The organism is Flavobacterium rhamnosi, from assembly GCF_048286515.1.
Classification (GTDB): domain Bacteria; phylum Bacteroidota; class Bacteroidia; order Flavobacteriales; family Flavobacteriaceae; genus Flavobacterium.
Genome location: NZ_JBLVPS010000029.1, coordinates 1 through 43,613, shown reverse-complemented (window position 1 = coordinate 43,613; position 43,613 = coordinate 1). Strand labels below are relative to the sequence as shown.

Here is a 43,613-nt window from a genome sequence, read left to right as displayed (position 1 = left end):
CAACAATACAAAGATTTCTTAAGTGATTTCAAAGCCTGGGATCAACTACCACACGCCAAACAATGGCTTCTCTTTGCGAAAAACTTAGGCAAACGTTTATCAATAGATGAAACTTCATTCTCCAATGGCGAACTCTATACAATTTTAACCAACAAAGCAGGTAAAGGAAAGAAGGGGAGCATAGTTGCCATGATTGCCGGAACTAAAGCTAATGCTGTAATATCTATTATTGAAAGAATCCCTCTCAAACAGCGCAATCAAGTCACGGAGATTACATTGGACATGGCAGCAAATATGGGATTAATTGCCAAGAAATGTTTTCCAAATGCTGTACAGGTAACCGATCGCTTCCATGTTCAAAAACTAGCCCTGGAAGCCTTACAAGAAATCAGAATCAAATACCGTTGGCAAGCAATAGATCAGGAAAATGATGCTATAGAAAAAGCTAAAAAAGGGAATAGAAAGTTCGAATCTGAGGTGTTAACTAATGGAGACACCCTCAAGCAATTGCTAGCCAGAAGCCGTTATTTCCTATATAAAAACAAATCTAAATGGTCAGAAAATCAAATAGGTCGTGCTGCATTATTATTCCAATTGTATCCCGATATCCAAAAAGCATACGATTTAGCTCAGGATTTGAGAAATATATTTGAGAAAACAACAGATAAAATTATTGGGCTTTCAAGGTTAGCCAAATGGCATGAGAAAGTAAATCAATCTGGTTTCAAATCCTTTAATACTATCTCACGATCTATAGTAAATCATTATCAAACTATTTTAAACTATTTTGATAATAGGAGTACTAATGCTTCGGCGGAATCTTTCAATGCCAAAATAAAAGCATTTAGGGCACAATTTAGAGGAGTGAGAAACGTTGCATTTTTCCTTTTTAGGCTAACTAATATTTATGCTTAATTTTTGCTTCCCCACAGGTTTTAGGACTGATCCTTGATCCGTAACTTATCAATATTAAAGAAATTTCAAAATAATTTTCGAATCAAAAAAACCTCCAAAATCAAATGATTTTGGAGGTTTTTAAATTATGGTGGGCGATGAGGGGTTCGAACCCCCGACCCCCTCGGTGTAAACGAGGTGCTCTGAACCAGCTGAGCTAATCGCCCTTAACGGTGTGCAAATATACACCTCGAAATTGTATTTACAAGTAAATTATTAAAAAAAATAAACAAAAAAAAATATATTTTCCTTTCATGCTCTATAGCAGCACTTTAATTCTCTAATGAAACAGTACTGTTTTTTTGTAATGAGTCATTATAGTCATACATTTGCGATATAAATAATATTTAATGGCAAGATTCAAAGAAAACGATTTACCAAAATCAAAAATCACTGCAAGTTCTCTCACTAAAGCGACTATTATATTTCAATATGCGGGAAATCATCGTTGGAAATTTTATGTAGGTCTAATTTTTCTATTATTTACTGGAGCAACGGCATTGGCTTTTCCTAAATTAATGGGAATGCTAATTGATTGCGTAAAAAACAAAGATAATTCACAAGCGAATACTATTGCTTTAGGTTTAATTGCTATCTTATTTTTACAATCCATTTTTTCGTTTTTTCGATTGTATTTATTCGTCAATTTTACAGAACATACATTAGCGAATCTTAGATTATCATTATACAGTAATCTGGTTAAGCTACCGATGTCATTCTTTTCGCAAAAGCGTGTAGGGGAATTAAATAGTAGAATTAGTTCAGATATAACACAAATACAAGACACCCTAACTTCCACAATAGCGGAATTCTTAAGGCAATTCATTTTAATAATCGGCGGAGTTCTTTTGTTGGCGAATGAAAGTATCAAACTAACCTTGTTGATGTTATCAGTAGTACCGCTAGTAGCTGTCGCAGCCGTTATTTTTGGAAGATTTATCAGAAAATATTCAAAAAATGTTCAAGATAAAGTAGCCGAAAGTCAGGTTATAGTGGAAGAAACGATGCAAGGCATTAGTATTGTTAAAGCTTTCGCCAATGAATGGTACGAAATTGCTCGCTATAATGGCAAGATAAAAGAAGTAGTTAGAATAGCCATTAAAGGAGGAAAATATAGAGGATACTTTGCTTCATTCATTATTTTTTGTCTTTTTGGAGCTATTGTTGCCGTAGTTTGGTTTGGTGTTCGCCTGAGCATTAGTGGAGAAATGAGTGTAGGACAATTAATTTCGTTTGTATTGTACTCCACTTTTGTTGGAGCTTCATTTGGAGGGATTGCAGAACTTTATGCACAAATTCAAAAAGCAATCGGTGCAACTGAAAGAGTTTTTGAATTACTGGAAGAAACTCCCGAAAAAATTAATTCTGTTCAAAATGCAGCATCAGCCCATAAAATAAAAGGCAACGTTACCTTTAAAAATGTAGCTTTCAGTTACCATTCCAGAAAAGAAATTAAAGTATTAAAAGATGTTAGTTTTACTGCTAATTATGGGCAAAAAATAGCTATTGTAGGTCCAAGTGGAACTGGAAAATCGACTATTGCATCTTTATTATTACGTTTCTATAATATTGATAGTGGTGAAATATTGGTTGACGGCAAAAACATTTACGATTATGATTTAGAAAATCTTCGAGGAAATATGAGTATTGTTCCGCAAGATGTGATTTTATTTGGTGGAACCATCAAAGAAAATATTGCCTACGGAAAACCAGATGCTACTCAGGAAGAAATTCTTCTGGCAGCAAAACAAGCCAATGCCTTAAATTTCATTGAAGGTTTTCCTGAAAAATTCGAAACTATTGTTGGTGAACGAGGAATTAAACTTTCTGGCGGACAAAGACAACGAATTGCAATTGCTAGGGCATTACTGAAAAATCCAAGTATTTTGATTCTGGATGAAGCTACATCATCATTAGACAGTGAAAGCGAAAAACTAGTTCAAGAAGCATTAGAAATTTTAATGCAGGGAAGAACGAGTATCATTATTGCACATCGCCTTTCCACTATACGAAGCGCTGATCAAATTTTGGTTCTTGATAAAGGAAAAATCACCGAGCAAGGAACGCATCAGGAACTAATTGCTTTAGAAAATGGAATGTACAAAAATTTAAGCAACTTACAATTTAGCAACTCTTAGACTTCCTAAATTCCAATAAAAAAACTCCAGTCAGTCTATTAGTCTAGAATGGAGTTTTTCATTTGTATTCTTTTTGTATTTAAATCTTGCTTGTGGACTTTTTATTCAGCAAAACCTAAAAATATCATTTTATTTCCCTTTTCTTCTGTTTCGTTCCGCTTTTATCATTGATAATTCACGACTGGTTTGTCCGGCAACTGAAGTATTTTCTTCAGCACGACGAATCAAGTACGGCATAACATCTTTTACAGGGCCGAAAGGCAAATATTTAGCAACATTATAACCATGGGCGGCTAGATTATAACTAATATTGTCACTCATTCCGTACAATTGACCAAACCAGATTCTGTCATCAATAGTTTTGATTCCCTTTTCTTCCATCAATTCCATTAGAGTATAGGTGCTTAACTCGTTATGAGTACCTGCGAAAATAGACATAGTATCCAAATGGTCAATCATGTACCGTACTGCCGCATCATAATTTTCATCTGTAGCTTCTTTTGAAGCACATATTGGTGATGGGTAGCCTTTCTCTTCCGCACGTGCAATTTCTTTTTCCATGTATGCACCACGAACTAATTTCATACCTATAAAGAATCCTTCTTTTTTGGCTTGTTCATGCAATTTTTTCAAATAATCCATACGATCCCAACGATACATTTGCAACGTATTGAAAACTATTGGTTTTTCTCGATTGTACTTGCGCATCATGTCGGTAACTAAATCATCGGCGGCATCTTGCATCCAACTTTCTTCACCATCAATGAGCAGTGCTACATTTTTAGAATGTGCGTCCTTACAAACTATATCAAAACGTTCCACTACCCTATCCCATTCTGCCTGTTCGTCAGAAGTTAAGATTTGCTTTTCTCCTAATTTTTCATACAATTCAAAACGTCCAAATCCGGTTGGTTTAAAAACGGCAAAAGGAATCGCTTTACGCTCTTTGGCAAATTCTATCGTTTTTAAAGTCATCTCTAGAGCAGCATCAAACTGATCTTCTTCTTCTTTTCCTTCTACGGAATAATCCAAAACCGATGAAACTCCTTTGGTAAACATTTTATCAACTACAGAAAGACAATCAACCTCATTAACTCCGCCGCAAAAATGATCAAAAACTGTAGCGCGAATCAAACCTTCTACAGGAAGATTTGCTTTCAATGCAAAATTAGTAACAGCGGTCCCTATTCGAACTAAAGGCTGATTATCAATCATTTTGAAAAGAAAATAAGCTCTATCGAGTTCGGTATCGCTTTTTAATGCAAATGCAACTTGTGTATTATTGAATATTTTTTCCATTTTTTGTGATATTTTTGTACAAATATAGATAGAGTTTTGAATATTATTCAGCAAAAATTACCTTATTTTGCCCTTTCAATTAATCAATAAAGATGCAATCAATTCAAGCCAACAATTATCCGATTCATTTCAACGAAAAAGCATACGAAGCATTAAACCTTCATTTAAAAGAAAACAAGTATTCCAACCTATTTATTATTGTCGACAGCAATACAAATGAGTTTTGTTTGCCAAAATTTTTACCCTTTTTAGAAACGGAGCTTACTATTGAAATCATTGAGTTTGAAGCAGGAGAACAAAATAAAAATATAGAAACCTGTGTTCAAATTTGGAATGTTTTAACTGAACTTGGTGCTGATAGAAAAAGTCTTGTAATTAATTTAGGTGGTGGTGTTGTTACTGATCTAGGTGGATTTGTTGCTTCAACATTCAAGAGAGGAGTTGATTTTATTCACATCCCTACTACCTTATTATCCATGGTTGATGCTTCTGTTGGAGGTAAAAACGGCGTTGATTTAGGCAATTTAAAAAACCAAATCGGAGTTATCAATGTACCTGTAATGGTTCTTATTGACACGCAGTATCTTGCTTCGTTGCCACAAAATGAAATGCGTTCCGGTCTTGCGGAAATGCTTAAACATGGTTTGATATACGACAAAGAATATTGGGAACAATTTCTTGATTTGAAAGCTATCGATTTTGCAGATTTTGATGAATTAATTTATCGTTCTGTCGAAATAAAAAACGAAATTGTAAAGCAAGATCCAACTGAAAAAAACATTAGAAAATCATTGAATTTCGGTCATACTCTTGGTCATGCGATTGAAAGCTATTTTCTAGAAAGCGAATCCAAAACTACTTTATTGCACGGAGAAGCGATTGCGGTAGGAATGATATTGGAAAGTTATATTTCATTGCATAAAAATTTGATCAGTCAAGAGGAGTATTTTCAAATAAAATCAACTATCAAGACTATATATGACGACATTATTTTTGAAGAAAATGATATCGATCCTATTCTAAAATTGCTTATTCACGACAAAAAAAATGAATACGGTAACATCCAGTTTGCATTGATCGAAGGTATCGGAAAAATAAAAATCAATCAATCGGTTGAGAATGAATTAATTCTTAAAGCGTTCTTGGATTATAAATCTTAATTATTTTTTTTATAAAAAGGATTGCGTTACGTATATAATATTTTTTACATTTGCTGCGATGAAAAAAAGTCAAAACAAGAGAAATTATAGTTCTAAGAAAAACCAAAACAATATGTCTTTTTTAAGAATATTGAAACGTTTTTATTCTATCAAAGGAAACTTTAGTTTTGATCTTTTTCAATATTTTAAAGCAGATAATGAAAAGCTTCAAATAATTTATGCAAATATCAGAGTCTGAATTTTAGATTATTTATTTTTACGTACATTTAATCTAAAATCCTGAAAACTAAATGAATACAAAATATTCTGATCTAATAAATCAAACCTATTACTTTCCACAAGAAGAATTTACTTTAAACAAAGACAATCTTCAGTTTCACAATATTGATTTGATGAAACTAGTGGAGAAATATGGTACGCCATTAAAATTCACTTATTTACCACAAATTTCCAACAACATTAACAAAGCCAAAAGCTGGTTTCGTAAATCGATGGAGAAAAACAAATACGAGGCAAAATACTATTATTGTTATTGTACAAAAAGTTCTCATTTTGAATTTATCATGAATGAAGCTTTTAAGAATAACATTCATATTGAAACTTCCTCTGCTTTTGACATTAATATTGTTGAAAATTTACTGGAAAACGGCAAAATCAATAAAAGTACTTATATCATTTGTAATGGTTTTAAAAGAGATCAATACATTGAAAACATAGCTCGATTAGTAAATAACGGACATAAAAATGCTATTCCGATTATTGATAATTATGAAGAACTAGATTTGCTTCAAGGTCAAATAAAAGGGAAATTCAAAATTGGAATTCGTATTGCTGCCGAGGAAGAACCTAAATTTGAGTTCTATACTTCAAGATTAGGAATTGGATACAAAAACATCGTTCCTTTTTATAAAAAAGAAATCAAAGAAAATAAAAAACTGGAACTTAAAATGTTGCACTTTTTTATCAATACTGGTATAAATGATAATGCATATTACTGGAATGAGTTAGTAAAATGTATCAAAGTTTATGTTGCATTAAAAAAAGAATGTCCTACATTAGATGGATTGAATATTGGTGGTGGTTTTCCAATCAAAAACTCATTGGCATTTGAATACGATTACCAATACATGATTGACGAAATTATCAATCAGATAAAAATTGCCTGCGACGAAGCGGAAGTTGATGTCCCGAATATCTTCACAGAATTTGGATCCTTTACAGTTGGTGAAAGCGGTGGTGCAATTTATCAGATATTGTATCAAAAGCAACAAAATGATAGAGAAAAATGGAATATGATCGATTCCTCTTTTATCACGACTTTGCCGGATACATGGGCTATTAACAAACGTTTTATCATGTTAGCAGTAAATCGCTGGAATGATACTTACGAAAGAGTTTTGTTGGGCGGGCTGACCTGTGATAGTGATGATTATTACAATTCTGAGCAAAATATGAATGCTATATATTTGCCCAAATACAACAAGGAGAAACCCTTATATATTGGATTTTTTAACACTGGAGCCTATCAGGAAACCATTGGTGGCTATGGTGGTTTACACCACTGTTTGATTCCACAACCCAAACACATACTAATAGACAGAGATGAAAACGGGATTTTAGCAACTGAGGTTTTTTCAGAGCAGCAAACTTCCGATGATGTTTTAAAAATATTAGGTTACGACAAAAAATAAATTTTAATTATACAATTACTCAATTTAAAAATTCGTTAAATTTGAAATACAAATTCAATGTTTCGATTTTTAAATCTTTAAATTTAAAAAAATGAGCAAAGGACCAATCAGTCAGTTTATTGAGAAGCATTACCTGCATTTCAACGCTGCATCTTTAGTTGACGCAGCTAAGGCTTACGAACAACAATTAGCTAATGGTGCAAAAATGATGGTGAGCATGGCTGGTGCTATGAGTACAGCGGAGATTGGAAAGATCTTTGCAGAAATTATTCGTCAGGACAAAGTTCAGATTATTTCTTGTACAGGAGCAAATCTTGAAGAAGACATTATGAATTTAGTAGCTCATTCTCATTATGAAAGAGTTCCAAATTATAGAGATTTAACTCCTCAGGACGAGTGGGATTTATTAGAAAGAGGTTTAAACAGAGTTACCGACACTTGCATTCCAGAACATGAAGCATTCCGTCGTTTACAAAAACATATCTACAAAATTTGGAAAGATGCTGATGATAAAGGAGAAAGATATTTTCCACATGAGTTTATGTATAAAATGTTACTTTCAGGAGTTCTTGAAGAATATTATGAAATTGACTTGAAAGACAGTTGGATGTATGCAGCTGCAGAGAAAAATTTACCTATTATTGTTCCTGGATGGGAAGATAGTACGATGGGAAATATTTTTGCATCCTACGTTATCAAAGGGGAATTGAAAGCGTCAACAATGAAATCGGGTATTGAATACATGGTTTTCTTATCTGACTGGTACCCTAAAAACAGTACTAATGGTGTAGGTTTCTTCCAGATTGGTGGAGGAATTGCAGGAGATTTCCCAATATGTGTTGTACCAATGTTATACCAAGATATGGAAATGCACGACATTCCGTTTTGGAGTTATTTTTGTCAGATTTCAGATTCAACAACCAGTTATGGTTCTTACTCTGGAGCGGTACCGAATGAAAAAATTACTTGGGGTAAATTAGATATAAAAACTCCAAAGTTTATTATTGAGTCCGATGCTACCATTGTAGCACCTTTAATTTTCGCTTATTTATTAGATTTATAGAATAACTTTATGAAAAGAGTAATAGTTGATTACGCAAAACTTACTAATGAAATTTTGAACCTTTTGGTAGAAAAATTTCCTGAAGGATATGATGATTCAAACATTATCCGTTTTAGAAATGCTAAAAATGAATTGATAGAAGCTGTCGAAGTACGTACCGAAGACACTATTTATTTAGTAAAAGTCAGTACAAAATTAGCAGACAGAATTGAAAATTATGACGAGGATGATGACATCGATGCAGTTGTTGAACCAATAAGCGGTTTAGAACTTGATGATGATGACGCTATCGATGACGACGACGATGATGCTATAGACAAACCAGATTCTGACGCTGGAGATGATGATGGAGACGATGACGACGATGATATTGAGGATAAAGCAACATCGGACGATGACGATGAGGATGATGAAGATTAATTCAAGACTTCAATAAAAATAAAAGGAACTCCCAAACGAGTTCCTTTTTTTGTTAATTTAGAATTCAAAATATACGCCAAAAATGACTCCAGCGATTCTGCATGCCAAACTTAAGGAAAACTTCGGTTTCGAAAAATTCCGACCCAATCAGGAAGACATAATAAATTGTGTGCTTTTTGGTCAGGATACTTTGGCTATTATGCCGACAGGTGGTGGTAAATCAATCTGTTTTCAATTGCCAGCATTAATTTTTCCCGGAATAACAATCGTTATCTCTCCGCTAATTGCCTTGATGAAAGATCAGGTAGACAGTCTTAAAGCGAACGGTATAAATGCCTGTTATATAAATAGCAGCCAAACCGAAGCCGAACGCCAATTTTATATTGAAAGCTTAAAAACCAACATTATAAAATTAGTTTACATTGCTCCGGAAAGCTTATCGTATCTTGACAACGTTTTCAATAGTTTAACCGTAAGTCTTATTGCTATTGACGAAGCCCATTGCATTTCCGCTTGGGGACACGATTTCCGTCCCGCTTATACGAATTTGGGTTATCTAAAAAATCGCTTTCCTTCTACTCCAATCTTAGCTTTAACTGCAACTGCTGATAAAGCTACTCGTAAGGATATTAGCCGGCAATTAAATCTAATCAACCCTAAAATATTCGTGGCTTCTTTTGATAGAAAAAACCTAAGTTTAGAAGTTCGCCCAGCATTAGACCGAGTAAAGCAGATTATAGATTTCATCCAAGAAAAGCCAAACGAATCAGGTATAGTTTATTGCTTAAGCAGAAAAACAACGGAAGAACTTGCTGAAAAACTACAAAAAACCGGAATTAATGCAAAAGCCTATCATGCCGGTTTAGACACTAAAATTCGTTCTACAACCCAAGACGAGTTCATTAATGATGATTGTCAGGTCGTTTGCGCTACCATAGCTTTTGGAATGGGCATTGATAAATCTAATGTGCGATGGGTTATTCATTATAACTTACCTAAAAATATTGAGGGTTATTATCAGGAAATTGGTCGTGCCGGCCGAGATGGGTTACCTTCAGAAACCATATTATTTGAAAGTTACGGCGATGTCATTCAGTTGCAAAAATTTGCTTCCCAGGGTTTAAACGCCGAAGTACAGCTTGCCAAGCTAGAACGAATGAAACAGTATGCGGACGCGTTAAGTTGTCGCAGAAAAATTTTACTTTCTTATTTTGGAGAACTGGTTACAGAGAATTGTGGAAATTGTGATATCTGCAAAAATCCACCCTCCTTTTTCGATGGGACAGTTATTGCCCAAAAAGCATTGTCAGCTATAATACGACTGCAAGAAACCGAATCATTGCCAGTAATCATTGATTTCTTGCGGGGCTCAAAAAACGCTTATATCTATGAAAAAGAGTATCAAAATTTAAAAACATATGGTGTTGGCATCGATCTATCGTGGTTTGATTGGAATCAATACCTGATTCAACTTATAAATCTTGGGTATTGCGAAATTGCCTTTCATCAGCAAAACAAAATTAAACTGACTGCCTTTGCAAAAAAAGTCTTGTTTGAAGAAGAAAAAGTGCTGTTGACAACTGTTCAGAAAATAAATATCGACAAGCAAGAAGCAAAAGAAGTAAAAAGCAAATCTACCGTAAATTCACTATTTGAGACATTGCGAAAACTTCGTTACGAAATATCTAAAGAAGAATCTGTTCCGGCCTATGTTATTTTTAGTGATGCGGCTTTACGCCAAATGGAAACCGAAAGACCAACAAGCGACCAAGAATTACTGGCAATAGATGGTGTTGGGAAAGCAAAACTAGAAAAATACGGTGATCCGTTTATAAAAACTATCATTGCTTTTCAAAAATCTAAAGTTGTTAAGAAAAAGAAAGAGGCCACCACTTACAAAGAAACATTGGAATTGTACCAAAACGGATTATCTGCTGAAGAAATTTCTAAAAAGCGAAAATTAGGCTTGAGTACGATTATGTCCCATTTGGCTAAATTATATCTTGATGGAGCCCCAATTGACTTAAACCCCTTTATATCAAAAGAAGAAGTATCTCATATTGCTGAAGCACAAGTAAAATTGGAATCTCCGGTTGCATTGAAACCCTATTTCGATTATTTTGAAGAGAAAATGGATTACGGAAAAATTAGGTTAGCATTAGCCATACTTGAAAAAGAAAACGCTGTACTCTAAAAAACATGATACAATCATTCTCCTCTTTTGTAAATGCTACAACTGAAATTTTGATTTTAGGAACAATGCCTGGTATAGCCTCTCTCGAAAAGCAGGAATATTATGCGCACAAAAGAAATCATTTTTGGAAAATAATGTACCGAATATTAGGTGATTTACCTCAATCCGAACTTTTTGAAGAAAAAATACAATTACTTCAAGATAAAAAAATTGGATTGTGGGATGTATTGAAAAATTGTGAAAGAAAAGGGAGTTTGGATATCCACATCAAAAATCAAAAAGAAAATGATTTTGAAACCCTGTTCAAGGAATTCCCAGCAATCAGTAAAATTATATTTAACGGAAAAGAAAGTCATAAGTACTTTCTCAAAAAATTCGGGCAAATAAAAGGCATCACGTATTATGTGATGCCTTCAACTAGTCCTGCTAATACAATGTCTTTTGAAAACAAGTTAAAAATCTGGTCAACTAGTTTCGAATAAGCTATAAATACCTTTCTTGAAAAACCTTTTGATGATGTTTTTGATGACCAATCAGGATAAACCCTATTGCACGAACTGAAATAGAAGCATTAGAGGCAGTTCCAATTCTCTTTAACTGTTCTTCTGAAAAACTTTTAAAAAGAAACAAATTAGAATGTCTAACGGCTGATAATTCTTCCAATAAGTTCTGTATACCTCTGTCATTAGCATTCGTATTATTTACATAGTCGTTTTCTTCAAAACCAGGTAATGGTGTTTTATCACTTCTGGAAATTCGCAACGCACGATACGAAAATATTCTTTCTGTATCAATGATGTGTTGAATAATATCTTTGATTGTCCACTTACCTTCGGCATATGTATAGTCAAACTTATCCATCGGAATATTTTGTACAAAACGAATAAAATCATGAAGACAAATCTCCAGTTCTTCAATCATTTCAACATTTCCGGCATCCTTAATATAGGTTGCATTAAATTCAGAATATTCAATTACAGGCAATTGATCTGTTTTCATTTTTTACAATTAAGCTGAATTTCTACTTGCGTTTGTATTTCCAAAAAGAGAACGTGTTACAATTTTCTCATACACTTTAATCAAGTCTATATCTGGGTTTTTCTCTTTATTAATTTCATTGATTCTCAATAAAGCATATTGCTGTATTGTCAACAATGGCAATACGATATGCTCTCTTATTTGTATAGAAGCTTTACCATCAGGATAATTCTCCATTAATTCCTTATGCCCTGCAATTTTCAAAAGTAAACGCTTTGTCTCTAAAAATTCATCATAGATAATTTGCCAAAAAGCTCCAAATTCAGGATCTTTTTTCATGTAAGCTGTTAGCGGGAAAAATGATTTTGCCAGTGACATCATACTGTTTTCCAACAAGGTTTTAAAGAACAAAGAATTATCATATAAATCCTGAACTTTATCCCATTGCTCTGTATCTTCAAAATGTTTTAACGCAGATCCTACTCCGAAAAAACCTGGCACATTTTGTTTTAATTGGCTCCAAGAACCAACAAAAGGAATCGCTCGTAAATCAGCAAAATCTAAACTTTCTGACTTACTTCTTTTGGATGGACGACTTCCAATATTTGTTTTTGCATAGTATTTCAAAGTACTCATTTGCTCCAAATAAGGGATAAATTTAGGATGATTCTTAAAACTCAAATATTTCTCGTACCCTAATCCTGCCAGTTGATCTAAAATACCTTTCTCATTCGTTGATAATTCATTTTGACCTTTACTAAAAACCTGATTGGTTACACCGGCACTTAATAAATTCTCTAAATTGTAACGACAAGAATCCAAAGTTCCAAAATTAGAACTTATTGTTTGCCCTTGTACTGTAACCTGAATCTCATTATTTTCGATATTTGGACCTAATGAAGCATAAAATTTATGCGTTTTCCCACCACCACGAGCTGGAGGACCACCACGTCCATCAAAGAAAATAGCTTTTATACCGTATTTTCTAGAGATTTCAGTAAGTTCTTCTTTGGCCTTGTAAATACTCCAATTCGCCATTAAATAGCCTCCATCTTTCGTACCATCAGAAAAACCAAGCATTATCGTTTGCTTATTATTTCTGTTCACCAAATGTTCCGCATACGCAGGATTGGTATATAATTTTTCCATGATAGCATGTGCATTTTGCAAATCGTCAACAGATTCAAAAAGCGGAATAATATCGACAGATGGGCTCTCCCAGTTGCTCAAACGGAACAATGCGAAGGTTTCCATTACATTAAGTGCACTTTCATTATTACTGATAATATAACGATTTGCGCCAAATTCTCCATTATTTTCCTGTATTGTTTTTATTGCCTGAATAGATTCAATAGTTGATCTGGTCATTTCATTATTAAATACTTCTGGATTTAAATCTCCATTAACATTAGAAAGAACAGCAAACTTCTCCTCTTCTGATAATTCAAAATAATTCTCAGGAAAAACAGCCGGATGTGAATTTAAATAAAATTCTACAACATCATTAAAGACGGCATCGTGAATTTTACTGTTTTGACGAATATCCAAAGAGGCAAAATGAAAACCAAATAAATTTACTTTAATTAAAAGCGCATCCAACTCGTCAAGATATAAAGATTGATGCTGATCTATAATTATTTGTTTTATTTTTTTTAATTGTGACTTAAACTCCTCCAAAGTGATAAAAATCTCTCCTTGTGAATAAAAAACAGAACGATAAAGTTTAAATTCAAGTTCTGACACTAAAGTGTCTACATCCGAGAACGTTAACTTACGTTTTAAATTTCTCATTTCAATGTAATAACATTTCAATATAGAAGTTCTCAAACGCTCTGCGACTTTTAAAGTAATCTCTGTAGTCACAAATGGATTTCCATCACGGTCTCCACCTGGCCAAAAACCTAGCTTAATTAATGGATTTTTAATAGAATTTCCATGAAAAATATTCTTTTGAAGATAATGTACCATTTCTCCAGAAGTTTTATAAAATACATTTTCAAGATACCAGATCAAACTCACCGCTTCATCGAATGGATTTGGTTTTTCATTTTGAATGAAAGGAGTCTTTCCTAACTGAGCTAACAATTGCTTAATATCCAGTAAGTTATTTTTTCTAATAGCATCCGTCAAATCATTAATAATACCCAGAACTGCTCCTGGATAGAACTGTGTTGGATGCGCTGTCAAAACAGTTCTGACATTGAAATCTTCTAAGAAATTAATCAATTCCTCTTCTTTATCTTTAGCATCTGCTTTCTCCTTGATATCCCTCAACGAGCCTCTTCCCTCCATATTATTAACTGCAGGAAAAGCAGCATCTTCAATAGCATCAAACAAAACAATCTGACGTTCAATATATTGAATGAAACGAAACATCAAATCAATTTTATCTGTTTCTGAAGCGTTGTGTAAATATCTTTTTGCAAAAAAATCGACAATTTCTTTAGGTGTTTCTTGTTTTTTAAAACCTGTATCACAAACATCTGTAAACAAAGGAAGCAAAACGCCTGTATTGTCTATAGAATCAAAAGGTAATGTAATAAAAACACTATTATAAATGTGATATTTCGAAAGAACATCTTGATTAAAGCGTTCTATTTTAGGCAGCGTGTACATAATTCAGTTGTAGTTGGTTTAGTTACTTAATTTATCATAAAAAAACCCCAAGAATAAACTTGAGGTTATATTTTAGAATATAGCGTTCAAGATTAATTACATATTTTTAAAAATAGTATGCATTAGGCGCTTCTTATCATTTATACTTTCTTCTAGGGAAATCATAGTTTCTGTTCTGTAAACGCCTTCTATATCGTCAATCATAAAGATAACATCCTTAGCATGTTTAGTGTCTTTAGCTCTGATTTTACAGAAAATATTAAATTTACCTGTTGTTACAGACGCAACTGTTACATAAGGAATTTCATTAATACGCTCTAAAACAAATTTTGTTTGAGACGTATTGTTAAGAAAAACACCTACATATGCAATAAAAGAATATCCTAATTTGTCATAATCCAGAACTAATGAAGATCCCATTATAATTCCTGCATCTTCCATTTTTTTTACTCTAACATGCACCGTTCCCGCAGAAATTAACAATTTTTTTGCTATATCTGTAAATGGAACTCTTGTGTTGTCTATCAACATATCTAATATCTGGTGATCTACTTCATCTAAACGAAACTTACTCATATTTCTTTAATTAATATTAATATTTGCTATTACAAAGTATAAAAATATACATAAAAATTAATAAAACGATATAAATATTATACTTTTATCATTCCGTTAACAAATTTTATGTTATTATCTAAGCAAAAATCAGCTTTTTGATTTAATTTCGGAAAATTATCATAGTCATCTTTATATACCGCTCCTTTAGCATCATACACGTAATGACCAAAATGATTTTCTAATTCGCCAATTTGTGAAATGTAGGCGTTAAAGTAAATCTGATTTTCAAATAACTCTTCTTTGTATTGTGCTGCAAAATTGGTGATTTTTTCAATACCATCATAATTTATTCTGATGTTTTTGTACATTAAATCATAAAAAACGACTTTATTTTGAGGAATATTCAAATATTTATTAATTCCATTGTCAACTATAACGTTTTCGCTAAGTGTCGTAAAACTAGAAATTAGCGCCATAAAAACAAATTTTCTTGTCTCCTCCCTGTCATAATCATTTGCAAAATGTCCAGCTTCAAATAACAAAGTCGGAACACCTAAATATTGAAAAGTATCTCCGATACAATTTATATTAAAAGAATCATCAAAACGCCCTACTTGATTTGGTAAATAATGTTGTAATATGTCATTTATTGCTACGATTAAATTAATTGCTTTTAATCTGGATTCATTTATCTCTCGCTCTTCATTATAAGAAGGCGCTAAAAACGATAATGTAGCAGGTTTTCCTGTATCACTAACCCCGAATATAGTGCGCTGATCATGGAGATTAAAGCAATAATCAGGCTTGAAAGATTCGAAAGTTGCTCTTAATATCTTGCTTTCAGGTTGCGAAAGGCTTTGAGAGTCACGATTGAGATCTACTTTATTCGCATTTTCGCGCGTATATAAAGTTGCTCCGTCAGGATTTAACATTGGAATACTACAAAAAGTAAAGTTCGCCAACAATTGTTGCGCTAAGTCTGAACCACCATTAAGCACATTTAAGAAATCAAAAAGCGCTTTGGTAGTAGTACTTTCATTTCCGTGCATTTGAGACCAAAGGAAAATTTTGGTTTGACCTTCTCCAATTTGATACGAATAAACTGGTTTTCCAAGAACTGATTTTCCAATAATTTTTAGCTGACTATTGGTGTTTAATTTCTGCAATAAAGGCTCGATTGAATCTAAAGTAAGATAACGACCACGGATCGATTCTTCTTTATATTGACTGAATAATTGTTCTAAATTCATGCTATACTATTTGATTTACAAAAGTAAACATCTTTGTATTTACATTTGTAAACAGAATTAATTTGAATTATTTCAATGATGTAAACACTTTTCTTATTCTTCCCTTGACACATCAACTTCCTTTAATTGACAAATGTTACGTAAAATAAAAATCAACTTTAACTAATTATTTATCAATTATTTAGATTAATCTATTAAAACACTAAGTTTATGTAAATTACTAGAATAAACACTATTTACACTTGTAATTTTGGTGCTTTCGCTTAATTTAGTTACATTTGTAAATCGATTATTTTTAATCCCAATTTACAATGGTAAACATAGAAGATTTTATAAAAAGACTAGAAATTATACTGGATTACTACGGTCTGAACGCCTCCTCTTTTGCAGATAAAATTGGCGTACAACGTTCGAGTTTGTCTCACCTACTTTCAGGAAGAAACAAACCAAGTCTAGATTTTATCCTTAAAATTTTAGACGTTTTTCCTGATGTTGATTTGTATTGGATTTTGAATGGAAAAGGAACATTTCCAAAAAACACAGAGCATCTCAATAAGAAAGAAAATGCATTAGAAGAGGTTGAAACGCAAAATAGCGCTGCCCCTTTAAACCACGAAATTATTGCTGAAAATTTATTCTCGGAAATTAAAAATGCGAATCCGATAAATGCGATGGAAACAAAAAAAATGGAAAGTCAAAATATAACAAAAGAAACTGCTTCAAGTGAAATTGATAAGATTGTCATTTTTTACAAAAATGGAACTTTCAAAAGCTATGTTCCTGATTAAAAAAACAAGCCAGATTCCGCGCCAAGTTTAATTCTATCGGGTAGATAGAATCATTATCACTCGAATGTGAATACGACGATTTAAATTCTGGATTTCTAAATAAATTTTTCCTTAGTATAATTTTAGAGATTTAATTCCCCATACTTGAAATGAAACTTTTTAACTTTATTCTAATGAATATCCTTTTTCAGGAATTTTACCTTCAACGCCTATATAATGTTTTTTTAAAATAAGAATATCATCTTCTAAATTTCCTGAAGGTATTAATGGATTCCCTAGTTTCACTTCTTTTTTACTAAAATCAAAAGCAACAGGGATTATGGGAACATTTGCTTTTAAGGCAATATAATAAAATCCAGTTTTCAATTCGCTTACTTTTTCACGGGTCCCTTCAGGTGCTACGGCTAAACGAAAAATTTCTTTTCGTTGAAAAATTGCTGCAATTGAATCCACTTTATTCAATCCACCAGTGCGATCTAAAGGTTCACCGCCCATATAGCTAAAATAAAATCCAAAAGGAAAACGAAACAATTCCTTTTTTCCAACCCAGTTCATTTCCAATCCAGTTATTCCTCTGGTAAAAATCCCCAAATAAAAATCATGTGCACTCGTGTGTGGCATGACCATCATGACACATTTTTTGATATTCGCATCAATTGTCCCAACTATTTTCCAACCCATTAGCTTGAAAAATATCCATTTATAAAATTGTTTCTTCATTCTTCAATTCTTTCCTACAAAATAAATAATTAATATGGTAATTTTGGGTAAAACTGTCAGCAATGATTAAAAAAATAATTAGTTATTTAATTCCAATAAAAATTTATCAATCGAAATCTTCATTAAGTAAATCAATTGAAGTGACCTGGTCCAATGGTGAGCTGGTTTTAGATTCTGAAAATGCCAATTATTCCTATGGGAGTCTACAACGTATTTTAAGAATAGGCTTAAAAAATATCGGTTATGAAAAAATAGCCACTATGGAACATATTCTCGTTTTGGGTGTTGCTGGAGGCAGTGTTATAAAAACTTTGACAGAAGAAATTGAATTTAAAGGAAAAATTACGGGAGTTGAAATTGATTCCGATATAATTAAGGTCGCGAATAAATATTTTGCCTTAGATAAAATATCCCAACTCGATATTGTTATTGAAGACGCATTTGAATTTGTTTTGAAAACCAAAAATAAATATGATTTGATCATAATTGATATCTTCCAAGACACAACAATGCCAAATTTTCTGTTTGAATCATTTTTCGTCAGCCGTGTCTGTTTTCTTTTAAGAAGTCGAGGTTTTATTCTTTTCAATACTATGATTTTGAATGAAAGTCAAAATAGAAGAAATCAAAAGTATGTTTCCGAATTTTATGAGAATCAATTTCAAATCAAAACCATTCCTAGAGTTGAAGTTCATAATGAATTAATTCTAATTGAAAAATTAACTTAAAACAGTAAATGTTGTCTCTAAAAATTTGCAATCCATACTATTCAAGCAACGCAATTATTTTGTACTCTTACAATAATGTATCTAATCCTTTTGTGTGAATGAAAAAAATTTTAAGAAAATTGCTTCTGGGAAAAATGTCAACTGGCCTTAAGCCCAAATTTAATCCCCTTCAAAAACGGATTCAAAATATTCATTCTATTTGGAATAACGATCATCAGGAAGATAATGGAATAGAAAAAATAGTACGGCTGATTCTTGCCTCCTCACAATTGCTTTTCCCTGGAATTTATATAAAATATTGGGCCAGCAAAAAAGGAGTTGAATATCAGGATTTAGCTTTAGATTGCTATGTATTGCTAAAAGTTGTTTTTCCGATATTGATTTTAATAAATCATTGGCAAAGCCAGGAATGGATTATTTGGATTCTTGTTTATGTTTTTTTAGAAACCGTTTTTTATATTCCAACATTGATTTTCGCATCTGATTTATTCTCAAAACCCCGTTCCTATAAAAGGTCAATGCTATTACTGTTTTTTAATTATTTAGAGATTGCATTTGCGTATGCGGTGTTCTATTCTTGTGACAGTTATTTGAACAAAGCTTTTACACATTGGTTCGATGCGATTTATTTTAGTATCGTCACCTCCTCTTCTATTGGTTATGGGGATTATTTTCCAATTACCACAATCGGAAAATTTCTAGTTACTACCCAAGCATTATTATTTTTATTTTTCATTGTGCTTTTCCTGAATTTTTTCTCCACCAAAATAAAAACCAAGGGCTATTTTGATCATGAAAATCTGGAGTAACGATTAAAATAATTTCTGGCTTAAAGCACTTTTACATAAATTAGTTTAGTATTTCGGTTATAGTAAGAATTTTGATGTACATATCTCAAATTACTAAAGAAACATAGCGATTTATTCCAAAAAAATAGGGGAACCTAATCCCCAATTTTCCTTTTATTAATTTACTTTTTTTATATCATCCTTTATTTCCAGTTCGATAACTTTTCCATATTTTTCAGCAATCTTTCTAATGTCTTCTGATTTTCCTACAAGTACAAATTGTAACTTATCTTTAGGGAAATATTTGGCAATAATGTGGTTGGCTTTTGCCAAATCCAGGCTATCAACATTTTTTTCAAAATTATCGATGAAAGATTTATCAAAATTATACCAAAACATTTGAGAAAGCAGGTTCGCTAATTGTTCTGTCGTTTCATAGCGTGGAGGAAACTGCCCTTTCACATAGTTTTTGGCTGAACTTAATGCTTTTTCATCAATACCATTTACATGTAATTTATTTAGTACTTCCAAAGCCTTATCAATTGCTTGCTGTGTCGTTTTAACAGCTGTAAAAGTGCTGATGGCAAAAGAACCACCATTCTTCAAAGCACTAAATCTGCTTGAAGCACCATAGGTCAAGCCCGAATTTACTCTAAGTTCATCATTTAACATAGAAGTAAAACGTCCTCCAAATAATGTATTAACAACATCAATAGCCACATAATCAGGATTGTTTCTGTTTACTCCTGGTGCGCCAATATAAAATGTAGTCTCCTTTGCATCGTCTTTATTGACTAAAAATACTTTATTTTCAGTAGGAATGCTAATCGGTTTTGATGCTGGGTTTTCTGCTACTTTTGGTGATTTTTCCCAGCCAGAAAACAACTTGGCTAGTTTTGCTTTCATATCACTAGTAGTAAAATCTCCAACGATACTTATCACAGCATTATTAGGTTTGTAATTTGTTTTATAAAAATCCTTAATATCATTAACCGTTAATTTGCTAACCGTAGAATTATTTCCACTTAAAACATTACCATAGACATGATTACCGTACAAAAGTGAATCAAAATAAGCACCTATTACGGATCTTGGACTTTCTTTTTGTTGTTCCAATGTGACTAATAAACGACTTTTTTCTTTTTCAAACTCGGTAGCATCAAAAATAGGATTCAGTACTATTTCTTTAATAATAGTGAGTACTTTGTCTTTATCCTTAGCTGCAAATTTCGAAGAAAGCCCTGAAAATTCCTTGGAAGCATAAGTGCTTACATCAGCTCCTATGAAGTCCAACTCTTCATCTAACTTTACCTTCGTAAAATTTTCAGTACCATGTTTAAGAGCTATAGCGGTTATTGATGCTAAACCTGCTTCATCATCATCATAAATTGCACCGGCTGGCAGAATGGCTGAAACACTAATAACAGGAACATCATGTTGCTCCATTAGGTTAATGGTGAGACCGTTTGGCAATTTAAAAGTGGTGTAATTTGGTAATTTAAAGCCCTGCGCCGATAGATTTGCACTAGTAATCATCAGTACACAGAATAAGATAAGTTTTTGATTGATCTGTTTCATAAAGTTAATCTTCTACATTTGTTTTTAATACACCTACGGTTCTGTTACTTTTTGTAAAATATTTTTTGGCAACATTCTGCACATCAGCTACAGTAATTTTATTATAGTTAGCCGGTGCATTGAACATTTTTCGATAATCTCCAAAAAACACTTCGTAAGTACCTATATTATTTGACTTTCCATCAATGGTTTCCACCTGCGAGTAGAATTCCATTAGTTTCTGGTTTTTTATTTTCTGAAGTTCGTTTTCACTGATACCATCCTTTTTTATTTTTTCAATCTCATTATAAATTGCCTGTTCTAGGTCAGCCTCTTTAACATCTTTATTAGCTACAGCATATATATTGAAAAGCTTAGGGTCAAAACTATCTCCGAAATCAGTAAATACCTGTGTGGCTAGTTCTTTTTGATCTACTAATGAACTATACAACCGTGATGAATTCCCACTTGACAGAACAGAACTAAGAATATTCAATGCATAGTAATCCTCATTTTTAGACTCTGGAGTATGATACCCAATCATGAGATATGGGGTTGCTACTTCTTTTTTAACAACTATTCTTCTTTCCCCGGTTTGAATAGGTTCCACAATGTGGACTTTAGGCGGAGCTGCCTGTGCCGGAATAGGTTCCAAGTATTTTTTAGCAAATTCTTTAACTTGTTCCATTTTGATTGCGCCAGAAACTACTACCACGCAGTTGTTTGGAGCATAATACGTTCTAAAATAGCGTTCCAGATCCTGTTGTGTCCAGTTTTTCATGTCATCTTCGTACCCAATAACTGGCCAATGGTAGGGATGTTCCTGAAAAGCGGTTGCCTGCACAGACTGCGACAATAGACGCCATGGAGAGTTTTCTAGACCAGTACGACGTTCACTTAATACCACACCTCTTTCACTTTCTACCATAACAGGATCAATACTCAAGCTGGAAATTCTATCCCCTTCAAGATCAAATATAACTTCAGATGCTGATGCCGGAAACCAGTTAGAATAAACTGTGACATTTTCAGTAGTGTATGCATTATTAGCGCCACCGTTAAATTCCATGGTTTGGTCAAAGCTCTTTGGACCATATTTTTTAGCTCCATTGAACATCATGTGTTCAAAAAAATGAGAAAGTCCAGTGATGCCTTGGTATTCGTTTCGGCTTCCCACCTTATAAAACAAATACATATTGGCATTTGGAATTGAAAAATCCTCCACAACCAGAAACTTCATTCCGTTTGTTAGTGTAAACGTTTTTACATCATCCGCTTTCATTTGTGCCTGTGCATAGACGGATCCCAAAAGAATAAGATGCAGCATTATTTTTTTCATAAGTCAATAAATTAGTTAGGTTAAAACTACTACATTTTATTGATTATTTAAAATTTTACAACAATACTATTAAACGAAGACGTATTTATAACACCTATGTGAAGTAAAAAATTAGTTTTTATTTTTTTGTCTCGAATTCACTAAATTTTTCTAAATAGTTCTGAAGAACATTTAGTGAATTCGCTCCTCGTACTAAAGCATTTTTCTTGCTTTTTCTAAATCTTCAGGAGTATCAATTCCGATCCCGACGTGTGCTGTTTCAACCATTTTAATCCGTTTTCCAAATTCCAGATAACGCAATTGCTCCAATTTTTCGGATGCTTCCAATGATTTCATCGGTAAATGATAAAAATCTAAAAGTGCTTGTTTTCGAAACGCGTAAATCCCGATGTGCTGCATATAGCGAACGCCCACATTTTTCTCTCTGGGATACGGAATTACGGAACGCGAAAAGTACAAAGCAAATCCATTCTGATCTACTACTACTTTTACATTGTTGGGATTATTAATATCTTCTTCATTTTTAATTTCACGCATTAAAGAAGCCAAATCAACTTTTTCATCCAAATCATTTCTAAAAACTTCAATCACTTTTGCCAAAGGTTCCGCATCAATAAATGGTTCGTCTCCCTGCACATTAATTACAATATCTACGTCCAGGTTTTCGACTGCTTCTGCAATTCGATCACTCCCCGACTCGTGTTCTTTAATGCTTCGAATGGCTTTTCCTCCGTGGGAAACGATTTCGTCATAAATTAAGTCCGAATCGGTTACCACAAAAACATCATCAAACAATTGGGTATTAATTGCTGCTTCATAAGTTCTTAGAATTACCGTTTTGCCTCCTAAATCCTGCATCAGTTTAGCGGGAAATCTTGTGGAAGCGTAACGTGCGGGAATGACTGCTATTATTTTCATTTTTATTATTTTAATTTTACCACAAAGACACTATGTTGCAAAGTTTTATTTTTTTAATCTATATTCCAAAAACTAATTTTTCGGCGAATTTCGAAACCTAATTTTTCATAAAGTTGTATTGCTCCTACATTATCTTCAATCACATGTAAATAAGGAGTCTTATTTTGATTGAAGATTTCATTTACAGTATGGGAAACTAATTGTTTTGCGTATCCTTTTCCAATGTGGTCGGGATTTGTGACTACTGCACTTATTTCGATAAAATCATTCATTTGCATGCGCTCTCCGGTTACGGCTACAAGAGTGTCATTTTTAAAAATACCGTAATAATTGCCTAATACAGCGGTTTTTCTTTTAAAATAACCCGGTTGCACCAAGTTGACCAACTCCTGTAAGGCATCGCTATGTTGGTCCGTAAGTTTTACTATTTGTTCCTTATTTTCAATTTCGATTCTATCATAAACAATCATTTGAAGACAGACAACTTCTTTATTTAACTTCAGTAGATTTGAAAGTTCTGGTTTGTCTCCAACAATAAAAAAATCATCCACTTTTGTAGCGTATTCATCGATAGACTTTGAAATCGCATTTCTTATTATAAAACCGCCAAACGGACAATAATCAGGATGATAGAATTTTATATTGCCATAATCTACTGCAAAACATTGATGCGATTCTGATAACGAAAACCAAACCGGATTATCTAATTTATAATGGTCTTTTACTTTCACAATAGTTAATTTTGGAGATTGGCTTTAGGATTAGCCTTAATCCTTCGAAGGAATGCCAAATATAATATTTATTTCACAAAATCATTCTACATGATCTTCACTGAAGTCATACTCAACGAACCCGCTAATAATTTATCATTAAATAAACTGAGCTCTTCTGTTTTTCCTTTTAATCCCAAAGTATAAATCAAAGGCAAATAATGTTCTGGTGTAGGAATCGCTAACTGAAACGCTTTGCTTTGTTTTTCAAAATCAACCAATGGCTGAAAATTCCCATCCAGTAAATAATTATTTACACTTTCCTTAACTTCAATTGCCCAATCATAACCGTAATTGTCTTTGTCGAAATTACGAAAATCAACTAACCCTAGATTATGAACAATATTTCCACTGCCTACAATCAGAATTCCTTTGGTACGCAACGCACTTAGTTTTTGTGCCAGTTCAAAATGATATTGTCCGGATTTTGTATAATCAATACTCAACTGAATCACAGGTACATTGGCCTGGGGATATAAATGCTTAATAACACTCCAAGCTCCGTGATCCAGCCCCCAATGTTCATCCAGTTCTACGTCTATGGGTGCCAATAATTCTTTGGTTTCTAATGCTAATTCAGGGCTTCCTTTTGCTGGATATTGCACGTCAAACAGCGCCTGCGGAAAACCTCCAAAATCGTGAATCGTTCGTGGCATTTCCATTGCTGTTACTTTGGTTCCTTTGGTAAACCAGTGCGCCGAAATACACAAAATGGCATTCGGTTGGGGTAACGTTTTAGCCAGATTTCGAAAACCAATTACAAACTGATTTTCCTCAATGGCATTCATAGGACTGCCATGTCCCAAAAACAAAACAGGCATTTTTTCAGTATTTGAAAAAGAACCTGCTATTTTATGTAAGTCGTTTAGTGTATTCATCATTGTAATTTAAAAAATTAGTCTTCAAAATTCTCATCCTTAAAACCTATCAAATATAATTTATTTTTGGCTCGGGTCATCGCAGTGTACAGCCAGCGGATGTAATCTCTATTGATGCCATCTGGCAAATACGGTTGTTCTATAAAAACGGTATTCCATTGACCACCTTGTGATTTATGACAGGTTATTGCATATGAAAATTTAACCTGCAAACCATTGAAATATTCATTGGCTTTTACTTTCTGAAATTGGTTATACTTCGTTTCACCTTCATAGTCCTTCAAAACTTCCTGATACAATCGATTTGATTCTTCATACGTTAAAGATGGCGATTCACTTTTTATAGTGTCCATTAATAAAACGGTTTCAAACGGAATCTGATTGGGGTAATCAATCATTCGGATTTTTACTTTAGCAAACTTAAAACCGTACAGTTCTTTGATGTTGAAAATTTCCAATATTTCAATGATATCACCATTGGCTATAAAACCTGCTTCATCAGAATCTTTTAACCAAAAATAATTGTTCTTTACCACCATCAGGAAATCGCCTGTTGATAGTTCACTTTCTTTATCGAGGATTTTAGTGCGGATTTGCTCATTATATTGATTTGCTCTTTTATTAGAACGAACAATAAATGCCGTATCTTCAATACTATAATTACTATAGGCGGAATTGATGGCATCCTGAATATCATAACCATCAGTCAAGCGCACAATATCTTTAAATTTTTTGAGATCAAATTTGAATTCATTTATAAAGGAGTCTTTCAATAATTCCCGAAGCTCCGTAGCGTTATGTAAAATACCGGAACTTTCTTCCTGACGCATGACTTCGTCTAGCTCGATATGTTCCACTTCCTTGTCATAATTCATTCCCAAAGTACGAATGTCCAAAGCAGGACTGATATCTAAATTCACAGGGGGTAACTGAGCGGTATCTCCCAATAAAATCATTTTACAATTACTCCCTGAATATACATACGAAATCAAATCATCAAGCAAGGAACCGTTTTCATACAACTTAGAATCGGAATTGGTATCCGAAATCATAGAAGCTTCATCGACTATAAAAATGGTATTTTTATGTTTGTTTTGCTGCAATGTAAAGGAAACGCCTCCACCGGAGGATTTCTTAGGAAAATAGATCTTTTTATGAATCGTAAAAGCAGGTTTATTCGAGTAATTGGAAATCACTTTGGCCGCACGACCTGTTGGCGCCAGCAGAACATATTTTTTACTGATGTCTAATAAACTATTTACAATTGTAGAAATCACAGTCGTTTTTCCCGTTCCTGCGTATCCTTTTAGCACAAAAATGGTATTGTTATCGGCTTCGGTTAAAAAAATAGCGATTTTTTGAAAAAAAATATCTTGTTTATACGTTGGCTGAAAAGGAAATTTTTTCTGTAAAAGGCTGTAAAACAAGGAGGAATTCATGTGGAGTTGATTACTATAAATGAACATCAAATATAAGTATGAAAATCGAGGCAATCGCATAAATTGGCATTAGAATCAAAAAAAATTGTAAGTTTGTCACCGCATTTAATTCTTGTAGAATATATAAGGTATAAATGGATTTGAAAATCAAATTATGTCAATACAAAACACGAACATCACCGAAAAAAAATATAAAAGACTGTCCATTCAAGTTTCTTTGACTGGGCTTTCTTTTTGTTGTTTTGACACGCTAAACAATACGGTGACTTCATTTAACGAAGTGCATTTTGAAACCTTTCATAAAGCTACAAAAATTGAAGATTTGTTTGCTGATGCTTTCAGAAACTATCCTGAATTAAAGGATTTCTATGATGATATTTTAGTGATTCACAATAATAATCTTTCAACATTTGTCCCCACAGCGCTTTTTGAAGAAAACTTTTTAGGTAGCTATTTGCAATACAATACCAAGGTTTTTGAAACTGATTTTTTTGCTTTTGATGAAATCCCAAACTACCAGATGAATGCGGTTTATATTCCGTATGTGAATATCAATAATTTTTTTATTGACCAATTTGGTTCTTTTGAGTACAAACATGCTAATAGCATCTTGATTTCCAAATTATTAGTTTCCTCTAAAAACAAGGATGAGAAAAAAATGTTTGTCTATGTTAATACCGGTCATTTTGAAATTATCGTAGTCCAGAATCAAAAACTACTACTTTTTAACTCTTTCGAATATACCACGCCGGAGGACTTCTTATATTATATTTTATTTACAGCCGAACAATTGAATTTAAATCCCGAAAACTTCCCATTGGAATTAATCGGAAATATTGATACCGAAAGTGATTATTTTAAAATCGCTTACAAATACATTCGCAACGTTTCACTTATAGATGTGGAAGATTTGCGATGGAACAATTATTTTTCTGAGGCCGAAAACAGAAATCATTTTATACTTTTCAACTCATGAGAATCATTTCAGGAAAATACAAAGGAAGACGCATTTTTCCACCAAAAGGCTTACCCGTACGTCCCACAACGGATATGTCCAAAGAAGCATTATTCAATGTTTTGAATAACCATTTCAGTTTTGAAGGACTTAAAATTTTAGATTTATTCTCAGGAACCGGAAATATAAGTTATGAATTTGCTTCAAGAGGAAGTACACCAATTACTTCTGTTGATGGGGATTTTGGTTGTGTAAAATTCATAAAGCAAGTCGCTGCCGAATATGATTTTAATATTGCTGCCACAAAAAGTGATGTTTTCACTTATTTAGAAAGATGCAAAACATCTTACGATATTATTTTTGCAGATCCTCCATATGCTTTGGACCAAAAAACTTTCGAAAAAATAATTCTATTAGTTTTCGAAAAAGAATTGCTTAATGATGAAGGAATGATGGTAATAGAGCATTCGAAATATACTAAACTGGATCACATGATTCACTTTTCGTTCCAGAAAAGTTACGGCGGTTCAATTTTTAGTTTTTTCGAAATAGGTTCTAGCAATGAAGACGAGTATTCTGAAAACGAATCAGACCAAAATGATGGCGAAGAAGAGTAATCCCGATTCGCTGCAAAACAGAAAATAAAAAACTAATTTACCGAATCCGATTCGAATTTTCATCAATATCTTTCTCCTTAAATTCGGTATTTTTTATTTTTCCAAAGGAATACTTTACGGAACAGGAAACTAAATTTGAATCGGTATAATATATTCCTTTTGCAGCAATGTTGTTTATCGTAAAGCTTTCATGAAATTTCATTTGTCTAAAAATATCATTATAACTTAAAGAACAATCAAAGTGCTTAAAGAGTGTTTTAGAAACTATGAAATCCATTGTAAACAAAGCACTTTTTTCAAAAACCCCTTGCTGCTGTCTGGTCAGGCCCCAGCCTGTTAATGCTACTTCTATTTCTTTTGGCAACTTGAACGAGTGATTGCTATAGTAATATAAATATGGTTTGGCGTCATTTGTAACAGCTTGTTTATCTTCAATTTTACTGAAGGTAAAATTTAAAGTATTGGTTGCGGTCCAAAATCTATATTTGAATGGAACAATAAACTCTAAGTTAAAACCTGTTTCTTTTTCAAAATTCGTATTTTGAAAAGTCAATACATTTTGAGAAGCATCATAAGATGAACCGTAATAAATTGGATTCTTGATTTTGTTATAACTCACTTTTATAGATTTGTCTTTATAGTGATAGCTTAAAGCGACTTCATCTGTAATTGTTGGATCCAGATTGATATTATTAGACCAAACAAAATAGGGATTTATGTAGGCTGAAACTTGACTTGTCGTAGAAAAGTTTGGTCTTGAAATACTTTTCGCATAATTAAAATTTATAGTTTCACTGTTCATTGGAATTTCGATTGCAACTTTTGGAAACAAATTGATGTAATTTTTATCGACTAATAAAGCGTTGTCTGATTGAAATTTTCCTTTTGCTATGGTATTTTCAACACGTAAACCAAAGGAATAATTTACTTTCTTGATATTTCCGAAGAGTTGTGAGTACACCGCAATATTAGTTTCTTTATACTTGTAGATAGAATGTAGAATACTGCCTGGATTTACATTTTCTATTAAGAAGTCAGTATTCGGATTTGCCTGGAGGTAAAGTGTTCCGAGTTCCACCTTCATTTTGTTTTTAAACTCTTTTTCGAAATCTGCTCTTCCAGAATAAACAGCAATACGTATTTTTTGATTTCTATTTTGAGATAATTCAAAACTAGTATCATTGTAATTATTAAAAATAATACTGGCAACTTCCTGATTGAACCTGGAATATTGAAAGCCTGAAAATAAAATCCCATTGATACTTTTTATTTTATGATTGTAGTTTATGAATCCATTAGAAAAGTTTCGAGATTCATCATTAACATTCAAAGTATTGACTGTATTAATCGTACTTTGCTGCTTATTATACGTTTCTGTTTTGATATCAAAATTATCTTTTTGGTCTTTTCTACTAAAATTTAAAGACAAATAATCCTCTTCATTAATTTTATAAAAAACGCCTCCTCCAAAAATAAATTGTGGGCGTTTGGTAACTGCTGTAACCCGATAATTTGAAATAATAGCATTTGTAGGAATCGTAAAGTCATTGCCGTTGCTTTCCCATATTTTAAGTTGATTGTAGTTGAAATTTGTTTTGAACTCAAATTTGTTTTTCTTTAAACTGGAAGTAACCCCAAAATAATTGTTGAAATACTTTTTAAAAGATACCACTTCGGATATAGTAGTTTTAAAACCCTCTTTTTTACTAAACTTTCTTGTAATCAAAATAACAACTCTTCCGGCTGCTTCATATTTCGAAGAAGGATTATTTACGATTTCAATGGTTTTAATTGCATCAACTGGCAACGCATTCAAATCATTTATTCCTACTTTTTGATTGTCTATGTACAATAGTGGATTCCCTTTTCCAATAACCATAATACTTTCTTTGTCAATACTCAGCTGAATGCCGGGAAATTTAGATAATAAATCTATTGTATTAGGAATTGAATTATATACTGAATTAGCAATATCAACTTTAATATTTCCATTTTTGTGCGTAAAAAGTTTGCTTTCACGACTAACAGTTACTTCGTTTAATTTAGTAGAAGTACTGTCTTTTGAGATCCCATTTTGTCCATAGCCAAATCCTGTTATAAAAAGGCAAATCGCAATAATGCCATTTTTAATACTTGCGATGCTTTTCATATAAATTTGTTGTTAGGTGTGAAACATGGCAAAAATGCTACTAAATACCAAAAGTCTAAGTTAATCGAAGGTTAATGCGAGGTTAATACCTGGATTGAATAATAAAACACCTATTTTTGATTTGAATTTTTCAATAAATGAAACAAAAAATCAATTTATTAATTGCGTTTTCGGTTATCGCTTTGATCACATTGTCGGTTGTACAATGGTATTTGGTGAAGACGGCCTACGATTACAAAGTGGCTCAGTTTCACTCGGAAATCAAAGAGGAAATTGGTACTATTTCGAATGATTATAGTGATATTGATTCGACGATTGTTTATAAAAAAGATTTGTTTTATAAACAATTGGCGGAGCATTTTATTCAGAACAAAAAAAATAAATTTGAAATCAAAAATACTTTGCTTCAAAACAAATTCAGAGGCGAATTGACACGAAAACTACAACTTAAATTTGAGCGAGAAATCCCAAATATTTCTATTGAGTTTGCTATTGTTCTTAACAAGTTCATCATTTATAACGGTCGAAAAAAAGCAGACACTATCTTTTCGGAAAAACCACTTTTTAAAAATAAATTGTATGGGAATTTGGCTTCCTTGAACAATGCGTTTTTAGTCCGAAATTATGTTGGAACAATAAATGGTTCCTCCCAAATGCAGGAATACAAATTACTTACGGAAGATTCAATGTATGTTGCTGTAATTAATTGGGAAACCATAATTCTAAAAAGAATGAGAATGGTTTTATTCTTATCGCTACTTTCTATTCTAACATTAACAACTCTTTTTGTAATTGGTATTAAAGCATTAATCAAACAAAAAAAAGTGAATGATGTAAAAACTGATTTTATCAATAACATCACTCACGAGCTCAAAACACCACTGACAACTTTGGGGATTTCCACCAAAATACTGGAACGAAAAGACATTCGGGAGAATGAAGTCCAATTCAACACTATTCTTCACACAATTTCGCGTCAGAACAATCGTTTGCAAAATTTGATTGACCAAGTAATATCTTATTCACTGGGTGTAAATGAAATTGAATTACAAAAAGAAAAAATTGATTCGGAGACTTTTTTGACTCCAATTATAGGAGATTTCAAAATTTTATATCCAAAAATCAATGTCATAATCGACTTCAATACACAAAAGACCAATTTATTACTAGACCAATTTCATTTAACAACAGCCATCCAAAACGTACTTGAAAATTCTGCAAAATATGGCAGCAGCACGATTACCATTAAAACAGAATTAATCAAAAACCAATTTAACATAAGCATTAAAGACAATGGAATTGGGATTTCTAAAAACAAACAATCGCTATTATTTGATAAGTTTTACAGAGTCGAGCAAGGTAATTTACATAATGCAAAAGGACTGGGATTAGGCCTTTATTATGTAAATCAAATCATAAAAGCGCACCAAGGTTCGATTGCTGTCATCAGCGATTTAGGAAAAGGATCTATATTTACTATTATATTTAAAGTCTAATAAATTTTCCAATTGAAAAAAATACTTTTAGCCGAAGATGATACTGATTTTGCGAGCGTTCTCAAACAATATCTAGAATTGTATGATTATAATGTCACTTGTGCAGAAGATGGAGAAGAAGCCTTGATGCTATTGCAATCAGCGACCTTCGACATTTGCGTTTTTGATATCATGATGCCAAAAATGGATGGATTTACACTTGCTGAAAAAATTATCAAAATCAAACCTGAAATTCCTTTTGTTTTTCTAACGGCAAGAAAATTAAAAGAAGATAGAGTTATCGGATTAAAATTGGGAGCTGATGATTATATTGTAAAACCTTTTGAGGCTGAAGAACTTGTTTTACGATTGAATAATATTTTAAAAAGAAGCCTACAAAAACAAATTCTTTTTTCGCAAATTGATGAATTACAAATTGCTTCTTATCTTTTCGATACTAAGCGTCTATCTCTAAAAAACAGTTGCAGAACACAACAACTCACAGAGAAAGAAGCGGCTCTTATCCATTTTTTTTATATCCATAAAAACCAGATGGTAAAAAGAGAACAAATCCTAAAAACCATTTGGGGCACTACTGATTTCTTTTCCGGAAGAAGCATGGATGTCTACATCAGTAAAATTCGGAAATATTTCAAAGATGATTCTCGAATTAGTATTGAAAGCATTCGAAATATTGGATTGGAATTTAAGATCGAAAAATAAATTTTTAGTTTTAACGCAACAACTTCTCCAGTATCATTCGATATACAGGTGTCGTAACACCATAATTCACTGCTTGATCCACAACATATTTTGTCAAAGAAGTTACTTCAGTGCTTCTTCCTGCCACGAAATCTCTGTGCATTGATGAAGTGGCGTCTTGAGGAGATTTTTCAAGTTTGGCAATCGTCTGAGCTACAATATCTTTTGGCAGCGCTAATCCCTTTGCGGCAGCGACAGAACTAATCTCATTTAAAAGTGAACTATAAATTGCTTTGCTAGTGGGATTATTTAAAATTCCTCCAATGTTTTGATTCAAATAGGAAGTTGCTGAAGCCAAGGCTGAAATAAAAATAAATTTTTCCCAAACCGTTTCTTCAATATTTTCTACAAGATAACTTTCGACAGAAGCCTTTTTAAAAATGGATTGTAAATCATTTAGTTTTGAAATCGGACTATTTTTAGAACCAAAAAATAACTTTTCATAGTGGCCTATTTTCTTAATAACCCCAGGAGATACAATCATCGAGACAATATAAACACAACCTTGTAAAACGTTATTTTCAGGAAACAGTTTTTGTATCCGTTCGGTGGCATCAACACCATTATATAAAGGAAGAATAATCGTTTTTGGCGTGATGCAGTTCTTTATCGATTCTAAACTGCTTTCAATATCATAGGTTTTAGTAGCACAGATAAGATAGTCGAGTTTGCCTATTTCTTCAGGATTATTTGAAACCAAATGTGGAAAAGCAATCATTTCACTTTCATCTGAAATAATTTTTAAACCATTTTCTTTTAGTGCTTTTTGAGTTGCACCACGAGAAATAAATACAATTTCTATTGCATCAGAATCAGAATACGCTTTTGCTAATAATCCTCCGAAATAACCGCCTACCCCACCCAATCCTAAAATCCCTATTCTTGTTTTCATAAAAGAAAAATTTTACTTTTTTTACTAAATTAATACAAGAAACAAATAAGATAGTAAAAAAAAATGCAGACCTATAAGCCGGATTCTGTCCCCGAAAAAATCGGAGCCTTATCATTTATCTAGACTTACAATTACTCATAAGTTCAAGCTATCTACCCTTCAACAACGGACGAGAAGCCCTTAAATGCTGATATACTTGATATTTCACCGCATAGAGTTTACCTGGTTTCACTACAGCATTACCTGTACATACTTTCTGTTGCACTTGTCCTAATCCGATTGCTCGAACCGACGGGGGTTACCCGCTATGCTTCCCTATGGTGTCCGGACTTTCCTCCCTTTTGATTTCTCAAAACGACGATAAGGCGGTCTGCGCTGCGAATTTACGATATTTTTTGACGGATGTCAATTTTTGACTATCTACTTTAACATGTCTTTTGCAAGCGCTTAAAAATAAAATAGTTATCTTTATAAATAACATTTAAATTCCATAAATCATGAAACCAACATACCATTATACAACAGTTTTAGAAGCCTTAGAAGATTTAAAAGAAAAAGGCTTTACCTATGACTTTAATATCCATCAAGATGATATTAAAGCAAATCCGCACAAATTTGAAGTAAAACACGTCTATCGTTACGAAGGGGATGCAGATCCAGGCGAAGAATCGGTAGTTTATGGAATTACTTCCGATTCAGGCGAAAAAGGAGTTTTTGTCGCTGGCTTTTCGGCAAATTCGAATAATGATGCAGCACTTGTTTTGGAAAAGTTATGTATCGAAAGCAGCGGGCAATGTAATCTATAATTTTCTTATAACTCTCTTTAGACAAAGAACTTTATTTTTAGGGTTTTCTCAAAAATTTAATTAGTAAGTTCTATGCAGTTATCCCAAATAATAAAAGAACGAATCAAGAAAGATGGTCCAATCTCTTTTCGGGATTTTATGGAAATGGCATTGTATTATCCAGAATTAGGATATTATAATTCCACGCAAGACAAAATCGGTGCAAATGGTGATTTTTACACTAGCGCAAATCTTACCGCTGCTTTTGGTGCCATGATAGGCCGTCAAATTGAAGAAATGTGGCGAAACTTAGAAAAAAAACCTTTTACAATTGTTGAATATGGTGCTGGAACCGGTTTATTATGTCACGATATTTTAGACTATTTAAAAAATAATAACTCTTTGTATGATAACGTAATTTATTGCATTATTGAAAAAAGCTCAAACATGCGAGAAATACAAAAAAAACATTTACATGAAAAAGTAAGATGGTACAATTCAATTCGGGACATTCCTAAAATTAATGGCTGCATTCTATCCAATGAACTCATCGATAATTTTTCAGTTCATCAGGTATTTATGCAGGATCAGCTTAAAGAAATATTCGTTGACTATAAAGATAATTTTATTGAAATTTTGAAACCTGCAAAAAAAGAACTTGTTGACTATTTTACTGCATTAAATATACAATTACCAAAGGGGTATCTTACCGAAGTCAATCTAGAAGCAGTATCATGGATAAAAGAAGTTTCGCAATCTTTACAGAGAGGCTACGTAATAACCATCGACTACGGTTCTTTGTCCACTGAATTATACAACAGCCACAGAGGTTCTGGGACCCTCTTATGCTATTATAAACATCAAAAAAACGACAATCCCTATTTATCAATTGGCCAACAAGACATTACAACGCACATTAACTTTTCCGCTCTTTCTTACTGGGGCGAGCAGTTCGGATTGGAATGTTGCGGAATAGTAGATCAAGCCCAATTTTTACTGGCACTTGGCATTAAAGAATATCAAAATCTAACTTTAAATAAATCAGACAATTTGGAATTGGCCCTACAGGAATCCGTCATAAATTATAGATTACTGATCGATATGGGAACAAAATTTAAAGTATTAATACAACAAAAAGGAATACCGGAATATCCCTTATCAGGTTTAAAATTTTTGAATACTTCAAAAAAAGTCTTTAGTTAAAAACGGGAATGGTGCCCGATTTCGAGTGTAAAAATAAACTTGAAATTTATAAATGATTTACTTTTGAATTATAATTTAATTAGTCCTATTTCCGGCTATCCGTTACAAATGAAATTCTCTGCACTTCTGTGAAAATAAAAAACACAGTAAAGAAATCTTATATACCAAAAGCCGTCACATCATGATTTCCTCTTCTGTCTGGGCTATCGAATCCAAGAAATTAAAACCATTTTAAAAATTATAAAATCTTTCAAGCTGCAAATTTTTCCATCTTTAAATTAAAACCTATATTTGCTTTCGAATAAAAATTCTATGGAACAATTTGTTGTATCGGCTCGTAAATATCGTCCTCAAACATTTAAAGATGTTGTAGGGCAAAAAGCCATTACCAATACTTTATTGAATGCCATAGAAAGCAATCACCTTGCTTCTGCCCTATTGTTTACAGGACCTCGTGGTGTAGGAAAAACAACTTGTGCCCGTATTTTGGCTCGAAAAATAAATCAGCCTGGGTATGATGATCCAAATGAAGATTTTGCCTTTAATGTTTTCGAATTGGATGCTGCTTCCAACAACTCTGTGGATGATATCAGGAATCTAATTGACCAAGTTCGTATTCCGCCACAAACGGGACAATACAAAGTGTATATTATAGATGAGGTTCACATGTTGTCTTCGGCAGCTTTTAATGCTTTCTTAAAAACATTGGAAGAACCGCCAAAGCATGCCATTTTTATATTGGCTACGACCGAAAAACATAAAATTATTCCGACAATATTGTCGCGTTGTCAGATATTTGATTTCAAAAGAATTACTGTAAAAGATGCAAAAGAGCATCTTGCTGAAGTTGCCACAAGTCAAGGTGTAAATTTTGAAGATGATGCCTTGCATATTATTGCCCAAAAAGCTGATGGAGCAATGCGCGATGCTTTGTCCATTTTTGACAGGGTGGTTTCCTTTTGTGGAAAAGACTTAACGCGTCAAGCTGTCACAGAAAACCTGAATGTACTCGACTATGAAACCTATATCAATGTAACCGACTTAATTTTGGAAAACAAAATTCCAGATTTATTAATCGCTTTCAACGATATCCTTTCAAAAGGATTTGATGCTCATCATTTTGTATCAGGGTTAGCATCGCATTTTAGGGATTTATTAGTTTCTAAAACACCCTCTACCTTATCGTTACTGGAAGTTGGAGAGCAAGCGCAAAAATTATATGGTGTGCAAGCGCAAAAATGCAGTCAAGACTTTCTTTTAAAAGGAATTGAAATTGCAAACGATTGTGATTTGAAATATAAACTGAGTCAAAATCAACGCCTTCTTGTTGAACTTTGTTTGATGCAACTAGCCTCTATCACTTTTGATGGAGAAAAAAAAAAGTTGAGCAATTTATAATTCCTCCTACTTATTTTAGAAAAAATGATTATTCGATTGAAGACTCGAATCAAGGTCAACAGGTAAAGCAAAGCCCTAAAACTGAAAGTATCGCAAGCAGTCCCATTGCTGAGAAGCTTCAAGAAAAAGAGCAGGAAGCTATCGTTATTACACCTGCAATTTCTGCTCCTACTCCAGTAAAAATTGACATTCCACAATCCAATGAACCAAAGGTTTCTGCTTTTTCATTAGCCAGTATTCGTGCCAAAAAAGCATTAGAAGAAAGCAGTAAAGGAATCGTAAAAGAAGCTGTTCATTTGCCAACAGAAACTTTCACTGAAACTGAAATGTTATTGAATTGGAACAAGTATGCACAACGTCTAGGAGATAAAGGATATAAAATTATGGAATCGTTATTGCTTATTAACGACCCTAAATTAAATGGAACTGCGATCTCAATTGAATTACCAAATGAAGGTTCTAAATTAGATTTTGAAAAGGAACTGAATGGACTTTTGGGTCATTTAAAAGGTCATTTACACAATCATGACATCACAATAGAAGTAATTGTGAATGAAAGTATTGAGAGCAAAAGAAGCTTCAATGACCAAGACAGATACAATAGGCTTCATGAAATAAATCCAAATATTGAACTCTTACGCACAACATTTGGATTAGATTTAGATGCTTAATCTTATGCCGTAAGATTACCCATTAGAATTGATAATTTTTTCAATTCTTTTATCGGGTACAAGCCAAATTATGGCAACTATTATATAAATAAAAGCAGCTACAATCTCATAAAAAAAAGAAATCACTATTGCGCTTAAATATAATATGTTAGAGATTTTTCCTTTAAAATTTTCTCCAAGTGCTTTTGCTAATATTGAATTTTCTCCTTCAGTAGCGATAATTATATTTTGAAGGATCCAAAAAGCTATTGCAGCGAAAAAAAGAATTATGCCATACAACGTAATGGTCGCTTTGGCAAAATTGTGTTCTCCCATCCATCCGGTTGAGACTGGAATTAATGACAGCCAGAATAACAAATGAAGATTTGCCCAAAGTATTTTACCATTTACTTTGGTAATACTTTGCAGCATGTGATGATGATTATTCCAGTATATGCCTACATAAACAAAACTTAATATGTAGCTTAAAAACTTGGGGAATAATGCTTGCAAATCGCTAAAATTTTCTCCTTCCGGAACTTTTATCTCCAGGATCATAATAGTAATTATAATAGCCAAAACACCGTCACTAAAAGCTTCTAATCTGTTTTTATTCATTTTTAAATTATATTTTACCGTAATACATCGCTTTTACAATCCCATCCGAAAGTCCAATTTTAGGGACATAAATATTCCTGGCGCCACTCCATTTCATTGCATTAAGATAAATTCTAGTCGCGGGAAGAATTACGTCAGCACGATCGGGATTCAATCCTAATTCTGAAATTCTTTGTTCATAGGAAAGTGAGTTCAAGAAAGCATACTGGGAATTCATGTAAATGTAAGACAAAGGCTTTTCTTGCATTTTTCCTGACATTTTGAAGATCTTATTAATATTTCCGCCGGAGCCTATCAGAGTTACTTCGTCATATTCATGCGTATTTGTTTTAATCCATTTTTCAATTTCATCCCAAACAACGTCACATACCATATCATTTAGTAAGCGTACTGTCCCTGCTTTGAATGATCTGGAATTTATCATTTTACCATTCGAAAATAACGTAAATTCAGTACTTCCACCACCAACATCCACAAAAAGATACGTTTGATCTGTTTTTAATAGATGATGTAAATCAGTTGAAGCAATAATTGCCGCTTCCTTTTTCCCATCGATTATTTCTATTTTGATATCTGCTTTTTTCTTAATCATTGCAACCACTTCCTTACCATTGTAGGCTTCACGCATCGCTGAAGTCGCAAATGCCATATAGCGTTCTACTTTATGCACTTTCATCAAGAGGTTGAATGCTTTCATGGCATCACACATCCTTTCCATATTCTCTACTGAAATTTCACCTACCGTAAAAGCATCTTGTCCCAAACGAATTGGCACACGTACAAGTGAACTTTTATTGAACTGAGGCTCTTTTCCATCTTGCTCAACAATATTTACAACCAATAAACGCATCGCATTTGAACCGATATCTATTGCAGCATATTTTTTTAATTTAATCATTCCTAATCTATGATTTTAATTTAGTTTCTTATTTAATTCGAGGACAATAGCAAATATGAAACCATTTTTAAACAATTTCTTCTAAGACATCAATTTTATTTTGATAGTACCTATAAGTCTCTAATTGAGCTCTAAAAACAGGATCATGCTTTCTTACCCTGTATTTATTATCTAATTTATAACTATGATATCGCGCTTTTACATTTCCTTTCCAACCCAAATCAAAATTGTCAATAAGCTCACTTTTAATTTCCTGATCATAAATGGGGCAAGTAACTTCTACTCTACCGTCCAGATTTCTGGTCATAAAATCTGCCGACGAAATATAAACTTCCGTTTGACCGGCATTTCCAAAAATATAAATTCTGGAATGTTCCAGATAATTATCAACAATACTTATTGCTTCTATGTTTTCGCTCATCCCTGGAATTCCTGGTATCAATGAACAAATACCTCTAATTTCTAGTTGTATTTTTACGCCAGCATTACTGGCCTCATATAACTTATCGATCATTTTAAAATCTGACAGACTATTCATTTTCAGCTTTATATGCGTCTTTCTACCTGCCGATGCATGCAAAATTTCCCGGTCTATTAGTTTGTAGAATCGTGTTCGGGTATAATGAGGAGAAACAATAAGATGCTTGTAACGATGCACACGATAATTAATATCAAAGAACTCGAAAATTTTTGTAATGTCTTTGAGAATCTGTTGATGACTTGTAAAAAGAGTCACATCTGTATATACTTTTGCTGTAGATTCATTGAAATTACCTGTAGAAATAAAACCATAACGTTTTATTTTATCATTTTCAGTTCTTTCAATAACGCATATTTTACTGTGTACTTTTAGTCCTTTTATTCCAAAAATAAGTTCAATACCTTCCGTTTTCATTTGCTCTGCATACGAAATATTAGAAGCTTCATCAAAACGCGCTTGCAATTCGATTTGAACAGTCACTTTTTTTCCGTTTTTGGCGGCATTAATCAGAGAACTAATTATCTGAGAATTTTTTGCCAAACGGTATAATGTAATTTTTATGGAGGTTACTTTTGGATCAAGTGCTGCTTCACGTAAAAATTTAGTGAGATAAGAAAAAGATTGATATGGTGCATTTAACAGATAATCTTTAGTACTTATTTTTTCTAATATACTTCCTTGAAGACTTAATCCCGGAATTGGCAAAGGTTCATTTGTTTGATATAATAAATCGAATCTACCAAGATTTGGAAAATTCATATAATCACGTCTGTTATGATACCTGCCACCAGGAATAATACTGTCAGTCGAAACTATTTTCATTTTATCCAGAAAAAATTGAAGCGTGTCTTTTTCTATCAACTGATCATAAATAAAACGAACGGGTTCTCCTATTCTTCTATCTTTAACACTTGTAGAAATTTTTTCAATCATACTTTTACTTAAATCACTATCAATATCTAATTGTGCATCTCTAGTAATTTTAATCATGTGAGCCGAAACACTTTCATAATCGAAAATATTAAAAATACTACTCAAATTATGCCTAATTACATCATCAAGTAGTATTATATATTGCTTTTCATTTTTAGATGGCAAAACAACAAATCGATTAATTGTCTTCGGAATTTCAATCACTGCATAGCGAACCTCATTACTTCGATTCATAACTAATTTGACCGCTAAATATCCTAAAGTATCCTTTAACAATGGGAACTCCGCTAAATCATTTAATATTATCGTAACTAATTCCGGACTTAATTTTTGAATAAAAAAGTCTTTTAAAAAATTTTCTTGTTCTCTTGAAATTTCATTTTCATTAATAATGAATATGTTTTCTTTTCCAAGTTTTGTTTCAATGTCATTTAAAATTCGTAAACTTTCGGATTGTTGCTGAATTACTATTTCAGTAATATCTTTCACTAATTGTTGCGCCGAAATACCGCCAAGATATTTCTCTCCAGATATTCCTGAGAGACTTAATCTTCTAATAGCGGCAAAACGAACTCTAAAAAACTCATCGAGATTATTCGAAAAAATACCTAAAAATCGTAATCTGTCCAATAATGGTACGGAATCATCTGCAGCTTCCTGAAGTACTCTTGCATTAAACGCTAACCAACTTTTTTCTCTATCAATATATCTATGTTCTAACACTTTATTTATTTTAAATCCTTGGGGAATATTATTTTTTGAGTTTTGCCTTTTTTAATTTTATCCCAGTCATCTGTATCAAATTGTAGAGATACAAACCCAGCTGTAGGAACATTAGTAATAAATGCATCTCCAAATTTATTAACAAAATTTGTAATGGCCTCATTATGTCCAAAAAGAATAACATTTTCTATACCATTATTGCAAGATTTAACAACTTTCTCTAATTTATTTTCATCAAAAGTGTAAAGCTCATCTTTATAATCAATACTTTCAATCGGATAAGATATATTTTGGGCAAAAATCATTGCTGTTTCTGAGGCTCTTTCTGCTGAGCTACTCCAAATCATATATGTCTTAGGAATAAAATCACTTATATAAGAGGAAACAAGATGTGCATCTTTCATTCCTTGATTTGTTAAAGGTCTATCCTTGTCATGCAAAGGGGCTTCCCAACTTGATTTTGCATGCCGTACTAATATTAAATTTTTCATAATCCAAAATTTTTATTTACCAATAACCTTCATCAATTTATTTAAGATTACAAATTACAAAATTTATTTTAAATGCAATTATTTATTCAGATAGAAATAATACAAAATATAGTATATTTACGAATACTAATCTTACAAAACAACAAAAAAGATTCAAGTAAAAATACAAATATACCTACAAAAAAAACAAACATACCTTCAGATAATCAATACTTTAACTGTTTATTCTTACTTTTTATTTGTTAATGTTAATTTAAATTATAGATTTGAAATGTTAAAATTTTATCTAAAAATTATACGAGAATTAAAAACTATCTTAAAAAAGTCAGGTATATGCTTTTTTTTTTAATTTTTTTTAACAAAAAATGTCGTTTCAACGAGTATTTAGGTTATTGGTAGAAAAAAAAATTATAATTAAATCATTCTAAGTAGTTTCGTAAAGAATACAAGCATTTAAGCATTAACTTATTTTGTTTTGTCCCAAATAAATTAAATGAGAAATCATGAAAAAAATTACTTTAAGATCCGTTACTTCATTCATACTAGTTTTTACAACGATCATTTTTGATTTGGATTATATTTATGCCCAGCAATCGCAAGGTGTTGTAAACGGTGATGATTGTATTAGTATTGTTAATTGTCCTTCTGACCAATTTAAATGTGCCGACGTGGTTGTTAATGGTCAGTCTGGGGCTTATTTTACTTGGACAACGCCTACAATATCCCAAAATTGTTCGATTGGCAGTAATCCAAATGCAAATTTCCAAATGTTGTTTGAATTAAATGAGTCACTATTGAGTTCCGACTGTTGGGATTTTAATTATATTTCAAGAGTTGGCGGTTCTGGTGGACATATAAAATTATTTTCGGGAAATGATGGTGATAGTTCAAACGATTCGAAAGTTACTACGCCTTATCTAATAATTGAAGATGACACTAATGTTTCTATAGACGCGAGTTATAATAATGGAACTTATTCTGTTCAATTGGTTTTAGTGGGTGACGCAACACATCCTGATATCCCCTTATCTATTCAATCAGTAACCAGCGCTACTTCAACATATAGTTGGGCTGCCGATTTTGATGCAGGTATTGGTACCACAACTCATATAACAGGAGTTTATAGATTGAAATTTATTTTTCATTATACCGGTTCAAAACCAAATAATGCAAACAAAGGAGATACAGTTATTGCAGTTAAAGCTATTTTGAATGACGACGGATGTTCAGCAGGTGTTGACTTTTCTGTAACAGGACCAAATACTGGTTTTTATACCGTTGGATCACATGATTTACAATATGTTGCGACGTATACAAGTCCAAGCGGTGTAGTTAAAACTAAATCTTGTGCCTTTAACATTACGGTAAGTAGCTTGCCTACAATAACTGGGACTACACCTTCAGCCGGTTGTGGAACAGGCTCTGTAACGCTGGGAGCAACCTCTTCTGCTGGAATAATTAACTGGTATGCCGATCCAACTGGCGGCTCATCTTTAGCAACTGGAAATTCGTATATAACTCCTAGCATCACATCCACTAAGATTTATTATGTGGATGCAACCGCAAATTCTTGCACATCTACCAGGACTGCTGTGACAGCAACCATCAATGCATTGCCTACAGCAACCGTTACCGGAACATTGAGTGCTTGTTTAACTACTCTATTAACTGCTAATACAGATGCCGTTTCACCAAGTTATGTTTGGTATAAAGACGACGTTGCCATAAATGGACAAACAGCTTCAACACTTATTGTTACAGCCAATGGAAATTACAAAGTAAAAATAAAAAATGAAATAACTTCGTGTGAGCAGATTTCTGAATCCTCTTCAGTTAGTGTTGAGGATACTACTGCTCCTTCAATTTCTGCAGCTGGTAGCAATACAATAATCAATTGTCCGGCACTTCCTGTATTCACAGCTCCTACAGCTACAGATAATTGCTCAACAGCTATTGTAAATGTTGTTTCTGATATAACAACTCCTGGTAATTGTATAGGTGCATATAGTAAAACAATCACTTGGGATGCAACAGATGGAAGTGGCAACCATAGTGTAACAGTAAGTCAGACCATAACAGTTCAAGACAATAATGCTCCGACAGCTTCTAACCCTGCTGCCATTACTCTTAGCGGTTGCAACGGAACTTTCCCTGCTGCAGATACTGCTGTAGTGACTGATGAGGCCGATGCCTGCTCAACTCCGGTTGTGGCTTTCGTTAGTGATAGTGCTCCTGCTTTAGTGGGTTGTACTGAAACTACAATCAGAACATACAGTGTAACGGATGCTTGTGGAAACACAATCAATGTTACTCAAAATTTAATCAGAACGGTTGACC

Annotated in this window: 39 protein-coding genes, 1 tRNA gene and 1 other RNA gene; 20 read left to right on the top strand and 21 right to left on the bottom strand. The window is 32.8% G+C overall.

Translation table 11 applies throughout. The features are described from left to right. A partial coding sequence (locus ACNQGN_RS17215) for an ISAon1 family transposase (protein ID WP_417989066.1) occupies window positions 1-915 on the top strand: 915 nt, incomplete at its 5' end. A 128-nt stretch (window positions 916-1,043) separates the two neighbouring features. Here the strand turns inward: ACNQGN_RS17215 and ACNQGN_RS17210 are convergent. After that, window positions 1,044-1,121 (bottom strand) — tRNA-Val (locus ACNQGN_RS17210). Between the two features lie 183 nt (window positions 1,122-1,304). Here ACNQGN_RS17210 and ACNQGN_RS17205 point away from each other — a divergent pair. Continuing rightward, entirely contained in the window at window positions 1,305-3,092 is a 1,788-nt protein-coding gene (locus tag ACNQGN_RS17205; RefSeq protein ID WP_417989065.1) for an ABC transporter ATP-binding protein, read from the top strand. Window positions 3,093-3,221: 129 nt separating this feature from the next. Here ACNQGN_RS17205 and ACNQGN_RS17200 read toward each other — a convergent pair whose 3' ends face one another. After that, the gene (locus ACNQGN_RS17200; protein WP_417989064.1) at window positions 3,222-4,391 is read right to left on the bottom strand and encodes a proline dehydrogenase family protein; all 1,170 of its coding nucleotides are present in this window, start codon (window positions 4,389-4,391) and stop codon (window positions 3,222-3,224) included. Window positions 4,392-4,483: 92 nt separating this feature from the next. On the opposite strand from ACNQGN_RS17200, the gene aroB reads away from it, so the two are divergent. From aroB to ACNQGN_RS17170, 6 genes are all read left to right on the top strand, one after another. Then, a complete protein-coding gene (gene aroB / locus ACNQGN_RS17195; protein ID WP_417989063.1) occupies window positions 4,484-5,551 on the top strand; it encodes a 3-dehydroquinate synthase in 1,068 nt (355 codons plus the stop codon). Window positions 5,552-5,841: 290 nt separating this feature from the next. Continuing rightward, the gene (locus ACNQGN_RS17190; protein WP_417989062.1) at window positions 5,842-7,242 is read left to right on the top strand and encodes a type III PLP-dependent enzyme domain-containing protein; all 1,401 of its coding nucleotides are present in this window, start codon (window positions 5,842-5,844) and stop codon (window positions 7,240-7,242) included. A 91-nt stretch (window positions 7,243-7,333) separates the two neighbouring features. Next, entirely contained in the window at window positions 7,334-8,305 is a 972-nt protein-coding gene (locus ACNQGN_RS17185) for a deoxyhypusine synthase family protein (protein WP_417989061.1), read from the top strand. Between the two features lie 9 nt (window positions 8,306-8,314). Next, entirely contained in the window at window positions 8,315-8,725 is a 411-nt protein-coding gene (locus ACNQGN_RS17180; RefSeq protein WP_417989060.1) for a DNA primase, read from the top strand. An 82-nt stretch (window positions 8,726-8,807) separates the two neighbouring features. Then, a complete protein-coding gene (gene recQ, locus ACNQGN_RS17175) occupies window positions 8,808-10,919 on the top strand; it encodes a DNA helicase RecQ (RefSeq protein ID WP_417989059.1) in 2,112 nt (703 codons plus the stop codon). A gap of 5 nt (window positions 10,920-10,924) precedes the next feature. Next, a complete protein-coding gene (locus tag ACNQGN_RS17170; protein WP_417989058.1) occupies window positions 10,925-11,401 on the top strand; it encodes a DNA-deoxyinosine glycosylase in 477 nt (158 codons plus the stop codon). 1 nt (window position 11,402) lies between these two features. Here ACNQGN_RS17170 and ACNQGN_RS17165 read toward each other — a convergent pair whose 3' ends face one another. The 4 genes from ACNQGN_RS17165 to ACNQGN_RS17150 form a co-directional block, all read right to left on the bottom strand. Next, complete coding sequence (locus tag ACNQGN_RS17165; RefSeq protein WP_417989057.1) at window positions 11,403-11,918, bottom strand: DinB family protein; 516 nt, start codon at window positions 11,916-11,918, stop codon at window positions 11,403-11,405. 9 nt (window positions 11,919-11,927) lie between these two features. Continuing rightward, window positions 11,928-14,513: a phosphoenolpyruvate carboxylase gene (locus ACNQGN_RS17160; protein WP_417989056.1), complete on the bottom strand. Its 2,586-nt coding sequence runs from the start codon at window positions 14,511-14,513 to the stop codon at window positions 11,928-11,930. A gap of 96 nt (window positions 14,514-14,609) precedes the next feature. After that, window positions 14,610-15,089, bottom strand: a complete 480-nt coding sequence (locus ACNQGN_RS17155; RefSeq protein WP_035672404.1) for an Lrp/AsnC family transcriptional regulator — start codon at window positions 15,087-15,089, stop codon at window positions 14,610-14,612. 77 nt (window positions 15,090-15,166) lie between these two features. Beyond that, entirely contained in the window at window positions 15,167-16,321 is a 1,155-nt protein-coding gene (locus ACNQGN_RS17150) for a M14 family metallopeptidase (protein ID WP_417989055.1), read from the bottom strand. Between the two features lie 311 nt (window positions 16,322-16,632). Here ACNQGN_RS17150 and ACNQGN_RS17145 point away from each other — a divergent pair, with 311 nt between their 5' ends. After that, on the top strand, window positions 16,633-17,109 hold the full coding sequence (locus ACNQGN_RS17145; protein WP_417989054.1) for a helix-turn-helix domain-containing protein: 477 nt from the start codon (window positions 16,633-16,635) through the stop codon (window positions 17,107-17,109). A gap of 165 nt (window positions 17,110-17,274) precedes the next feature. Here ACNQGN_RS17145 and ACNQGN_RS17140 read toward each other — a convergent pair whose 3' ends face one another. After that, window positions 17,275-17,829 (bottom strand): 1-acyl-sn-glycerol-3-phosphate acyltransferase, encoded by a 555-nt coding sequence (locus tag ACNQGN_RS17140; protein WP_417989053.1) that lies wholly within the window; start codon window positions 17,827-17,829, stop codon window positions 17,275-17,277. Between the two features lie 62 nt (window positions 17,830-17,891). Between ACNQGN_RS17140 and ACNQGN_RS17135 the strand changes: the two genes are divergently transcribed. Then, on the top strand, window positions 17,892-18,557 hold the full coding sequence (locus tag ACNQGN_RS17135) for a spermidine synthase (RefSeq protein ID WP_417989052.1): 666 nt from the start codon (window positions 17,892-17,894) through the stop codon (window positions 18,555-18,557). A gap of 98 nt (window positions 18,558-18,655) precedes the next feature. Continuing rightward, complete coding sequence (locus tag ACNQGN_RS17130) at window positions 18,656-19,366, top strand: potassium channel family protein (protein WP_417989051.1); 711 nt, start codon at window positions 18,656-18,658, stop codon at window positions 19,364-19,366. 156 nt (window positions 19,367-19,522) lie between these two features. Here ACNQGN_RS17130 and ACNQGN_RS17125 read toward each other — a convergent pair whose 3' ends face one another. The 6 genes from ACNQGN_RS17125 to ACNQGN_RS17100 form a co-directional block, all read right to left on the bottom strand. Further along, on the bottom strand, window positions 19,523-20,923 hold the full coding sequence (locus ACNQGN_RS17125) for a M16 family metallopeptidase (RefSeq protein ID WP_417989050.1): 1,401 nt from the start codon (window positions 20,921-20,923) through the stop codon (window positions 19,523-19,525). A 4-nt stretch (window positions 20,924-20,927) separates the two neighbouring features. Next, window positions 20,928-22,241 carry a M16 family metallopeptidase gene (locus ACNQGN_RS17120; RefSeq protein WP_417989049.1) on the bottom strand — a complete coding sequence of 438 codons (1,314 nt, stop codon included), beginning with the start codon at window positions 22,239-22,241 and terminating at the stop codon, window positions 20,928-20,930. 192 nt (window positions 22,242-22,433) lie between these two features. Beyond that, window positions 22,434-23,159: a 3-deoxy-manno-octulosonate cytidylyltransferase gene (gene kdsB, locus ACNQGN_RS17115; protein ID WP_417989048.1), complete on the bottom strand. Its 726-nt coding sequence runs from the start codon at window positions 23,157-23,159 to the stop codon at window positions 22,434-22,436. A 53-nt stretch (window positions 23,160-23,212) separates the two neighbouring features. Next, a complete protein-coding gene (locus tag ACNQGN_RS17110) occupies window positions 23,213-23,890 on the bottom strand; it encodes a GNAT family N-acetyltransferase (protein ID WP_417989047.1) in 678 nt (225 codons plus the stop codon). Between the two features lie 86 nt (window positions 23,891-23,976). Continuing rightward, window positions 23,977-24,807 (bottom strand): 4,5-DOPA-extradiol-dioxygenase, encoded by an 831-nt coding sequence (gene ygiD / locus ACNQGN_RS17105; RefSeq protein ID WP_417989046.1) that lies wholly within the window; start codon window positions 24,805-24,807, stop codon window positions 23,977-23,979. 17 nt (window positions 24,808-24,824) lie between these two features. Continuing rightward, the gene (locus tag ACNQGN_RS17100) at window positions 24,825-26,246 is read right to left on the bottom strand and encodes an ATP-dependent DNA helicase (protein WP_417989045.1); all 1,422 of its coding nucleotides are present in this window, start codon (window positions 26,244-26,246) and stop codon (window positions 24,825-24,827) included. A gap of 154 nt (window positions 26,247-26,400) precedes the next feature. Here ACNQGN_RS17100 and ACNQGN_RS17095 point away from each other — a divergent pair, with 154 nt between their 5' ends. Next, window positions 26,401-27,222 (top strand): DUF3822 family protein, encoded by an 822-nt coding sequence (locus ACNQGN_RS17095; RefSeq protein ID WP_417989044.1) that lies wholly within the window; start codon window positions 26,401-26,403, stop codon window positions 27,220-27,222. Further along, on the top strand, window positions 27,219-27,818 hold the full coding sequence (locus tag ACNQGN_RS17090; RefSeq protein ID WP_417989043.1) for an RsmD family RNA methyltransferase: 600 nt from the start codon (window positions 27,219-27,221) through the stop codon (window positions 27,816-27,818). Before ACNQGN_RS17095 ends, ACNQGN_RS17090 begins: the two co-directional genes overlap by 4 nt. 37 nt (window positions 27,819-27,855) lie before the next feature. On the opposite strand, the gene ACNQGN_RS17085 is transcribed toward ACNQGN_RS17090, so the two are convergent. Further along, complete coding sequence (locus tag ACNQGN_RS17085; RefSeq protein ID WP_417989042.1) at window positions 27,856-29,967, bottom strand: outer membrane beta-barrel protein; 2,112 nt, start codon at window positions 29,965-29,967, stop codon at window positions 27,856-27,858. A gap of 137 nt (window positions 29,968-30,104) precedes the next feature. Between ACNQGN_RS17085 and ACNQGN_RS17080 the strand changes: the two genes are divergently transcribed. Both ACNQGN_RS17080 and ACNQGN_RS17075 read left to right on the top strand, forming a co-directional pair. After that, entirely contained in the window at window positions 30,105-31,463 is a 1,359-nt protein-coding gene (locus tag ACNQGN_RS17080; protein ID WP_417989041.1) for a sensor histidine kinase, read from the top strand. Window positions 31,464-31,475: 12 nt separating this feature from the next. Next, entirely contained in the window at window positions 31,476-32,165 is a 690-nt protein-coding gene (locus ACNQGN_RS17075; protein WP_417989040.1) for a response regulator transcription factor, read from the top strand. Window positions 32,166-32,175: 10 nt separating this feature from the next. On the opposite strand, the gene ACNQGN_RS17070 is transcribed toward ACNQGN_RS17075, so the two are convergent. Both ACNQGN_RS17070 and rnpB read right to left on the bottom strand, forming a co-directional pair. Beyond that, window positions 32,176-33,096 carry a ketopantoate reductase family protein gene (locus ACNQGN_RS17070; protein ID WP_417989039.1) on the bottom strand — a complete coding sequence of 307 codons (921 nt, stop codon included), beginning with the start codon at window positions 33,094-33,096 and terminating at the stop codon, window positions 32,176-32,178. Window positions 33,097-33,154: 58 nt separating this feature from the next. After that, window positions 33,155-33,473, bottom strand: an RNA gene (rnpB, locus tag ACNQGN_RS17065) — RNase P RNA component class A. 120 nt (window positions 33,474-33,593) lie between these two features. Here rnpB and ACNQGN_RS17060 point away from each other — a divergent pair. From ACNQGN_RS17060 to dnaX, 3 genes are all read left to right on the top strand, one after another. Beyond that, the gene (locus ACNQGN_RS17060) at window positions 33,594-33,902 is read left to right on the top strand and encodes a hypothetical protein (RefSeq protein ID WP_417989038.1); all 309 of its coding nucleotides are present in this window, start codon (window positions 33,594-33,596) and stop codon (window positions 33,900-33,902) included. A 72-nt stretch (window positions 33,903-33,974) separates the two neighbouring features. Further along, window positions 33,975-35,084 (top strand): class I SAM-dependent methyltransferase, encoded by a 1,110-nt coding sequence (locus ACNQGN_RS17055; RefSeq protein ID WP_417989037.1) that lies wholly within the window; start codon window positions 33,975-33,977, stop codon window positions 35,082-35,084. A 312-nt stretch (window positions 35,085-35,396) separates the two neighbouring features. Then, on the top strand, window positions 35,397-36,482 hold the full coding sequence (gene dnaX / locus ACNQGN_RS17050) for a DNA polymerase III subunit gamma/tau (RefSeq protein ID WP_417989036.1): 1,086 nt from the start codon (window positions 35,397-35,399) through the stop codon (window positions 36,480-36,482). Between the two features lie 118 nt (window positions 36,483-36,600). Here the strand turns inward: dnaX and ACNQGN_RS17045 are convergent, their stop codons facing one another. Continuing rightward, window positions 36,601-36,729: a hypothetical protein gene (locus ACNQGN_RS17045; protein WP_417989035.1), complete on the bottom strand. Its 129-nt coding sequence runs from the start codon at window positions 36,727-36,729 to the stop codon at window positions 36,601-36,603. Between the two features lie 49 nt (window positions 36,730-36,778). Between ACNQGN_RS17045 and ACNQGN_RS17040 the strand changes: the two genes are divergently transcribed. Continuing rightward, window positions 36,779-37,153, top strand: coding sequence for a DNA polymerase III (locus tag ACNQGN_RS17040; RefSeq protein WP_417989034.1), 375 nt, complete (start codon window positions 36,779-36,781; stop codon window positions 37,151-37,153). Window positions 37,154-37,168: 15 nt separating this feature from the next. Here the strand turns inward: ACNQGN_RS17040 and ACNQGN_RS17035 are convergent, their stop codons facing one another. The 4 genes from ACNQGN_RS17035 to ACNQGN_RS17020 form a co-directional block, all read right to left on the bottom strand. Further along, the gene (locus ACNQGN_RS17035; protein ID WP_417989033.1) at window positions 37,169-37,750 is read right to left on the bottom strand and encodes a TMEM175 family protein; all 582 of its coding nucleotides are present in this window, start codon (window positions 37,748-37,750) and stop codon (window positions 37,169-37,171) included. Between the two features lie 7 nt (window positions 37,751-37,757). Beyond that, window positions 37,758-38,648, bottom strand: a complete 891-nt coding sequence (locus tag ACNQGN_RS17030) for a Ppx/GppA phosphatase family protein (protein ID WP_417989032.1) — start codon at window positions 38,646-38,648, stop codon at window positions 37,758-37,760. A gap of 67 nt (window positions 38,649-38,715) precedes the next feature. Continuing rightward, window positions 38,716-40,785, bottom strand: a complete 2,070-nt coding sequence (gene ppk1 / locus ACNQGN_RS17025) for a polyphosphate kinase 1 (RefSeq protein ID WP_417989031.1) — start codon at window positions 40,783-40,785, stop codon at window positions 38,716-38,718. Window positions 40,786-40,790: 5 nt separating this feature from the next. Continuing rightward, window positions 40,791-41,276 carry a SixA phosphatase family protein gene (locus ACNQGN_RS17020; protein ID WP_417989030.1) on the bottom strand — a complete coding sequence of 162 codons (486 nt, stop codon included), beginning with the start codon at window positions 41,274-41,276 and terminating at the stop codon, window positions 40,791-40,793. A 503-nt stretch (window positions 41,277-41,779) separates the two neighbouring features. Here ACNQGN_RS17020 and ACNQGN_RS17015 point away from each other — a divergent pair. Continuing rightward, the coding region (locus tag ACNQGN_RS17015; protein WP_417989029.1) for an immunoglobulin domain-containing protein at window positions 41,780-43,613 on the top strand (1,834 nt) is incomplete at its 3' end.

Coding starts and splice junctions, on each gene's coding strand:
- ACNQGN_RS17060 (WP_417989038.1), top strand. CDS start 33,594: ATGAAACCAACATACCATTATACAACAGTTTTAGAAGCCTTAGAAGAT.
- dnaX (WP_417989036.1), top strand. CDS start 35,397: ATGGAACAATTTGTTGTATCGGCTCGTAAATATCGTCCTCAAACATTT.
- recQ (WP_417989059.1), top strand. CDS start 8,808: ATGACTCCAGCGATTCTGCATGCCAAACTTAAGGAAAACTTCGGTTTC.
- ACNQGN_RS17180 (WP_417989060.1), top strand. CDS start 8,315: ATGAAAAGAGTAATAGTTGATTACGCAAAACTTACTAATGAAATTTTG.
- ygiD (WP_417989046.1), bottom strand. CDS start 24,807: ATGAATACACTAAACGACTTACATAAAATAGCAGGTTCTTTTTCAAAT.
- ACNQGN_RS17055 (WP_417989037.1), top strand. CDS start 33,975: ATGCAGTTATCCCAAATAATAAAAGAACGAATCAAGAAAGATGGTCCA.
- ACNQGN_RS17190 (WP_417989062.1), top strand. CDS start 5,842: ATGAATACAAAATATTCTGATCTAATAAATCAAACCTATTACTTTCCA.
- aroB (WP_417989063.1), top strand. CDS start 4,484: ATGCAATCAATTCAAGCCAACAATTATCCGATTCATTTCAACGAAAAA.
- ACNQGN_RS17140 (WP_417989053.1), bottom strand. CDS start 17,829: ATGAAGAAACAATTTTATAAATGGATATTTTTCAAGCTAATGGGTTGG.
- ACNQGN_RS17095 (WP_417989044.1), top strand. CDS start 26,401: ATGTCAATACAAAACACGAACATCACCGAAAAAAAATATAAAAGACTG.
- ACNQGN_RS17135 (WP_417989052.1), top strand. CDS start 17,892: ATGATTAAAAAAATAATTAGTTATTTAATTCCAATAAAAATTTATCAA.
- ACNQGN_RS17035 (WP_417989033.1), bottom strand. CDS start 37,750: ATGAATAAAAACAGATTAGAAGCTTTTAGTGACGGTGTTTTGGCTATT.
- ACNQGN_RS17020 (WP_417989030.1), bottom strand. CDS start 41,276: ATGAAAAATTTAATATTAGTACGGCATGCAAAATCAAGTTGGGAAGCC.
- ACNQGN_RS17205 (WP_417989065.1), top strand. CDS start 1,305: ATGGCAAGATTCAAAGAAAACGATTTACCAAAATCAAAAATCACTGCA.
- ACNQGN_RS17160 (WP_417989056.1), bottom strand. CDS start 14,513: ATGTACACGCTGCCTAAAATAGAACGCTTTAATCAAGATGTTCTTTCG.
- ACNQGN_RS17090 (WP_417989043.1), top strand. CDS start 27,219: ATGAGAATCATTTCAGGAAAATACAAAGGAAGACGCATTTTTCCACCA.
- ACNQGN_RS17070 (WP_417989039.1), bottom strand. CDS start 33,096: ATGAAAACAAGAATAGGGATTTTAGGATTGGGTGGGGTAGGCGGTTAT.
- ACNQGN_RS17170 (WP_417989058.1), top strand. CDS start 10,925: ATGATACAATCATTCTCCTCTTTTGTAAATGCTACAACTGAAATTTTG.
- ACNQGN_RS17155 (WP_035672404.1), bottom strand. CDS start 15,089: ATGAGTAAGTTTCGTTTAGATGAAGTAGATCACCAGATATTAGATATG.
- ACNQGN_RS17200 (WP_417989064.1), bottom strand. CDS start 4,391: ATGGAAAAAATATTCAATAATACACAAGTTGCATTTGCATTAAAAAGC.
- ACNQGN_RS17165 (WP_417989057.1), bottom strand. CDS start 11,918: ATGAAAACAGATCAATTGCCTGTAATTGAATATTCTGAATTTAATGCA.
- ACNQGN_RS17120 (WP_417989049.1), bottom strand. CDS start 22,241: ATGAAAAAAATAATGCTGCATCTTATTCTTTTGGGATCCGTCTATGCA.
- ACNQGN_RS17145 (WP_417989054.1), top strand. CDS start 16,633: ATGGTAAACATAGAAGATTTTATAAAAAGACTAGAAATTATACTGGAT.
- ACNQGN_RS17100 (WP_417989045.1), bottom strand. CDS start 26,246: ATGAATTCCTCCTTGTTTTACAGCCTTTTACAGAAAAAATTTCCTTTT.
- ACNQGN_RS17085 (WP_417989042.1), bottom strand. CDS start 29,967: ATGAAAAGCATCGCAAGTATTAAAAATGGCATTATTGCGATTTGCCTT.
- ACNQGN_RS17130 (WP_417989051.1), top strand. CDS start 18,656: ATGAAAAAAATTTTAAGAAAATTGCTTCTGGGAAAAATGTCAACTGGC.
- ACNQGN_RS17150 (WP_417989055.1), bottom strand. CDS start 16,321: ATGAATTTAGAACAATTATTCAGTCAATATAAAGAAGAATCGATCCGT.
- kdsB (WP_417989048.1), bottom strand. CDS start 23,159: ATGAAAATAATAGCAGTCATTCCCGCACGTTACGCTTCCACAAGATTT.
- ACNQGN_RS17030 (WP_417989032.1), bottom strand. CDS start 38,648: ATGATTAAATTAAAAAAATATGCTGCAATAGATATCGGTTCAAATGCG.
- ACNQGN_RS17185 (WP_417989061.1), top strand. CDS start 7,334: ATGAGCAAAGGACCAATCAGTCAGTTTATTGAGAAGCATTACCTGCAT.
- ACNQGN_RS17125 (WP_417989050.1), bottom strand. CDS start 20,923: ATGAAACAGATCAATCAAAAACTTATCTTATTCTGTGTACTGATGATT.
- ACNQGN_RS17080 (WP_417989041.1), top strand. CDS start 30,105: ATGAAACAAAAAATCAATTTATTAATTGCGTTTTCGGTTATCGCTTTG.